This is a genomic window from Bacillus cereus group sp. BfR-BA-01349, assembly GCF_022663795.1.
GTDB lineage: Bacteria > Bacillota > Bacilli > Bacillales > Bacillaceae_G > Bacillus_A > Bacillus_A cereus.
The window spans coordinates 1-42,495 of sequence record NZ_JAKUGE010000047.1 but is presented as its reverse complement, the minus strand read 5'-3'; the positions used below and the strand labels follow the sequence as shown (position 1 = coordinate 42,495).

The window sequence follows — 42,495 nt, the reverse complement described above, 5'->3', positions numbered from 1 at the left end:
AACAACCTTAGTCCTATTGAATTTGGAACTAAGGCTGCTTAATGAAAAGGCACCTAATCTATTACTGTCTACTTGACAGGGGTAAGACCATAAAAACAAGGTCGTCTTTTTACTTATATTTTTTGGTTTTTAGGGAAAATCACTTCAAAACAAGTGCCATCTCCCCATTTGCTCTCTACTGATATTTTTCCGTAATGCTTTTCTACAATCCAATTTGCGATTGAAAGACCTAATCCAGCTCCTTCTGACGTACTTCTTGCTTTATCCCCTTGATAAAAACGATCAAATAATTTCGGAATATCTTCTTCTTTCACTCCTATCCCGTCATCTTTCACCTGTATACAAATTGAACTACTCGTTTGCGTGCAATCAATTTGAATATGCCCACCTTCATTTGTATACTTCATCGCATTATCTAACAATATGACCATCATTTGATGAATCCGCTCTCTATCCCCCATAAAAGATACACCACGTTCTACTTTTAGCATCATTTCTTTTTCTTGATAAGAAGCAATCTCCTTATATGGAGCTACTATTTCTTCTAACAATTTATCAAGTTCAAATATTTTCTTATCCATCTCAATTTGATTAGAATCAGAACGTGCTAGCAATAATAAATTACTAACGAGTTTCGATAACCGCCTACATTCTTTTGAAATTGTAGAAATATCCATCGCTTTTTCTTCTATCGTAGCGGATGGTGACTGAAATAAAACATCCGTTTTTGATTGAATAACTGCAAGTGGTGTCCTGAGTTCATGTGATGCATCAGAAACGAATTGCTGCTGTTTCTCCCATGAATTTTGAATAGGTACGAGTGCTCTGCCAGCTAGGAAAAAGCCGATACCTATCGCACAGAGGCTTCCTATGCTACAACCTATAACGAGGATTAAAAATAAAGTATTTAACATTCCTTCTTCCGCTGTTATATCTCGCACGATTTGAACTATTTCTCCATCTTTTTGAAGCGAAAATGCTCTAAAATATCGTCCTTGTACTTTGATATCTTGTAACTCCCCTATTTTTTCCGGAGAAAACTTTTCCAAATTCTCTTCAAAAATAGAACGGAATTTACGGTTATCGCCCTCTATTTTCACTATTTTCCCATTCCAAGTTATTCTAGTTACTCGCGGATCTCCAATTTGGATATTCTCCATACGTTTTCTTGGTGGTATTTTAACATCTAATTTTTCTCTATACTGAGCCATCATTTTTATAGATTGATCCACTTCATTATAAATACGCTTATATGTGTATGAATAAATAATACTACCTAATATACCTATTAATAGGATAAATACTAATGAATTCACTATAGTCAATCGAATGCGTGTCTTCTGAAACATACTTCCTTTTTTCATTGTTCTTTTAATATATATCCAATACCTCGAACGGTTTGAATATCTTTCTGATAACCGAATGGTTCTAATTTTTTACGCAAATGATGCACATATACTTCTACAATCGCTACTGTCGTATCTGAATCAAAGCCCCAAACACGATCAAAAATTTGTTCACGCATTAAAATCTTCCCGCTATTTTGAATGAGGTACTCTAGCAGCTCATATTGTTTCAATGTCAGCTTAATACTTTGTCCATCTACTTGAACATCTTTATCTTTTCCGAACAATTCAATCCCTCTATAGCGAATCGTTTGCTGCGTTGTTAAACTACCACTTCTTCGTAGTAAAGCACGAATTCTCGCTTTTAATTCAGGGGCCTGGAATGGCTTAACGATATAGTCATCTCCACCAAAATCCAATCCCTTCACCCGATCTTCTAAAGAATCTCTCGCTGTCAAAAACAGGACAGGTGTTTCAATCTTTTCATCACGTATTTTTTGAATTACTTCAAATCCGTCCATCCCTGGCATCATCACATCCAGCAAAATTGCATCATATATATTTTGAAGAGCTAAAAACAATCCATCTTCTCCATTTATTGCCGTATCTACTTCAAATTCATCACGCAAAATTTGTACGATAGACTCTAATAACGAGGCATTATCTTCTACTACAAGTAAGCGCATGCTCTCACCTTCCATCAAATAGTTCAATTCTATTTATTATTACATTTCTTCTCTTCATAACAAAAGAATGTAGTTACATTACGTATTTTCATTTTTAACTATTTCCTTCTAAAATTTTGAAGTTTTATTATAAAAACTTTGTCTTAAATTTAGCTTAATAAAAAATTGAAAGAAATAAGATTCCTCTTATCTCTTTCAATTTTTTATTACATATACCTTTTTACTCGGCAATTCCAAACAATTTAGCTGACCACCGTACACAGCCCCGCCATCAATTCCAATAATACGATTACTACCAAAATACACTCCGCAATCCTCACTACCATGAAGCGTTTTTGTTTTTGTTTCCGTATGCCCAAATACAACAACCTTTTCACCGCTATATCCATTATGAAATTCATTACGGATCCACATTAACGTATATGGTTCAGATTCAGAAACTCGTTTCATCGGTTCAACCCCAGCATGTACAAATATATACTCTTCTGTTTCAATGTAATGATCTAATTCTTGAATAAACTTTATATGTTCCTCTAATACACGAGAGTGTAAAATCGGTTTTTGGAAGTCTTTGTCATTAACCGCAATATCCTCTTCTACAAATCCATAGCTATATAATGTCTTATCTCCACCATTTCTTTTTACCCAATGGTTCCATGAACGTTCCTCATTTGTCGTTAACGCCTTAATCATCATATCTTCATGATTTCCCTTTAAAATGAGTGCTCCCTCTTCTTTCAATTCTCTTACCTTTTCAATTACAGCACGCGCATTTGGACCACGATCTACATAATCTCCCAGTAAGATTAATTGATCCTGTTTCGCATCATATTGAGCTTCTTCCAATAACTGTTCAAACTTTTCTATCTCTCCATGAATATCACTAATAACAAGAATTCTTTTCATATTATCCCCCCTCTTTCTAATTATAGTTCAAAACGACAGAAAGTTCAGAATTGAAATCCCGAATCATATTTATCCCGCATTAATGGGCCGTAAGACCCCCGCTCATTAAAGTTTCACTTTATTACAAACTAAACTATTATCCTTACAACAATGTAAGTCTCTTGTCATCCAATTCGATAGTTGTAATTACTGTATTTCCTTATACTGAAAGTAAGAAATGAAACAAAAAACAAGGAGAGATGAGAGATGAAAAAAGTAATGGAAGTTATAGTAGCGGTAGTAGAGGTTTTCGTAAATGGTAAACAAGTCGCAATGGAGTTAAATAAATAATGAAAAGGACAACATTCACTCTAGACCCTTTACTCATATAAAAGAGATAAGACTTCATCATTTCTTTGATCCCTTATCTCCCTATAAAGAAAGCCGTATCCCTTTTAAGGATACGGCTTTCTCTTATTTTTGACTTGTACGAGCTGAAATGCTAATTGCTCTATCTGTTGCTTTGGCAGCTTCATCTAACGCTTCTTTACTATTCTTCCCGTCATACATCGCTTCTAATGCTTTTACAACTGCATCTCGTGATTCTGGGAATACACTAATTAAAGCCCCTTGTGTTGCTGGAGATTGCTTCGTCGCTTGCAGTTGATCTACTGTTACTTTCAACTGTGGATATTTTTCATATTGCTCTTTTACTAATGGCTCATTATATGCATCTGGATTAATTGAGAAATAACCTGTTGCAGTATGCCATTTTGCTTGTACGTCTGGCTTCGTTAAATATTTCATAAAGTCCCAAGCACCTTGTTGCGTTTCTTCTGAAACCATATTCGTCATCCATAATGATGCTCCACCAATAACAACACCATTTTGTTTCGAATCCTCTGGATACGGAATATATGAAACACCTACATTAAACTTAGATGCATCAATTAAATCACGAACACCTGCTGAAGAATCTAAATACATAGCAACTTGTCCAGACTGGAACGCGGCACGAATATCATCCCAACTTGCTCCATACTTTCCAAGTGCGCCAGCTTTATTTAAATCATCTAACATTCCAAATACTTTCTGTCCTTCTTTACCGTTAAATACCGCCTTCTTTGCAGCATCCTTACGACCGTTTTCGTTATCTACATATAAAGCACCTTGTGTCGCTAACAATTCTTCAAAGAACCAACCGTAGTTAAGCATGGAGAATCCATATTGTTTTACATTTCCGCCTTCTTTAATCGTTAACTTTTTCGCTACTTCTTGTAATTCCGCATATGTTTTCGGAGCTTTCTCTGGATCTAAGCCCGCCTTTGCGAAAGCATCTTTATTATAAATTAATACTGGTGTAGATGAATTAAATGGCATAGAATACATTTTTCCATCAACTGAATAATAATTTGTAATTGCTTTTTCTAATTTTGACGTATCGTACTTATCTTTTTTTATCCAGCTATCAATTGGTGTGATTTTTTTACTATCAACCATATATTTCGTTGTAATTTCACTCGATTGAACAAGAGCTGGCGCTTCTTTCGTTGCAGACATCGTTCTAAATTTCGTTAAAGACTCTTCATATGTTCCTTGGAACTCTGCCTTTATCTCATATTTATTTTGCGACTTATTATAGTCTGCAACAAGACCATCTAGTACTCCTTGTGTTTTTCCACCCATCGCATGCCAGAAGCGAATTACTGTTTTATCACCATTTTTTTCAACTGGTGCTACTTTTGCCTGTGCTTCAGGTTTTCCCTCTGTTTTACTATTTGAACAAGCGACACTAGATAATGCCATTGTTGCTACCATTAATAGCGCAGCACCTTTTTTAACTAGACTCATTTAAATCTCACCTTCTCTTAGTTATTTAATTGCACCTTTTGTTAATCCTTGTTGTAATTGCTTTTGCCCTAAAAATAGTAAAATCAATGTTGGAATAACGATAACCGTAACACCGGCCATTACGCTTCCCCAATCAGTTGCAACTTCTTGAGACTGAAGCTGCTTCACACCGATTTGCACTGTTCTTACTTTTTCATCAGTGGTCACTAAAAGTGGCCATAAATACATATTCCATGTTGTTAAAAAGCTATATACTCCAAGCGTAATAAAACTCGTTTTACAATAAGGAATTACAACGCTGAATAAAAATCTTATATTTCCAATTCCTTCAATAAACGCAGCTTCTTTCAGTTCATTCGGAAGTGTCATAAAATGTTGACGTAACAAGAAAATACCAAAAGCTGTTGCAAAAAACGGCACTGTCATCCCAGCAAAACTATTGATCCAACCAAAGTTTTGAATCGTTAAAAAATTAGGTACCATCGTTGTTTCCCACGGAATCAGCATCGTTGAAATAAACAGGAAGAAAATTAAGTTTCTCCCTTTAAACTGAAGAAAAACAAAAGCATAAGCTGCTAAACTTGATACGATAAGTTGTCCAATCATAACGACTGTCGATACAATTAAACTGTTATATAAGTATGTAAAAAGCGGTACTTTTTGAAAAATATTAATGAAATTATCAAAAGTAAACTGAGTCGGAAATAACCTTCTCATTTGAATATCGTCTGGTGTCATAAAACTTATTAAAAATGCATACAGTACAGGAAAAAATACCATTACTGCACTAATAATGAGCAGCATATATAATAGGAAATTTTGTTTCCACTGTTTAACAATCATTTATAATGCACCTTTCTCTCAGCAAACTTAAATTGAAGTAATGTAGCAAGGAAAATGAAAACAAATAATACCATTGCTTGTGCACTTGCTGTTCCAAATTGATGATTCACAAACGCCTCTTTGTAAATCGAGTACACAATCAAATTCGTTGCATCATTTGGTCCACCGTGCGTTAAAATATCAATTTGTCCAAAGCTTTGGAACGCACTAATTAATGTTACTGTCACAATAAAGAATAAAGTTGGTGATAGCATCGGTAATGTAACACGGCGAAGTTTATATAAATAACTAGCACCATCTATAGATGCACTCTCATATAACGACGTATCGATATTTTGTAAACCACCTAATATAACTAAAAATGCAAAACCTGTATTCACCCAAACTGTTGTAACTGATACAGAGAATAGTGCCCAGTCCGGACTCGTTAACCATGCGATTGCAGGAAGGTTCATAGAGGCTAATATATTATTAAATAATCCTACACTTGGATGAAATAAAAATAGCCAAATCACTGCACTAGCAGCTACTGATATTCCCATCGTCGAAGAAAACAGAACTCGGAATAACCCAATACCTCTTACTCTTCCATTTGCAATCAATGCAAGAAACAAAGCAAATATAATACTCGTAGGCACTGTATATAAAACAAATAATAAAGTTGATTTTATACTTTTGTAGAAGGCTGGATCAGAGAATAAGTATTGATAATTTTCTAAGCCAACGAAAAGATTAGCTTCCCCATGTATATCGGTTAAATAAAAGCTATAGTAAATCGTCCTAAACAATGGATAGAACAAAAAAATCGAAAATAACAAAATAGATGGCGCCAAAAACAATAATCCTATTCTTAAATCTTTCGTTCTCCCCCATAATTTTTTCTTTTTTGACACCTTTGTTTGAACTGGTAACTTACTTACTTCGATCATTATTTCGCCACCACTTTCAACTCTTTTTCAGCTACCACTTTTAAGCGTTCATTCGTGTTTTCGTTAAAGAAGCATAACTTTTCTTGCGAGAATAATAATTTTACTTTGTCACCTTTGTTCAGGAGTAACTGTCCGATAACTTTCGCACTCCAAGTTGTTCCATTTACCGCAAAGTTCAATATAGATTCATTCCCTAATACTTCTACAGATTGCAACGTCACTTCTTGTCCCTCCTCAGACAGTGCAATATGCTCAGGGCGCATGCCTATGCGAATTGTTCCTTCTGGTAATTGCTTTAACTGTCTAATAGATAATGGAATTTGCAATTGTCCTATATGTAATACACCTTTTTCTTTATTTACTTCCCCATCATTTATATTCATAGAAGGAGAACCTATAAAGCTTGCAACAAATTCGTTTGCTGGTTCGTTATATATGTCAAGTGGTGTTCCAACTTGCTGTATACTTCCTTTATTTAAAACCATGATACGATCTCCCATAGTCATCGCTTCTATTTGATCGTGGGTAACGTAAATCATCGTAATTCCTAATCGCTGCTGAATTTCTCTAATTTCAATTCTCATTTGCGCACGTAATTTCGCATCCAAATTCGAAAGTGGTTCATCCATTAAACAGATTGGTGCTTGACTCACAATTGCCCTGGCAAGTGCAACACGCTGTCTTTGTCCGCCTGATAATTGGCCTGGTTTCATTTTCACATACTCTTTCAGTCCTACCATTTCAATAGCTTCCATTAATCGCTTTTGTCGCTCTTCTTTTTGTACTTTTCTTACCTTAAGTCCAAATAAAATATTTTCTTCTACAGATAAGTGTGGATATAATGCATAATTTTGAAATACCATTGATAGATTACGGTCTTTTGGCTCTAGATCATTTGCAACACGTTCATTAATAATTAAATCTCCTGAAGAAATCTCTTCTAAGCCAGCGATCATTCGTAATAATGTACTTTTCCCGCACCCCGAAGGTCCAACTAAAACAAAAAACTCACCCTTCTTAATATGAACCGATACACCTTTAACCGCTGTCTCTTCTGCATTTTTATATACCTTTGAAACATTTTTCAATTCAATCACAAGGTTGCACTCCTTTTTTCTTCTTGTATCCATACTTCATAATGACTTGTTGAAATCGCACTTGCTCCTGCATGAATTGCAATTTCCGCATCTTCTCGCGTTTGAATCAGCCCGCCTGCAATAATAGGAAACTCTATTTCCTCTACTAGCTGTTTAATTATAGAAGGCATAATCCCCGGCATAATCTCTACTGCATTTGGTTTAGTCGTTTTACAATTTTCAATTGATTTAGTAAGAGATAAAGTATCTACAATAAAAATACGTTAAATTGTTTTCAATCCAATTTTATTAGCATTTCGAATTGTTGAACCCTTTGTTGAAATAATACCTTGTGCCCCGATAACATCTTGAATATACAAAAGCGCTTCCTCTGTATTCGTATTTAAGCCTTGTATAAAATCACAATGAAGAAATACATCATGTCCATGTTTCTGCAATTCATATACACGCTCTGGTAATTCCAGCATTGAACCAGTCATAAGAAAAACTGTTTTCGGCAATTTTTTGTATGCTTTGTATCCTTTCCAATCCTTTATCATCGCAATATAAGGTTCTTTAAACATTTTTTCCACCTAACTGTTCTATTTTTATCCAAACTAAAAACACCTACTTACATAGAACGCCTTTCTCCTTATTTGAACTCTAGGGAATAGAGCACACCTAAGAAAGTGGCACATTATATGTAAGTGGGTGTTCTCAAATGTTCTCTACCCTATTTATTTTGTTACCTTTACTATATTACGCATTTATTAAGTCAGTTTTGATAGATTGTTAATTAGGTGTTAATCGAATGTTAATATTCACCATATTTTCTTAACATTAATCTAGATATACAAATAAATCCCAACGGCAAACAACTATCTTTAAAATTTAAGTGATATGCAAATTCATTCCATAGTTAATTAGTTTTAGTTTTCTCGCAACGGCTTGTGAAGCATAATTATTCCAAGAAGTACTATAAAGTGGAATGCTTTTTCTTCTTGTATTGATATCGCCCAGGCTGTAACACCATCAGTACCATATCCGTTCCCTTGAAACTCCGCTAAAGTTTCCACACTTACCTCAGCAGCTACGGGCGTACTTCTGGCACTGCAACAAACAGAAACTCCCTTTTCATTTTTTACAATTGCAAAATAAGGTTTCCTCCTTATTTACTCCATTTACCATCCATTCATAATCTATTTTTCATATTCAAAATAAAAATCCCATTCAAATACACATTACTGAATCCATCATACTAACTGATTTCTTCATTCTGTCTATCTAAATGGGATTATTTTTCGTTTTTTACTCTACTGGTTGTTGTGGCTGTACTACTTCATTCGCTCCAGCTACCCTCAACATATTTACAATATCTTTAAAACCTCTTTTTTCAGCGTATTGCAGTGGCGTCAGATGTTCCTTGTTAGCCATATTTACATCTGCACCGTGATCAATAAGCAATTGAATTACTTTCTTATGGTTTTCACTACCATTTCCTAATACAATTGCTTCTAATAGCGCTGTTCCACCACGTTCATTTTTATAATTCACATCAATATCTGTATGCTCTAATAATTCTTTAACAACCTCTACATGGCCACGCTCAGATGCAGAAATAAGTGCTGTCCCACCTGACCTAGTCGTTTCTTTCGTATTAACTCCTGCATTAATTAATACTTTTACAATATCCGTATATCCTTCTCTACTTGCATAAAGAAGTGGATTACTTTTTTTCTCATCTTTAATTTCAATATTAGCACCTGCACCAATTAATGCTTTAACTGTCTCTACATGATTTTGGTACGTTGCTGCAAGGACAGGCGTTTCTCCATTGTCACCTTCTACGTTTATATTCGCTCCATCCTGAATCAACTTCATAGCTGTCTCTGTGTCTCCAAGAGTAGCTGAAAGTAACAACTGTTTGTCCATTAAATTTATACTTTTCTCTTCTTTAGATTCTTCCTGTTCTTTATGCTTCTCTTTTTTCTTTTCATTTTTCACATGAACCGGTTTCGATTCTGGTTCTTCTTGCTTATCGCAAGCCACTACCGTCATTAAAAGTCCTAATAAAATACATAATAAAATTTTTTGTTTTCTCACAACTACAGCTCCTATGAAAGATAATGTTTTCTTAACCATTCCTCCATCACATACAATAACTCTTCTTGAGTACATTTATCCATAAGCCCTTTATATTCCTTCTTTAATCGGATTATCTTAAGCTTATACTATGTTTCTCAACCTATTGAAATGATACGCCTGATGGCCCCATCATTAACATTATGAAGCAATTAGTTTAGCACGTTTTTACCGCATTTGTATACATTTCTAAAAAGTACATAAAGTGAAACTTTAATTAGTGGGGGTTTTGTTCATCCACCACTAATTATTAGCCCACACCAATCGGGCTTTTACGGGCAGCCCGACTCCACCTAACTTCTTTGCTTTCACTAAATTTTGAGGTGGGGATCTTACTGCCCGTTAATGCGGGATAAATGATTGCTTTAGGTTACTATATTCCATTGTAACCGTTCTTCTAAAAATTTTACACCTTTTCTATATTTGCACCTGAGTAATAATAGAAAAAGACAACTATATAGTTGTCTTTTTCTATCATTAATGATGTCCACCATGATTTCCTGCTTTCGGTTTCCCCATCATCTCTTTATTCATTTCCCATTTATGCTCTGCTAGCTCTTTATATGAAAGAACTTTCCCCTTATAGTTAGATACAAAGCTCTCTGCATCTTTTTTATTTTTAAATGAAATGACATTATAAGCCATCGGTGTCGTTATTGTTTTATCATATACGTAAGTAGCGTCTTCTAACGAAATCCAATCTTTCGAATCATAATCTCGAACAAATTTCTCTTTCGTCTTTTCACCTGAGTTGATCTCCATCCATTTATACATACAACCGATATCATCAAACTTTAACGCTTTTCCATTTTCTAAAATAATTTCTGTTGCAAATTGATTATCTGTTACCCCAATTTGACAAATATCACATTTATCATGTTTCTCATCAATGGCAACAGCTGCTGTTTCCTTTTTCCCACACCCGACTACCGTAAATACGAAACATAAACATATAGCAAGTACGACATATTTTACTTTCATCAATATTCCTCCCTAGAAACCATATACTCCACGAAAAGAATACCAAAAGGTTGTGTGAGATTTGTGAAAAAACAATGTGCTTTTTGTAATATAGGAAACAAACAAAGATGTGTAGTTATTTCTACACATCTCTCATCACTCGCAACCTGTAATTAACAAATCATCTTCTAACTTAACTAATAATGTATCCGCACTAATTTCCTGTCCAACTTCTACATTTACCAATCTTATATTTCCACTAATCCCGACTGCGATTTTTTTAAGCTCACCGTCATTTTTTCGGATCACCAGTAATTTTTCCCATTCATATACGTAAGAAGATTCATTAATAAAAATCTCCTCTACTTTTCCTTCATAAGAGCTATAAATCTCTTCAATTCTCGTTTTCATATAACATCTACCCCCTATTTCACACTTCACTATTTTCATCTTATTCTACCATTCTTACGAGGAGCAGCTTACTTTTTAAAAATTCAAATTAACTACCGTGAACAAAATGAACAAAATAAAAATTATGCTTCTAATGATGTTATTTTTCAAATTATTTACCATTTGAATAGATGCTTTTATTATAAATAAAAAACATTTTTCTGAATTTTTATTCTATTTTGAAAGCGCAATCATTCTTTTGAGGGGGAAATTACATGTTAGCACTACTTGGATTTGCGATGGTATTTGTCTTTATGTTTTTAATTATGACGAAACGTATGTCAGCGCTAGTAGCATTAATATTAATTCCGAGTGTTTTTGCATTAATTGGCGGATTCTATGCCAATATGGGACCTATGATGTTAGAGGGGATTCAAAAATTAGCACCTACTGGTATTATGCTTATGTTCGCTATTTTATATTTTGGGATTATGATTGATAGCGGTTTATTCGATCCTGTCATTAGTAAGATTTTAAAATTTGTAAAAGGAGATCCTTTAAAAATCGTTGTCGGAACGGCTATATTGACTATTATCGTCTCTCTAGATGGTGACGGTACAACAACATACATGATTACAGTTTCCGCAATGTATCCACTATATAAGCGCCTTGGAATGAACCCCCTCATATTAGCTGGAATTGTTATGTTAGGGGCGGGGGTAACAAATCTTACACCTTGGGGTGGACCCACAGCTCGTGTTATGAGCGCACTTGGACTTGAGGCTTCTGAATTATTTACACCTCTTATTCCAGGAATGATTGCTGGTGCAATTTGGGTCGTTTTCGTTGCTTACTATCTTGGAAAAAAAGAAAGAAAACGTTTAGGAATTATGGATGTACAGTATTTAAAACAAATGCAAACAATGGATGAGCAAGCTGCAACTGTCGAAGCCGCAGTGCATAAACGTCCTAAACTTCTATGGATTAACTTTTTATTAACCGCTACATTACTTGTCTGTCTCATACTAGAAGTTATGCCGTTACCTGTTTTATTTACAGTCGCTTTCGCTATTGCTGTTATGATTAACTACCCAAACTTAGAACAACAAAAAGAGCGTATTGCTTCTCACGCAGGAAACGTATTAGCGGTTGTTTCTCTCGTATTTGCCGCTGGGATTTTCACTGGAATTTTATCAGGAACAAAAATGGTAGATGCAATGGCTAAAAGTGTAGTAACTCTTATACCAGACGCTCTTGGACCACAACTACCAATTATTACAGCACTTCTTAGTATGCCATTCACATTTTTCATGTCCAATGATGCATTTTACTTTGGGGTATTACCTATTTTAACTAAGGCTGCTGCTACTTACGGAATTAGTGCAGCTGAAATGGGACGTGCTTCCTTACTTGGGCAACCCGTTCACTTATTAAGTCCTCTTGTTGCATCCACTTATTTATTAGTTGGGATGGCAAAAGTTGATTTTGGTGAACATCAACGTTTTACTTTATTGTGGGCAGTTGGAACGACAATGGTGATGTTGATTACTGGAATTGTAATTGGGATTATTCCAATATAAGACGCAAAAAACAGTAGAAGAAATAAATCCTCTACTGTTTTTTATTATGAAGAAACAAGAAAATACCGTCTCTCCGGTCTCCCAACACTTCCATATATTAGCTCTGCGTGGACTTTCTTCCCAGATATCAAATACTCTAAATAGCGCCTTGCAGTTGATCGACTTACGCCTACCATTGAACTTAGTACCTCTGCTGTAATCCCTTCTTCATTAACTGTTAACATATGTTTTTTTATTTTTGCTAAAGTTAAGGGGTCTATCCCTTTCGGGGCATATTCCATTTCATTTCCCTTTACGCCTCTTTGAGACCATAAATGTTCTATTTGTTCTGTAGATAATTGATTATTTTTCTTCAGCTGCACAATCTTTTTTTGATAACTTTCCAAACTCGCCTTAAATCGATCAAACATTAGTGGCTTTACAATATAATCTGTTACTCCGCCCCGCAGGGCGTGCCTCACTACATCTGTTTCCGATGCCGCTGTAATCATAATAATATCTGTATCGTGCAAATGATTCCTAATATATGTGACAAGTTCCGTTCCGTGCATATCAGGTAAGTACACATCTAATAACACGAGCTGTGGCTTCACAAGCTCTAGCCATTCTTTCGCTTGTTCTCCAGTCGTTGCCGTTCCAATTACTTTAAATCCCTCAATTTTTTCAGTAAAACGACGATGAATATCAGCAATCCGAATATCATCTTCTACAATTAATACTTCAATCTCCTCACCCATTACTATTCGCCTCTCTCTTTCGGTAGTGCAATAATAAATAACGCACCACCTAAATCCCCTTTTTCAATTGCAATACTTCCATTTAAATCTTCTACTAACTCTTTCACTTTTGCTAATCCATATCCTCGCTCTCCTCCTTCTTTCGTCGAAAAGCCTTTATAGAATATGCTAGTAATTATTTCATCATGAATCCCTTGCCCTGAATCTTCCACTTCAATTACTATTTCTTCTCCAATATCAGTTACAAACATCCTTACTGTCTTATCATTCTCTTCATTTTTTTCAATTGCTTCAAATGCATTCGTAATTAAATTTCCTAAAATAGAAACGACATAATTACTCTCAATATGTGGACTTAATTTGTCTAAACCACTTTCTCTATCTAGCATAAAATCAATCTTCAACTCTCGTGCTCTATTATAAAATCCAATTAAAATTCCACCTAGCCATGGATTTTGAATCCGCTTCATAATAAATTGAACAAAATCTTGATATACCGCTGTTTCCTTATGAATAAGCTCTAAAGCATCTTCGTATGATTCTAATTGAATAAGACCTGAAAGTGTATACAATAAATTGTTATATTCGTGCGCTTGCGCTCGTAATGCCTCTGTATATTGCTTCGTCTGAGATAATTCTGCTGTTAACTGATCCATTTCAGATTTCAAACGTAAGCTCGATACAACGCCAGTTACTTTATTCTTTACCTTAATAGGTAGACGGTTCGCAATAACAGCCTGTCCTTTTATATTTAATTGGCGATCAAACTGTTTTTCACCAGTTTGAAGTACATCTAGTATCGTTGAATTAGGAATTACATTTAAAATAAATTCCCCAATAATATTTTGTTGTTTATCTAGCGAAAGAATATCATAAGCTGCTTGATTGACTAAACTAATCATGCCATTTTTATCGATTACAATAATCCCTTCACGTACAGATTGAATCACTGTACTATGCTCTTCATATAAAGATGAAATTTCTTCTGGTTCCATCCCGAACATCATTCTTTTTATACTTGCCGCTAAATATATAGAGCCAATTACTCCAATTAATAGCCCTATTATTGTAATCCAAAATACACGCTTTCCATACACTTCTATCGCTCCATGAATATCGTCCATTGAAAATCCAACAGACACCACACCAATGATTTCATTTTCCTGATTACGGATTGGAACTTTTCCACGTAATGAAGGGCCTAATGATCCAGTTGCTTTCGAAACATATGATTTTCCTTCTAATAAAACACCTTTGTTATCTCCACCAATCATCGCTTCTCCTATTTTATCTCGCTCAGGATGTGCATATCGAATCCCCTCTTTATTTCCAACTACAATGAAGTCAGCCTCTGTATCCATTCGAATTCTTTCTGCAATCGGCTGAATGATAGAAGCTGGGTTTTCTTTTTGAAAAGCTTCCTTTATTTCAGGTATAGCAGCAACTGTTTTCGCAACATGCAAAGCTCGTTTCCCAATTTGCTCTTCTACCGTTTCAGATAATATGTAATAAAATAAATAACTCGTTAGCATAAGTACAACTAAAATAAGTGTACTTATAGTTAATGTAATTCTCGGTTGGAGTTTTAATTTTTTAAATTTCAAAACCATTCCCCTAACATGATTAAAGATAGAATTTAAAGAATATACAGTCTCTTTAATTATACTTAATCATAACACGGTTACTCTATATTTCTTTCTTTTTCTCTTCATAAAAAAAGAAACGAAGTAAAATTATTACCTCGTTTCTTAATATTTGTTATTACACTTTAAACTTACCAATCATCTCTTGTAATTCTTCTGCCATTTGTGATAAATGAACTGCTGCTGCATTTATTTCATCTACTGAAGCTAATTGTTCCTCAGAGGAACCAGCAATATTTTGAACACTTGCTGCATTTTCTTCAATCGTAGCTGCAATTTCATTAATAGATGCACTTACTTGTTTTGCATCTACCGTCATTTGTTTTGCTACATCTACCATGCTATCAATTTGTACAACTGTATCATTTGTAGACTTCAATATTTCGGCAAAGCTTTGCTTCGTTTCATTTGCAACTACAAGTCCTGATTGTACTTCTACTCCAACTTGATTCATAGAGCTTACTGTTTCTTTTATATCAAATTGAATCTCTTTCACTAGTTTCCCAATTTCCGTAGAAGACTGTCCTGATTGTTCTGCTAGCTTTCGCACTTCATCTGCTACAATTGCAAATCCTCTTCCTTGCTCTCCAGCTCTCGCAGCCTCAATTGCCGCATTTAACGCTAATAAATTTGTCTGTTCAGCAATATGTTGAATCACTTCAAGGATTGCTCCAATTTGTTTCGACTTATCGTCTAACAAACCAATGATTTTGTCTGACTGCAAAACAGACTCATGAATTAATTGCATTTGATTCACAGTTTGTTCAACTAACTTCCCACCATTTTCAGCTTTTTTCTTCGTATACATAGAGGCTGTAGATACTAATGAAGAACTATCTGCAACACGCTGAATTCCTTCTGTAACTTCTTCTAACAATGTTGCTCCTTCTTCAACTTCTTTCGTTTGTATTTCTGCACCACTTGATACTTGCTCTATGGCCTGTGTAATTTGTTCCGTTGCTTCGCTTGTCTGCTTCATACTAGCTGTTAATTCTTCTGAAGATGCCGCTACATGACTTGCTGAAGTGTTTATATTGGAAATGACACTTTGTAACGATGCAGCCATCTCGTTAAAACTTTCTCCTAGCTGTCCAATTTCATCTTTAGAATGAACTGTAATTGACTCTGTTAAATCGCCTTCACTAATCTTTTTCGATGATATAACAAGTTGTTTTAACGGACTAATAATAGAAGCAATTATGAAGTAAATTAAAATCCCACCAATTACTAATGAAATACCAATAACAGTTATTGTTTTATAGAAAATAGGGTTAGCTGCTTCGATAATTTCTTTTGAAGGCATAATTCCTGCTATTTTCCATCCAGTCTGCTTATTTGTTATAAAGGTAATATTGCGATCATCACCATCAAGTTTGAATTTAAAATCACCTGTTTCTTGTTTATACAATTCCTTCTCCACTTTTTCTTCTACCTTGTCACCTGGCTTCATCGTCGGATGCGCTATTACATTTTTAGATTGGTCAAAGATTGCTACATATCCTTTTTTGCCGATATTGACCATTTTTGAAGTATTTACAATATCATTAATAATTAAATCAATACCGAGAACACCACTTTTATCCTCATTTTGTTTTGCTATTGTAATAACAATATTCCCTGTTGTACTTGACTTATATGGGGCTGTGATAACCACTTCTCCGCTTTTTTTCGCTGCTTCTTTATACCAATCTCTTTCGGTAGGATTATACCCATCTGGCATTTGAATAGACGGTGATTGAATAAATTGTCCCGTACTAGATCCCGTATAAACTGCTTCTATTTCTGGATGTAATTTATTATATTCTTCTAATTTATTTTGCACATTTTGGAGCTGATCAGTTCCGTAACTTACTCCATTAAATAACTTTGTAAAATATACTGCGTCTACCTTTTTACTGTCTATCTCTTTGTTAATAACATTATTTAAAATCTTTACGTTATCTTCCGCTGATTGTAAAATTGTTTCGTTAAAATTTGTCTTCGCTTGTTGATAAGACGTCCAACCAATTACAATACTTGGAAAAACTAAAACAATAACAAATGATACAAGTAACTTTGCTTTTAAACTACTTCCCCTTAATTTCCCTTGAAGCATATTCCTACCCCTCCATACCGTTTTAAATGTAATTATTTCACATTTAATTTATTTATATAAATTACACGATTAATCGCATTAACTCTTTTTCTATTAAAGAGTTAATACATACCTTTTTTATTCTATATAAATTAAATAATTAAAACAATATATAAAAATGTATATTATTCGAAATATTATAATCCACAGAAGAACCTCTAGCATCGTACTTACTAGAGGTCTCTCCCGCCTTACTATTCTTTCTCTTTTTCTACTTCCTTTTTCTCATCTTCTACTACAGATACAACAGGTTTATCGCTTGATAATTGCTGTACTGCTCCTTTTCCAGCAAATCCTTCTAATAACTCTTTTAAATCAATGCCAGAAGATGCTTTTAACGTTTCTTGCATCGTTGCCATTAAATCAGTCGCATAACCTGCAACTTTTCCGGCGCCGCTATTTTTACCACCGCCACCTGTATCGACAACTGTAATTTTATCAATATTGCTAAGTGGGCTTGCAATTTCTTTCGCATAACTTGGAAGCATTTTAAGAACCATATCCATAATTGCCGCTTGGCCATATAACTCGAATGCCTCTGCAATTTTTTGTTTCGCTTCTGCCTCTGCTAAACCTTTTAATCTAATAACATCCGCTTCCGCTGTACCTTGTGCTTTTTGTACTTCTGCTTTTGCTTGACCTTGCGCTTTTTCAATTTCCGCCTTCGCTAAACCTTCTACACGTACTTCTTCTGCACGAGCTCTCGCTTCAGCTTCAATCTTATATTGATCCGCATCTGCCTTTTTAATTTGTTTCACTTTTTCTGCTTCCGCTGATTGCTCAACAGCATAGCGATCTGCATCTGCTTTTTTCTTAACTTCTGCATCATATTGCTTCTCACGACGCGCAATCTCTTTTTCTTCTAATTCAATTTGTTTCTCACGCTCAATGATTTTAACGCGCATTTGCTCTTCTGTAACACCTTGTTGTGCTTTCGCCTGTTGTAATTCGTAAGAAAGATCCGCGTCTGCTCGAGCTTGTTCTTGCTCTCTCTTATAAGATTGTACTTTTAATTCTTTATGTTTTTCAGCTTCAGCGATTTGAGCATCACGTTGATATTCAGCTTCTTTTGCTTCTTTCTCAGCACGAGCTTTTTCAATACGAGCTTCTTTTTCACGCTCTGCATTCGCAATTGTTGCATCACGCTTCACTGTCGCAATTTGCGGCTGACCAAGTGCATCTAAGTAACCATTCTTATCCATAATTTCTTTAATTGTAAAGGAAACGATGCGAAGACCCATTTTCTTTAAATCAGTAGAAGCTACTTCATGTACTTTTTGAGCAAATTGCTCTCTATTACTATACGCATCTTCTACTGTCATAGAAGATAAAATCGCACGTAAATGACCTTCTAAAACTTCTTTTGCTTCTACTTTTAACTCTTCTGTTTCTTTTCCTAAATATTGCTCAGCTGCTGTAGATACTTCTTCAATCGTAGAACCTACTTTAATAATAGAAACACCATTTACTGTAACTGGAACACCTTGCTTCGTATACGTATCACGTGTACCCACTTCTAACTTATAGTTTAATAGGCTTAAAGGCTCTGCTCGTTGCATAATTGGAACTACGAATGTACCGCCACCGCGAATAATCTTAATCTTCTTTCCATCATCAGTGGTAACTACATTTTTTCCGCCACCAAGCCAGTTCCCTGTAACAATTAACGCTTCATCTGGTCCAACTGTTCGATACTTCGTAATGAATACTAAAATGAGTAGAATTAAAATTGCGAGTAACACTCCACCAATAATTAATGGAATCGTCATGTGAATTCCCCCTTATAATTTTGGTTTTTTTAAAGAATAAGCGATGTTTTGTACAAGTAAAACACCATCTTGGACTCCCTCGATAATAACTTCAGTTCCTTGTGAAATATCTTTTTTCCCAATTGTTTTAGCTGGAATTGCATTACTTCCAAATTGAGAGGAGATTAGTACTTCTCCAAATCCTTCTGTAGGAATTGTTGTAATGACTTCCCCCTTGCAACCTATGAACTCATCCATACGTTGCACAGTATTTTGTTCTGCTTCTGCAATCGGCTTTAAAATTAGTATTTTCATTATGAATACACCAATAAAGGATATAGCACATGCAGCCCCGAAAATAAGAATGCTATTAAAGGAAAATAAATATTCTCCTATATAACTAAGTCCACATAACATGGCGAAAAAACTAAGTAATAAAGTAACAACGGATACCGATCCGCCTCCAAAACTAAATATGGATTCAAATATATCTCCAAAAAAGATATAAATCACAGTGAGTATAGTAGCAATAATAAATCCGTATAAATAAATTGTTTCAAGTGGATAACCAAACAAAACCATTTCTTATCCCCCTCTCTTAAACAATCCCTTTTTTGTTATGTGTATGCCCCACCTCTTTCAAAGATTATTGTTCTTAATTTTCAGTTATTTACTTTTTAAAGAAAAGCCTGTAAGACAGGCCCCCTAAAAAAGAACAGGAGAAGCCTATTGTGACAGGCTCCTCCTAGTAAATAACCGATATATTATATATCTATATAATATACTATTTTCCACAAAAAGTAAAGTTAAACATACATTGGAAAAGCACTTATTTTATTGATAATTTGTACGTTCCATCGCCATTATCATATTTATATACATACAAATAATACTTACCTGGTTTTGCATTCATTTTTGCCTCTATATGATTTCCATTAGCTTGACCGTAAGCTGCATAATTTTGCATATCTGATTCATGGTGCAGCACCCATGTCATCCCGATTCCATACTCATTTAAAACGGAAATATCGATATCTTTCGCTGATGCTACATTAAATGTATAAACATCAGTATGATCTCCGCCGATAAGGCTACCTTTTATAGTAGTGTTTAGCCCAATATAATTCGCTTCTTCTGGAAGATTATTTGGTTCTGATTCTGTTAAACTTCCATCTTTAATCGTAACCGTTGTTTCGCTTCTGCTCTCTCCCCCTTTATCATCTTTTACTAGTAACGCAACTTTGTAAGTTCCTTCTCTTTCATATGCATGTACTGGATTAGCCTCTGCACTTGTGCTTCCATCTCCAAAGTCCCATAAATAAGAAACGATTTTTCCATCTTCATCTTTTGAGCCATCACTTTTAAATTGAATACCTTCTTTTACACGTCCATTATAAGGACCATTTATATGAACCGTTGGAGCTTTATTTTCTCCGTCATCTTTTGCGATACCGTGGAAAACTACATCATATTCAAATTCATTTGAGCTATTCACACGATAATTGACGAAGTATGCTGTAACAGTTTTGTAGCCACTCCATTCTTTTTGCGCCAATTGTTCTAAAGATTCATTTACTCTTTTACTCATTGCTTTCCAATCTTCTGATTCACCTTTTGTGACACTACCTGTATACGTACCTTCTAATGTAAATGTATTAAAGAATTGAGAATTATGTTTTGTCATTTTTGTATCTTTCATAGGCAACGTATCACTAATTTCTTTCTTCACCGCTGCTAACGACTTCGTTGCATGTTCAGCTAAATAATCATCAGCTACTTCTGGTACAGTGTATGTATCTTGATTATCAATTAACTGCTGCATATACTCTTGATACTCTTTATTTAACTTATGATCTTTACTTAGATTTTCACGATATGCATCATAATTTTTCACGTCATTCGCACGAATCAAATCTTGAATTTTATCAAATGTTTCAAACTGATGCGTATATAAGTAAGACTGCAATGCGAACGAGTAATTATAGAAATCCCAAGAACCGTATTTAGCAAATAGTGTACGCTCTGCTGTATAACGGCTTGCAGGATCAGATGATAATCCGCTAATTATACTCTTTCTTGGTACAACGTTATTCGTACGAGTAGATCCTGCGAAAAACTCTGCATTTCCTTCTTGGAACCAAGTTAGCCTTTCATTTTGATACATATCTCCTCTTCCAAATAAACCAGGAACTTCATATCTCCCTTGCAGATAATGAGTAAATTCATGACGGAATAACTCTTCTAAACTATAAATACTTTGCTCTGGTGTACGCTCATATGTAAAGAATGTACCTGTCTCTTCAATATAAATTCCACCGTTGTTTGTTTCATATCCATACAATTGTCTATTTAACTGATATTCATCTGGACTATTATAAATTACGATCGTTAATACATCATCCGCATTTCCTGGCTCTAACGCTTTGTCATTTCCAATTACACGGTGATACTGTGCCTTTACTTCCTTCGCAGCCCAATATAGTCTCTTAATTTTTTCTTCTGATACTTTATCTCCTGTTTTGAACACAATTGATCCATCGTCGAATGTATACGTTTTTGGTAAGTATTGCTCTTTTCCTTCTTTACGTATTTTCTCTAAATCTACTGTATTCCCGCTATAATCTTTACCATTATAATTTGTTGTAATTTGTTCTACCGCAACAAAATACGGTTCACTTAAGCGCGGGTACATATGCATTGCTTGTGTAACAACCTCTAATCCTTTATTTGGATTACTATGAAACGTCCCTAAACGGCTAGCAAAATAAATGCCATTATTAACGAGCCATTTATTTTCTGGCGTTACTTCATTTAGAAGAGCAATACGATTTATTTCATTAATAAACCCATCTACTTTTCCATACCACATCGTTTCATTCGCTTCTTTACGAGCCACAGTTAAGTACGACTGTATATCATAGTCAATACCTTGCATAATATCGTATATTGCTTGTCCCTTCATTCGATCATTTACATAAGTAGTATAATTATCATTGTATTGCTTTAAAATATTCGATGCGTATTGAACCGTTTCAACATCACTTGAAGCATTACTAATTAATTTACCGTATGCAGATACGACTGTATCTTGTTCAACTGTACCAAGCTTAAAATTCGGATTTTTTGCGATTGCTTTTAAAGCAGGTAAACATTTGTCCTGGAAGCTTCTTTCATTTAAGTCGCTTAATTCACTATTATAAAATGCAAGATAAAAAGCTGAACGCAGCACTTCGGTAAACGTTTGAATTCCTTTTGAATCATCTTTCGTAAATGTACTACCTCTATGAGCTAATTCATCTATAATGACTTGCATTTTTCCTTTATCTTTATAAAAAGCCTTTGCATCTTCATTAAACTGGAATAAGTCTGTAATTTGGTGCCACTTAATACTGCCTAACGTTTCAACTAATTCTTGATCATTCATTTTGTTTAAATCAGCCATTGAATAGCTTTCTTTAACTTGCTTTACTGCAGTTTTCTTCGTAATAGATGCTGGTCGCTGTGAAAAATCTCCTACTTTTAAACGTTCTTGAACTGATAAAGTTTCATCAACTTTTGAAATATGTCCAACTTCATCTACCGACTTTTCAATTCCAACCGGTTTCGTTTTCAACACGTTATACGGTACTTTTTCTTCCGCTGCTGCATGAGTTTGAAGTGCGCCTAACGATAAAGTCATTGTACTAATGCTAAGCATCACTTTATTGATCTTTGATTTCTTGTTCATATCCTTGCCCCCTATTTTAATATTCCATTCAAGAATTTAACATAAAATCTGGATGTAACAATATAAAATGCAATATTTCATATTATTTCTTCCTATAATTTGTACATATCGTGAACACATTGCTCTTTACCTCCCTAAAACAAATTGCATCCTTTCACATTATAAAAAGGTAATTTTTTGACAATTAAAAACTTAATTGTTATGATTATTATAATTGTTAACTTTATTAAATAAGGGTGGGATTCTATGATAAAAAAAGAAAACAGTGTATTTTATATCTCCTTCTTGCTAACAACATTATTCATTATATGGGGAATTACCCCAGCAAGTTGGATACAAGGCTACGATTTACAAAGTGTTACATCCTCTTTAAACTCATTTATCCTCAATAAATTTGGGTGGTTTTACTCTCTACTTATGACTACAATGATTATTTTGGCTGCTTATTTAGCATTTTCTAAGTACGGTTCTATTCGTCTTGGTAAAGATGGAGAAAAGCCAAAATATAATTATCCATCTTGGCTATCCATGTTGTTTGGAGCAGGAATGGGGATTGGACTCCTCTTTTATGGAATCGCTGAACCGATTTCACATTTTACAGATCCATTAACAGGAAAAGCGGGGACAGAGGAAAGTGCCAAACTCGCTATGCAATATTCATTTTTCCACTGGGGTCTCTTTCCATGGTCACTATACGCAATGGTTGCTTTAACAATTGCATATTTCACATTCCGCAAACAAAAAGGTAGCACTATCGGGGCTACAGTTACTCCATTATTTAATCGATCGAAAAATTCTCGTATCGGAAAAACAGTCGATATTTTAGCTGTTTTAGCCACAGTGTTTGGCATTGTACCATCTGTTGGGATTGGTGCTCAACAAATTGCTGGAGGATTAAGCTATTTATTCCCTTCTATTCATAACACTTTACTTACACAGCTCGTACTTATCGCCATCTTCGCCGTTTTATATTTAACGAGTGCACAAACTGGCTTAGATCGTGGGATTAAATATTTGAGTAACTTAAATTTCTCTCTTGCAGGTATTTTACTCGTCTCCTTTTTATTTTTAGGGCCAACCGTATTTATTATGAAATATTTCACATCTACACTCGGTTCTTATATTGGAGCTTTGCCTAGTATGGGATTAAATTTAGGAGCATTTAATGAAAAATCTTCTTCTTGGATTGAAAACTGGACTATTTTCTATTGGGGATGGTGGATTTCTTGGTCTCCATTCGTCGGTACATTCATCGCTCGTATTTCTAAAGGGCGCACAATAAAAGAATTTATTTTTGGAGTTGTATTAGTCCCGACTCTTATCTGTACATTTTGGTTTGCAGTATTTGGTGGTACCGCAATCCATATGGAAATGTTCCAATCGCTTGGAATAGCTGATGAAATTGCAAAAAATGGTACAGAGATTGGATTATTTGCTGTTATTTCACACCTACCATTCTCTACATTTTTAACGATTATCGGGTTAATTTTAGTAGCCACATTTTTCGTTACTTCTGCCGATTCAGCAACATTTGTTGTTTCAATGCAAACGAGTAACGGAAGTTTATCACCGAAAAATAGTTTAAAACTTATATGGGGATTAACAATCGCGATAATTGCCGCTATTTTATTACAAGCTGGAGGATTAAATGCGCTACAAATCGCAGCTATAATTGCTGCGCTACCATTTTCTATTGTAGTCGTTCTTATGGTTACTTCACTCTTTAAAGAGCTACGAAAAGAAGATGTTAATTTGCAAACGAAAGAAGTGCCGAAAAAAATAAAAAAGGTTATGTAACGATTGGCGCCTCAAATCACTTCTAAATCCGTAATAAAACCCATTCGTATGAAATATCATTTTCATATGAATGGGTTTTTCACTCTATTATATAGTGTTGTAAACATGCTTTTTCCTCAAAATCTACTTTCTTGCACAATTTCATCACACGAGCATTATTCGTATTCAAACATAGTACTATCTCTCTCATCCCTTGGAAGGAGAAAATATACTGAATTGCAACTTGTAATAACCGCTCTCCGACACCTTTTCCATTTATATCCTCCTTAAAAAAGACATTATCATAAGCCTATTTCAAAATGAAACTGCCATGATAATGTCTTCTCAAAAACTCATACAATTATTTTACAATATAATAAGATAACACGTTATTTACTTCTTAAATAATCTCTTTCTAAATACAAACATACTCAGTGCTGAAAGAACTAATGCTACGCCTGAAAGTAACTTTGATGTATTCGCTTGTCCCCCTGTTGCTCCTAATGATTTCTTACTTTCTTCCTGTTTATTAGCAACTGGTTTATTTTCTTTCACAACTTGATGATTCATGTTTTGTTCTTGGACTACTTCGGATGGATTTACTGCTTCTTTTGAACCTTCAATTTCTTTTCCTGTTTCTTTCCCCTCCGCTTTCGACTCTTCAACTCCTGTTGTTAGCTCGTCCACTTCTTCTTTTGGCTCTTCAACTTCTTTTGTTGGTTCTTTCACTTCTTCTTTTGTTTCTTCAACTTCTTTTGTTGGTTCTTTTACTTCTTCTTTCGATCCTTCAACTTCTTTTGTTGGTTCTTTCACTTCTTCTTTTGTTTCTTCAACTTCTTTTGTTGGTTCTTTCACTTCTTCTTTTTCCACTATATTCTGTATAACTGTTCCGTTAAACCTTATGCTAATTTCATCAGAATCTAAATCAAATTTATACACCTTTTCACCTGGGGTATTCCATTTTATTACTCCGTTATTAAACGTCCCTCCCTCACTTGTCAATTGAATATTTTCAATACTTTCTCCTTCTAAATCATATACAGGAACTTGAATTTCTTCGTTTATTTTTGCATCATTTAAAATGATATTTTGTCTTCCAACATCAATTGTAAACCACTGCCCTAATTGTATTAACGGCCTGACATCACGAATCTCATTCCCAGCTAGATTTAAGCTAAATAAGTTTAGCATGGAACCAATAACCGTTACATCTTTAATATGATTGTCCGCAAGATTTAACCACTGTAAATTTTCCAATGAAGATAGTGGTGTTATATCTTCAATTTGATTATGAGATACATTCACATTATTCAATTGTTTCAAGTTTGAGATGAACTCAATATTTTTCAGGCCTACTCCTTCTAAAGTGAGGTTTTCTAAGTTCGTCATGTACTCTAAACCTGTTATATTTTCTATCTCATTTCCTTTTTCTTTAGGTATCTCTAATTTTTTGATCTGTAATAAATCTTCTTTTGTAATAAGAGCGTTTAAATTCTCTCTACCTAAATTCTTTTTATTAATATGTTGTTGTAAAGTTTTATCGAGAATTACATTTTCCTTTTGTTCATTATCCTCTTTTATTGTTTCCTTGATTTTGTCTAATCTTTCAACAACATTTTGAATTACTGTTCCATTAAACTTAATACGGTTCTCTTCTGGCTTTATATCCAACGTAAATTCGTATGTTTTTTCACCAGTAGTCCCCCATTTAACAGAACCATTATTAACGATCCCATCTTCACTCTTCAATTGAATAGTATCAAGTGGCTCTCCTTGTAAATTATAGATAGGTATTTTAACTTCCTTATCCTTTTCTACATCATCTAAAAAAATTTTTTGTCTTTGAATATCGATATATATTCTTTTTCCTAGCTCTTGAACAGGTCTAACATCACGAATTTCATTTGAACCTAACTTTAAATCATATAAGTCTGTTAAGTGACTAAGTGGCGTTATATCTGAAATATAGTTTTCTTCTAAATTAAGTGATTGTACAGTAGATAATCTTGATAAAGGTTCGATGTTTTCTAATTCATTTTTAGCAAGATCTAACTCTACTAATTTTTTCATTGATGTAATATGTTCAATATTTGTAAGTCCATTGTTACTTAAAGATAAGTTTTTTACATTTTTCAATTGCTCAATTCCAGCAAGGTTATCATTACTAATTTGATTATTTGCCACAGTCAAAGTCCTTAAAGATTTCACTGTAAATAATGGTTTAATATCTTTTATATAATTACTATTTAAATCTAGCATTTTAATCTTCTTCATTTGGCTTAATGGGCTTAAATCTGAGATTTTATTGTTTCTCAAAGTTAAAAACTCAATATGCTCTAACTTAGCCAAAGGTCCAATATCTTCAAGTTCACCATAGGTTATACTTAATGATTTCAATTGTCTCAAGTCCGAGATAAATTTTATATTTTTTAACTTAACTTCTTCCAACGTTAAGTTTTCTAAGTTCGTCATATATTCTAGACCACTTACGTCTTTTATTCCTTTACTTTTAGCTTCAACGACTATTAAGGATTTAACTTTTAATAAATCTTCCTTAGTTATTGGGGTATCTAGATTTTCTCTATTTAAATTATATTTATTAATATGCCTTTGTAGTTGCTTATCTACTATTACATTTCCAATTTCATCTTGTTGATCCACTTTATCCTCTTTATTTTCCTTTTGTTTTTCTGGAACATTGTTCTCTAAATTCAATGTATTTACTTCAAACTGTACTTGATACTTATTGTCATAGGCCATCGTTGGAATATAAATATGCATTTGCATATTGTATCTTTTTCCTAATTCTCCAACTTCAAATTGAATAACCTTCGTCCCATTTTTCTTTTTGTCTTCTGATATGACCTTTACATCATGAAACACACCTGGAGTGTGAATATCCTCTGTCTTCAAGTATTGAAAGAAATCACTATCACTTAACGTTGCTGTTACAATTTTCTTTCCATTCTCAATTGTTAATTTCGGATCCTTTATATAAACAGCTGCCATAGACTCTTCATTTGTTTTATCTTTATACGCTTTAATAACAGCGTCATATGTACCATCTTCTAAACCTTGTCCCGTTTTATTCGCCTCAATTGCTACTGCCGCTAAAGCAGGTGTTGAATAAACAGCAAACGGAAGTGATAACGCCGCCGCTATAATCATTGCATTTATACGTTTTCTTTTATTTTGTTTCAATTTTACATCTCCTTCAAAATATATAATTCGAAATGTAATCATTTCTCGAATAAATGATAATGATTTTCATTATCATTGTCAACTAGAAAAATAAAAAGTTTACAAAAAAAGAACCTCTTTAAAAGAGGTTATGCCATTTTCTCACCTGATTCTTCTCTAAAAAAGCTTTTCATCGCATGAAATACGTCTGCTTTCTGCTTTAAAATATAGTATCTAAAGTTTTCATCTTTAATATTTTTATAGGCTGACATGAGTGTACTATGGCGGTTATACTGATTCACTTCCCCATACCCAAACATATTACACTTCTTCATTAGCTCTTCAACAAGTTTTACACATCTAGCATTATCTGATGTTAAATTATCACCATCTGAAAAATGGAATGGATAAATATTATAGCGGTCTGGTGAATATTTATTATCGATAAGTTCGAGTGCTTTTTTGTATACAGAAGAACAAATCGTTCCGCCACTTTCTCCTTTTGAGAAAAACTCTTCCTCTGGAACTACTTTTGCCTCCGTATGATGGGCAATAAATTCAATATCTACTGTTTCATACTTTGTGCGTAAAAATCTTGTCATCCAGAAAAAGAAGCTACGTGCCATATATTTCTCCCATATTCCCATCGATCCACTCGTATCCATCATCGCTAATACAACAGCTTTTGAATCTGGCTTTAATACTTCATTCCAAGTGCGGAACTTTAAGTCTTCTTGGTGAATTGGATGAAAAGATGCTTTACCACTCATTGCATTTCGTTTATATGCGGATATCATTGTTCGTTTCTTATCGATATTTCCCCATAATCCTGTTTTTCTAATGTCATTAAATTCAACATGTTCAATCCGGTTTTCATCCATTTCTTTTCTCTTTAAATTAGGCAGTTCTAACTCTCTGAAAAACGCTTGCTCTAATTCTAAAATAGAGACTTCAGCTTCATAGTAATCTTCCCCAGCTGCATCTCCTGCTCCTTGCCCTTTTCCTGGCCCTTTTTGTTTTTGACCACCTGATCCATCTCTCGCAACGACATCACCAACTTTGCTGTCACCGTTTCCTTGCCCAACATGTTTATTTTTATCATAATTGTATCTAATCTTATATTCATCTAGAGAACGAATTGGTATTTTTACAACATCCTTACCATTAGACATAACTATACTTTCTTCTGTTACAAGATCGGGTAAATTATTCTTAATTGCCTCTTGTACTTTTTCTTGATGGCGCTGTTGGTCGTCATATCCTTTGCGATGGAGGGACCAGTTTTCCTGTGAAATCGTATAATTTGGTTGATTTTCTTCGCCCATTCCTTTCCCTCCTTACTGTAATTGTCTTCCTGTATGAACAGCAATCTATAAATTTTGTTCTGTAATGTGCAAGCTAGAATGTTTGAAAGGTAACTGCCCACAGAAAATCATCCCATAAACATTTATAACGTTTTTCATACAATACCCCGAGCATCCTAAACAAAATTTTGCCACTCACATAATAGAAAGAAATATTCAGCCACTGATAAGAAAGAAACACAATGCATTGTTGCACATATTTTTACTTTGCAACATATTGTATTGTGTTGGCTTTTTTCGTATGAATGGTTGGTTACTCTATCATATGCATATTGTAAAAATAATTGACAATAAATTCATAAAATTGCATCTTAATTTATTACATTTGGACAAGGTATGACACTTTATACACATATGAACGGATAATAAAACGCTGTCCCGCAAAATACAAGAGACAGCGTTTTGTTATCAAACTATCTGTTTAACAAGCTACCTACATAGCGTAGTAATTCATTTGCTGAAGAAGAATTATAGCCATGCTCATCAATTAAACGCGCAACAACATCATTGATTTTCTTAAGCTGATTTTCGTCCGGCGTTTTCGTTGATGTTGTAATTTTCACTATATCTTTTAAATCAGCAAATAGTTTTTTCTGAATCGCTTCACGAAGACGTTCATGTGAATTATAATCAAAGCGTTTTCCTTTACGGGCATAAGCAGAAATGCGAATTAAAATCTCTTCACGGAACGCTTTCTTAGCATTTTCTGAAATTCCAATTTGCTCTTCAATTGAGCGCATTAATTTTTCATCTGGACTCATTTCTTCTCCTGTTAACGGATCACGTAATTTCGATTTATTGCAGTACGCCTCGACGTTATCTAAGTAATTATCCATAAGCGTCTTAGCTGATTCTTCATATGAATAAACAAACGCTTTTTGTACTTCTTTCTTCGCGATTTCATCGTATTCTTTTCTCGCTAATGAGATGAAATTCATGTAACGTTCACGGTCTTCATTACTAATGGATGGATGCTGATCTAGCCCATCTTTTAAAGATCTAAGTACATCTAACGCGTTAATAGATGGTACCTCTTTTCGAATGATTGTAGACGAAATTCGGTTAATGACATAACGAGGATCAATACCCTTCATACCTTCATCTTGATATTCGCGTTGTAATTCTTCTACATCAATCGCATTATAACCTTCTACCGTTTCTCCATCATACAAACGCATCTTTTTAATTAAATCAATATCCGGACGCTTCGGATCTTTTAAACGAGTTAAAATAGTGAACATTGCTGCAACGCGAAGTGTGTGTGGTGCAATGTGAACATTCGATACATCACTTTCACGAATCATTTTTTCATAAATATGTTCTTCTTCACTTACTCGTAAATTATAAGGAACTGGCATTACAATAATTCTTGAGTGCAATGCTTCATTTTTCTTATTTGCTATAAATGAGCGATACTCTGTTTCATTCGTATGCGCTACAATTAATTCATCTGCTGAAATAAGCGCAAATCTTCCCGCTTTGAAATTCCCTTCTTGCGTAAGTGATAATAAGTGCCATAAAAACTTCTCATCGCATTTTAACATCTCTTGGAACTCCATCATTCCTCGGTTTGCCTTATTTAATTCTCCATCAAATCGATACGCACGCGGATCTGATTCTGAACCATATTCTGCAATCGTAGAAAAGTCCAGACTACCTGTTAAATCTGCAATATCTTGTGATTTTGGATCAGACGGGCTAAATGTACCAATCCCTGTACGGCGATCTTCAGAGAAGAAAATACGCTCTACAACTACATCCTCAATTCTTGATCCGTATTCTTGCTCTAAACGCATGACATTTAGTGGTGATAAATTCCCTTCAATTCTAACCCCATACTCATCAAAGAAATCATCTCGTAAATGATGTGGAATTAAATGCAGTGGATCCTCGTGCATTGGGCATCCTTTAATTGCAAAAATTGCTCCGCGATCTGTTCTTGAATATGTTTCTAATCCTCGTTTCAACATTGTAACTAACGTTGATTTCCCTCCACTAACAGGACCCATTAATAATAAAATTCTTTTTCTAACATCTAATCGTTTTGCAGATGGATGAAAATATTCCTCTACAAGACGTTCTAGAGCATCCTCTAATCCAAAGAGCTGATTACTAAAGAAGTTATACTTTCTTCTACCATCAACTTCTTCAATTCCAGCATCTTTTATCATATTGTAAATGCGAGAGTGTGCTGTTTGAGCCACCCATGGTCTTTCTTTCACAAGCTCCAAATACTCCGCAAACGTACCTTCCCATTGTAAACGCTCTTCTGCTGCTCGATGCTGTTCAATCTTTTTTAGAATATCCATTATAGCTCCTCCCCCATCTCCTTGTTCAATCGGATTATTATAAAAGGTATGCTAGGATGTCCTTAAACATTCTTTAAATCAAAACGAAATATATAATAGCACACTAAAATTCTCTCCAAAATTCAAAGAAAATTCTGTATAATATAGGTATTAACGTTTTTACACTGCTATTCATTATAAATAAATTCTTTTCTTCTAAGAACCTTACATACATTTTGGGTAATAAATAAAACTCATGAACCGAAAAAAGTAAGGAGGATATTAGTATGAAATTATTATTAATTTTAGGTGTATCACTCACATTTCTTACAGCTATTTTTACATCCGGTTACAATGACAAACCAGGTACACATAAAAAATGATGTGCTTTTAGCACATCATTTTTTTATTTATAATACATATTTTCCATATCATATTTGGATAGTGGTCGGCTATAATAATAACCTTGTACAAGCTTCACATTCTTTTCTTTCAAAAACTGTATTTACTCCTTTTTTTCTACTCCTTCTGCAATTACATTTAATTCTAAAGTATGAGCTAAATGAATAATTGCAGCTGTAATATTCGTATCACGTTCATCTATATGTATACCTTCCATAAAAGAACGATCAATTTTTAAAGTATCAATTGGATATGTTTTTAAATAACTTAAAGATGAATAGCCTGTTCCAAAATCATCTAAATGAATCTTTAAATTTTTCTCTTTTAATTGTAGTAATACTCTCTTCGATATATCTTTATGTATAAGAGCTCCTTCTGTAACCTCTATCGCTAATAAATGAGTTGGTACATTGTACTTATTTAAAGCCCGTGTAATCATCTCTATTAATGTAATAGAACGAAAGTGTCTAGCTGAAATATTAACTGCAATTGGGACCACATCATACCCTTTATTTAACCATTCGCGCAATTGCTGACACACTTGATTTACTACCCATTCATCCAGCTTAATAATAAATCCTGTTCTTTCTGCCAACGGAATAAATTGGTTTGGAGAAACAAATCCTAATTCCTTATTCTCCCACCTTATTAAAGCTTCCATACTAGCTATTTTTTTCGTTTCAATATTAATTTGTGGCTGATAATATAAGAAAAATTCACTTTTTTCTATAGCACGATGTAACTGGTTTTCTATTATAAACCTTTGTTCACGCTCACAGTCTAATCCACTACAATAAAAATGATAATGTCCTTTTCCTTTTTCTTTTGCTTTTTCTAAAGCAGCATCGACTCTCTGAAATAGTATTTTTTCATCTTCTCCATCTGCTGGAGCCATTACAATTCCAATTGACGCACTTAAATATACATCTTCTTCTTCGATTACAAAATATTCACTAATATTTTTCAGTATGCTTTTTGCAACTTCCTCTACATATTCTTTCGTTATATTTTCTATCAACATAACAAATTGATCATCGTGTTCTCTAAATAAGTGCATATCTTCTATTTTTAGATTGCTTAAACATTCTGTAACTTTTTGTAATACTTTATCTCCCTCTTTATGACCAAATGTATCATTAATACGATGAAACTCATCTAAATCTATAAATACAAGTGCAAAATTTACACTCTCATTTAAAAAAGTATTTAACTTATTTGTACATGAAATTCTATTCATTAATCCCGTTAACTGGTCATAGTAAGCTAAATATTCTGTTCGCATTTCGTTTAATACTTGCCTTGTAACATCTCTTGTAACAATATAAATCCCAACAATTTCACCGTTCACAATAATCGGGATAGTTCTCAAAGAAATATATAGCTCGTACCCTTCTTTATGAACATATTTCTTTGAAACAATTTGTTTTGCTTTTCCTTGCATCGATCCCTTAAATATAATTTGAAAATCTTTTTCATATTCTTTATTAATGAATTCAAAAATAAATTTATTATTTAATTCCTCATACCGGTATCCAAATATTTCATACGTTGCCGGATTTGCATATGTAACTCTCCCTATAGAATCTATAGATATAATTGAGTCATTATTATATTCCAGTAACGACTTAAATAACATTTGTTTTTCCTCTATCTCTGTCTTCTCCTCAATTTGAGCTGTAATATCTCTTGTAATACAAATAACAAATTGACATATTCCTTCTTCGTCGCAGACAGGATTAAGTGAAGATTCATAATGTATCTCATCTTTTGGTAATACTTCTGCAAAAGTTTTTCCATAGCACTCTTCGCTTAACCTAGCATAATCCATTCCTATTTTATTCACATACATATATTGAAACGTTTCATTATCAATAACTTTCAATATGAATACTAAATCTTGAATAGCATGTAATAATCCTTGTCTAATTAAATCCATATCTATCATACTTAAAAAGGTATTTTGATTACTATATTCTTCCTTCATATTTATCTCAACCCGTCTTATCTATTTTTAATCATATATCCCATTCTATATGATTATGTCCTCTCTTTTAAATGTATGATTATATATTATTTTTATTTTATAAAAAAAGTCGCCATATGGCGACTTTTAATAAACGATTTCTAAATCTAATCCAGGGTAATTTTGTTGACGGAACGCTTCATAAATTAAAATTGCTGCTGTATTAGATAAATTTAATGAACGTACTTTATCTGTCATTGGAATACGTAAACAATGATCAAAGTTTTCTTCGATTACATTAGCTGGTAAGCCGTTTGTTTCTCTTCCAAATACAAAATAGTAATCCTTCTCGCGCTTGCTATAGTCAAACGCTGTATGAGCTTTCTCGCCATACTTTGTTAAATAGAAGAATTCACCGTCTTTATTTTTTTCATAAAATTCTTCAATTGAATCATAATACGTAATTTTTACGTGCTGCCAATAATCTAATCCTGCACGCTTTAACATTTTATCATCCGTTGAAAATCCAAGCGGTCTAATCAAATGTAATTCTGTTCCAGTTGCTGCACAAGTACGAGCAATATTCCCTGTATTTGCTGGAATTTCTGGCTGATATAAAACAACATGTACTCCCACGCGATATTCACCTCTGTTTTTTGTCTACTACGTATTATACCACTTGAGCGAAAAATCTCTACCCATTAATAATATGAAAGAATTTATATTTCATTTGTGGTGTATATTTACTAGAGTCTTCATAGTTCCAATAACGTCGACGGCTATTCGCTGAATGTGCATTTACAAGCGGCATACCATCTGCATCTTTTGCTACTACAATCGTCGTATGATTCCATCTTCCGTCATCCTCGAAATCATAAGCAATGACATCTCCAAGAATAAGTTCTTCTGGCCTTTCTACCGCCTCTGCTCGAAGTCCTGTTGTAGCACCTGACAAATACCAATAAAAAGAATGTGCAACAGCCCAGCTCCAGCTCCACTGATTCTCCCTTTGCCACCATCCTTTACGAATATTAGGATACCCGCTCATAGGTACTTCTCCAGTATGAAGACATTGAGAAATGAAATTCGTACAATTATCAGGGAAATTACGATACATAGGATTTCGGTCATCCCACCAACGCTCTGCATATTTCACTGCCTCTAAACGATTATACTGATAAGAACCGTACTTCTCTTTAGTAATTTCCCTTTCTAATGTCTCACCCATTCTAATTTCTTCTGACACTTCAATAGCATAATCGCCTATAATCCGACTATTATTTAAACAAACTCTTCGTTTTAATTGTTCCTCTTCAATATAAAATAATTCTTTATGCTTAATTAAATATTTAAAATGTATTTGATAATCAATTTCTTGATGGTCATTACTATTTAATTGTCTAATGAAAGAAACATCCGCAGTTGCTTTCACTATATGTGCACTACGTCTTTGAAACAATTGTTTCTTTCTCAGTGCCATTTGTAGTAAATCCTCAGCAATACCATCCACATTCGTTCTTTTCTCCGTTATATATGCTAAAAATTGTTGTACTTGGTTTTCAATCTTCGTTTTTACAACCATTCTGTCTCCCTCCCATATTACAATATGAAAAAGGGAAATATTATCTACTCTTTTTTCTGTGCTAACAATTCAAGCCCGCGATTCATTTCATGAAGCACTTCTTCATCTTTCTCACGTTCCATCGCTTTCTCAATCGCTTCGCCTACTCCATCTCCGCCAATTTTCCCAAGTGCCCATGCTGCCGTTCCGCGTAGTACTGGTCTTGGGTCATCTTTCATAACACCAATTAAATCAGGAATTGCCGATGCTTCTTTAAAATGTGCTAATGCTAAAATCGCATTTCTTTGCAGTGGCTTTTTCCCTCTCCATGACCCTGACATAATCCCATATTTCTCTTTAAAATCACGATTACTAATTGTTAAAAGTGGCGTTAATAATGGTTTAACTAGCTCAGGATCCGGCTCCATCTCAGGATGATTATGAAAATCCATTCCTTTGTTTTTCGGGCAAACAGTCTGACACGTATCACATCCATATATACGATTTCCTATTTTATCGCGATATTCTTCAGGTAGGAATCCTTTCGTCTGTGTTAAAAACGCAATGCACTTCTTCGAATCTAACTGTCCCCCCTGTATTAAAGCACCGGTAGGACAAATATCGATACATTTCGTACAGCCCCCGCATTGATCTTCTATCGGCTTATCTGGCGGGAATGGAACATTTGTAATCATTTCCCCTAAGTATACGTACGAACCAAATTCAGGTGTAATAATAGAGCAGTTTTTACCGCTCCATCCAATGCCTGCACGCTCTGATACAGCTCGATCACTTAATTCACCTGTATCAACCATGGACTTCACTTCTATATCCGGAAGTTTTTCAATTAAATATGCTTCTAATTTTTGCAAACGATCTCGTAAAACAAGATGATAATCTTGTCCCCAAGAAGCACGACAAAAAATCCCACGGCGTTCTCCACGCTTACTTAATGGTGCATTTTTTAATTTTGAAGGATATGCTAAAGCAATCGCAATAATTGATTTAGCACCCGGTAATAACAGTTGCGGATTCGTTCTCTTCTCTATATCAGGCTCTTCAAATCCAGATTGATAATTTAATTGTTGTTGCTGGATTAAGCGCTGCTTTAATTCCTCAAAAGGAGAAGCACTCGCAAAGCCTATTTTATCTATGCCAATTGTTTTACTATACGCAATTACATCTTGCTTTAATTGTTCAAAATCCACTCTTAATCGCCTCCTCAGATGAATCCATCCCTTATGTAACGACTCTATTGGTTAGTAATTCACTTTTGGAATACTATTATTTACTTCTATTTTCGCATGTAATTAGGTTTTTCAAACATTAAAAAACGCAATGCCTCGTTTATCTCGGAAACGAAACACTGCGTTGATCACAATTTATAGAAAAACATTTAATAAAATTTGGAGCGGGTGAAGAGAATCGAACTCTCGACCAGAGCTTGGAAGGCTCTTGTTTTACCACTAAACTACACCCGCAAATATGAATTACATATAAGATATTAGAATAACTTATGTAAAGTAGTATAGCATGTAAAAAAAGTAGAGGCAAGAATTTTATCGAAAAAAGTCGAAAAAGTGATGAGAAACCTCATCACTTTTTCAATTCTTTATCAATTGCCTTCTTCATACTATCAAAATCAGGATTTGCAAGATTTCCGTTTACATATACTGAAGGAGCACCTTGAACTTTTAATTTTTGAGCACGATCTGAGTCTTTACGTACTTTTTCTTTAATGTCTTTACTGTGTAAATCTTTCTTAAATTGCTCTACATCAACTTTCGGCAGTTTCTCTTTCACAATGCTAAGAAGCAAATCTTCTGTAATCCATTCTTCCGTATCTTTCTTTTGATTTTGATAAATCTCATCATAGAAAATCCAGAATGAATCTTTATCTTGTTTATAAATTGCTTCACCAGCTGCTGCACCTAAATCCGAGTCTTTTCCGATAAATGGGAAGTTAATAAAATATAACTGCACTTTGCCTTTATCAATATACTCTTCTTTTAATCGAGGTAATACTGTTACATCCCAAGTACGACAAGCAGGACATTTAAAGTCTCCAAATTCAACTACCTTAACTGGAGCATCATCTTTCCCTAAAGATTGTTGCGTAGAATAAGCAAACATCTCATTCCCTTTATCTTTTTTGTCATTTATGATGCTATACGCAATTGTTCCAATTACAATCAATACTGCGATAGAAAAAACTATACCAAGAGCCATGAGTTTATTTGATTTCATATACATTCCTCTTTAAATTCATATTCTGTATACAGCATTGTACACAATACACATAATATCAACACTTATATACGTCCCGCAATGAACACGCTCACATAAATTACAAAAACACAATAATTGTGACGATATTGTGTCACAATTTGTCACAATTTATTCAAAAAAGAAGCTCCTCTGTAGGAACTTCTCTTAACTTACTGCTTTTTTACGCGCGCTATTTAACATCGACTGCTCTATCTTTATATCATGACGAATTACCAATTTCTCACTAACTGCTTGAACATACTCATCATGGCTTATATAGCCTTCTTTCTCCATTAGTCTCAAAACGACATTTCGTCTCTCTACTGCTTTATCATAATTTTGTGCAGGTGAGTAATAAGCAGGTGCTTTTACTACAGCAGCCATCATTGCACTTTCAGCCAACGTTAATTGGTTCACCTTTTTACCGAAGTAAAGGTTTGCTGCTTTTTCAATTCCCCACGCTCCTTCTCCATAATAAATATTACTTACATATAATTTTAAAATTTCATCCTTCGTAAATGTGCGTTCAATTTTTTTCGTATAAAAAATCTCTTTCCACTTACGAGAAAATGTACGTTCATTTGTTAAAAAGGCATTTTTAGATAGCTGTTGTGTAATCGTGCTTCCTCCTTGCACGACACCACCAGCCTTTATATTCTCAACTGAGGCCCTAATAATTGCTATATAATCTAAACCGTTATGATGATAAAATCTTTTATCTTCTGTCGCAATAAATGCATGTGTTAATGATTCTGGCACCTCTAACTTAGTCGGTACATGTAATTTACTAATATCACTTTTCTCAATCATTACATTTCCAATGAATAATAACGTACAACTTAACAATAATAATAATATAATGGCTTTATAAAAAAGTTTAGTCATTGGATTTAATGCAACTTTTTGATGATAGTTCACCCTAGATAATACCCGTTCTTTCATCTTGAACACCTCTTTTCCACACAGCATATAACTCTTACTTTAAGAATACATTGTTGTAAAAAAATATCCCATCGATTTCTCTTACACGTACCTTACATCATTGTAAGGTATAAAGTGAAACTTTAATGAGCCCTCATCAATCAGGCTTACTGCCCAGCAAATAGTGGGATAAAAAAGTATTGTATCACAGTATTTTTTTATCTACTATTCATCTGAAATATTGAATATAGGTTATGTTAAAGCACGAATAACCAATAAAAGAGAAACCCTTAAGACTATTATATTTTCACTTTACACTTTAATTATATCATCTACAAATATATATACTTTTGACTATCTAGTAATCTAAATGTATATAACATATAGATTTATTATGCAGAACAAACGTTCTACAAATCAATACTAGTGCTATTATTATTTTGACCTTTTTCTTAAACAGTATACAAAAAAGAGTAGTGATTCGAATGTATCTCAAATCGGCTACTCTTTTCTTTACAATCTTCCTATTAAATTATATGGCTGTACTTCCCACGTTTCATACGGAATAAAATGTGTTGCACTCATTGCATCAAGCGTTCTGGATTTCATATGAGGACGCGTTATATACTCATCTATGTTCTCTTCATTTAAATCAACAAATTTAGCCTCTTGTATCTCTTCAGGTTGAGTTTTTATTTCACCACTTATATATGCTACTTTAAAAACAACAGCTAGAATATGCATAGAGGTATTATAATAAACCCCTGTAATTCCGATAGGCTTCACCGTTAACCCTGTTTCCTCTTTTATTTCCCTACAGACAGCTTGATCGAGCGCTTCGCCTTCTTCTACCTGTCCTCCTGGCAACTCCCACGTATCAGCTCGCCAGTGCACTTTTGTTAATAACACTTCATTTTTTTCATTTGTTAAATAACCTGCTACAGCAACTATATGCTTTGGTGTCTTATGTTCCATATTAAGCCTCCTAGAAATAATGAATATTTTATATATCCCTATAATCATATTCACTACCTACAACAAAATACCTTTAATACTTCATCACCTTAATTAACTTCATAAAAAAAGACCCTATCCGCTAAGCGAAAAGGGTCTTCTATCGTATTACTCTCCTAAGTCTACGTTGTGATAAACTTGTTGAACATCTTCTAAATCTTCTAATGCATCAACCATTTTCTCAAATTGTGCTTGAGCATCTTCAGGAAGTGTTACATCACTTTGTGCAAGCATTGTTAATTCTGCAACTGTAAACTCCTCAACGCCAGCACCTTTAAGTGCAGATTGTACTGCATGGAATTGATCTGGTTCAGCATACACGATAACAGAATCTTCTTCTTCTAGAATGTCACGTGCATCTACATCTGCTTCCATTAAAATTTCAAGAACTTCATCTGATGTTTTACCTTCAAGGCCGATAACAGCTGTCGCATCAAACATGTAAGCTACAGAACCGTTCACACCCATATTACCACTATTTTTGCTAAATGCAGCTCGTACATCTGCTGCAGTACGGTTTACGTTATTTGTAAGTGTATCTACAATAACCATAGCTCCATTTGGTCCGAATCCTTCATAACGAAGCTCGTCATAATTTTCTTCTGAACCGCCTTTTGCTTTTTCAACTGCACGATCAATAATTGTTCTTGGAACATTGTATGTTTTCGCACGCTCTAATACAACTCTTAGCGCTTGGTTTGATTCTGGATCTGGCTCGCCTTGTTTTGCTGCCACATAAATTTCACGCCCAAATTTCGCGTATATACGGCTTGTATTTGCATCTTTTGATGCTTTTTTGTCTTTAATATTGTTCCATTTACGGCCCATACTTTCCACTCTCTTTCCCGTTTTAAATCTACATAAAAATATTAATATGAAATATAATGTGTGTTCAACACATTTTTAAAAGAAATATAAAAAGTTCATTTTTGATTCATATTACAGACATAATATAAATCACTATCATTTTGTTCTTTCGACAAGTTATATTATACATGAATTCCTACGTTTATTACGAATTTTAGAAGCACATAGTATAATTTAACAAAAAGACTCTAACATTTCTGTTAGAGTCTTTTTATATTGCTGACACCTATTTCCATAATATTCCCATAATTACTTTCTATTGCTGTATAATAAAAATAGGGAAAAATTTGAAGAAAAGAGAGAGGGAGAATTATGACACATTCAAATGAGAAAAAAGCACATAGTCTTAAAGGGATAGAAGAAAAGTTAAACCCAACTATCTATCAAGTGAGATTCATGAAATTAGATGAACCAATTCAATTTGAGTCGTTCCCTGAATTAAAAGATTTAGGGGACTGGTTAAGTACTTCAACGCATATGTGGGCGTGCCACTCAACTATGTATAAGTACAACAGAGAAGGGTTTGAAAAGAAGTTTTTAGAGGTTACAAACTTAACCGTTGATAGTGTACTAATATCTACTGGTGGTATCGGATTTAACTTCATGTCACCGGGGTGGAGAAATTCTCTCTAGAGTACTCGAAAGAAATATTGTATATACAATATTTTTCTGCTTATTTTGTCATGTCATGAAAAGAAAATAAAAAAGCTCTATACTAATTGTATAGAGCTTTTTTACGCCGTTCATGATACCGATGGTCGGGGTCGAACCGACACTCCCGAAGGAACACGATTTTGAGTCGTGCGCGTCTGCCAATTCCGCCACATCGGCACAAAAGAAAAGGCGGCAACCGGATTTGAACCGGTGATAAAGGTTTTGCAGACCTCTGCCTTACCACTTGGCTATGCCGCCATATAAAATTTTATTGGAGCGGAAGACGGGATTCGAACCCGCGACCCCAACCTTGGCAAGGTTGTATTCTACCACTGAACTACTTCCGCAAAAATGGCTGGGCTAGCTGGATTCGAACCAGCGCATGACGGAGTCAAAGTCCGTTGCCTTACCGCTTGGCTATAGCCCATCGAATTCTTACTTAATTATATGTAAGTATCCATTAGATTATTTGTAATTTTTAAAATAAAAATGGGGCGACTGATGGGAATCGAACCCACGAATGCCGGAGCCACAATCCGGTGCGTTAACCACTTCGCCACAACCGCCATGTTGTGTAAATATATTTTGGCAGGGGCAGTAGGAATCGAACCCACACTGGAGGTTTTGGAGACCTCAGTTCTACCTTTAAACTATGCCCCTATGTAAATGGTGGAGGGGGGCAGATTCGAACTGCCGAACCCGAAGGAGCGGATTTACAGTCCGCCGCGTTTAGCCACTTCGCTACCCCTCCGAAACTTACATGGTGCCGGCTAGAGGACTTGAACCCCCAACCTACTGATTACAAGTCAGTTGCTCTACCAATTGAGCTAAGCCGGCGCATTTTATTAAAATAAATGGTGGCTCGGGACGGAATCGAACCGCCGACACGAGGATTTTCAGTCCTCTGCTCTACCGACTGAGCTACCGAGCCTTATTAAAATGGCGGTCCCGACCGGGGTCGAACCGGCGATCTCCTGCGCGACAGGCAGGCATGTTAACCACTACACCACGGGACCATTTGGTTGCGGGGACAGGATTTGAACCTGCGACCTTCGGGTTATGAGCCCGACGAGCTACCGTGCTGCTCCACCCCGCGATAATACTATTCATATAAAATTTATATGGTGGAGGATGACGGGATCGAACCGCCGACCCCCTGCTTGTAAGGCAGGTGCTCTCCCAGCTGAGCTAATCCTCCAAAGTGGTGACCCGTACGGGATTCGAACCCGTGTTACCGCCGTGAAAGGGCGGTGTCTTAACCACTTGACCAACGGGCCAAATATTATAAATCCTATGGCGGAGAGCAAGGGATTCGAACCCTTGATACGCTTGTGACGTATACACGATTTCCAATCGTGCTCCTTCGGCCAACTCGGACAGCTCTCCAATGGCTCCGCAGGTAGGAATCGAACCTACGACCGATCGGTTAACAGCCGATAGCTCTACCGCTGAGCTACTGCGGAATAATATTGCCTGGCAACGTCCTACTCTCACAGGGACAAGGTCCCAACTACCATCGGCGCTAGAGAGCTTAACTTCCGTGTTCGGTATGGGAACGGG

At 34.7% G+C, this 42,495-nt stretch carries 29 protein-coding genes, 16 tRNA genes, 1 rRNA gene and 5 pseudogenes; 3 read left to right on the top strand and 48 right to left on the bottom strand.

From position 1 onward, the window contains the following. Nucleotides 1-113 precede the first annotated feature (113 nt). From MR169_RS21865 to MR169_RS21810, 12 genes and pseudogenes are all read right to left on the bottom strand, one after another. Nucleotides 114-1,364: a sensor histidine kinase gene (locus MR169_RS21865; protein ID WP_347408027.1), complete on the bottom strand. Its 1,251-nt coding sequence runs from the start codon at nt 1,362-1,364 to the stop codon at nt 114-116. Continuing rightward, entirely contained in the window at nt 1,361-2,032 is a 672-nt protein-coding gene (locus tag MR169_RS21860) for a response regulator transcription factor (RefSeq protein ID WP_016117141.1), read from the bottom strand. The genes MR169_RS21865 and MR169_RS21860 overlap by 4 nt, the downstream gene beginning before the upstream one ends. A gap of 195 nt (nt 2,033-2,227) precedes the next feature. Then, nucleotides 2,228-2,938, bottom strand: coding sequence for a metallophosphoesterase family protein (locus MR169_RS21855; RefSeq protein ID WP_242320018.1), 711 nt, complete (start codon nt 2,936-2,938; stop codon nt 2,228-2,230). A gap of 453 nt (nt 2,939-3,391) precedes the next feature. Beyond that, on the bottom strand, nt 3,392-4,768 hold the full coding sequence (locus MR169_RS21850) for an ABC transporter substrate-binding protein (protein WP_016117139.1): 1,377 nt from the start codon (nt 4,766-4,768) through the stop codon (nt 3,392-3,394). A gap of 21 nt (nt 4,769-4,789) precedes the next feature. Next, complete coding sequence (locus MR169_RS21845) at nt 4,790-5,611, bottom strand: carbohydrate ABC transporter permease (RefSeq protein WP_242320017.1); 822 nt, start codon at nt 5,609-5,611, stop codon at nt 4,790-4,792. After that, nucleotides 5,608-6,540 (bottom strand): carbohydrate ABC transporter permease, encoded by a 933-nt coding sequence (locus MR169_RS21840; RefSeq protein WP_242320016.1) that lies wholly within the window; start codon nt 6,538-6,540, stop codon nt 5,608-5,610. The genes MR169_RS21845 and MR169_RS21840 overlap by 4 nt, the downstream gene beginning before the upstream one ends. Further along, nucleotides 6,540-7,637: an ABC transporter ATP-binding protein gene (locus tag MR169_RS21835; protein ID WP_016117137.1), complete on the bottom strand. Its 1,098-nt coding sequence runs from the start codon at nt 7,635-7,637 to the stop codon at nt 6,540-6,542. The genes MR169_RS21840 and MR169_RS21835 overlap by 1 nt, the downstream gene beginning before the upstream one ends. Beyond that, nucleotides 7,634-8,200: pseudogene (locus MR169_RS21830) on the bottom strand (glycerol-3-phosphate responsive antiterminator). The gene MR169_RS21835 and the pseudogene MR169_RS21830 overlap by 4 nt, the downstream one beginning before the upstream one ends. A 307-nt stretch (nt 8,201-8,507) precedes the next feature. Beyond that, a pseudogene (locus MR169_RS21825) lies at nt 8,508-8,782 on the bottom strand (GNAT family N-acetyltransferase); the annotation flags it as partial. A 142-nt stretch (nt 8,783-8,924) separates the two neighbouring features. Then, nucleotides 8,925-9,794, bottom strand: coding sequence for an ankyrin repeat domain-containing protein (locus MR169_RS21820; protein WP_000287336.1), 870 nt, complete (start codon nt 9,792-9,794; stop codon nt 8,925-8,927). A 441-nt stretch (nt 9,795-10,235) separates the two neighbouring features. Further along, nucleotides 10,236-10,739, bottom strand: coding sequence for a nitrous oxide reductase accessory protein NosL (locus tag MR169_RS21815; protein WP_000865666.1), 504 nt, complete (start codon nt 10,737-10,739; stop codon nt 10,236-10,238). A 135-nt stretch (nt 10,740-10,874) separates the two neighbouring features. Beyond that, entirely contained in the window at nt 10,875-11,129 is a 255-nt protein-coding gene (locus MR169_RS21810) for a hypothetical protein (protein WP_000857381.1), read from the bottom strand. A 254-nt stretch (nt 11,130-11,383) separates the two neighbouring features. Between MR169_RS21810 and MR169_RS21805 the strand changes: the two genes are divergently transcribed. Next, nucleotides 11,384-12,688, top strand: a complete 1,305-nt coding sequence (locus tag MR169_RS21805; protein WP_242320015.1) for a CitMHS family transporter — start codon at nt 11,384-11,386, stop codon at nt 12,686-12,688. A 44-nt stretch (nt 12,689-12,732) separates the two neighbouring features. Here MR169_RS21805 and MR169_RS21800 read toward each other — a convergent pair whose 3' ends face one another. The 7 genes and pseudogenes from MR169_RS21800 to colA form a co-directional block, all read right to left on the bottom strand. Further along, nucleotides 12,733-13,425 (bottom strand): response regulator, encoded by a 693-nt coding sequence (locus MR169_RS21800; RefSeq protein WP_016117135.1) that lies wholly within the window; start codon nt 13,423-13,425, stop codon nt 12,733-12,735. 2 nt (nt 13,426-13,427) lie between these two features. Next, a complete protein-coding gene (locus MR169_RS21795; protein WP_001999033.1) occupies nt 13,428-15,035 on the bottom strand; it encodes an ATP-binding protein in 1,608 nt (535 codons plus the stop codon). A gap of 151 nt (nt 15,036-15,186) precedes the next feature. After that, nucleotides 15,187-16,047, bottom strand: a complete 861-nt coding sequence (locus MR169_RS28530) for a methyl-accepting chemotaxis protein (RefSeq protein WP_481746821.1) — start codon at nt 16,045-16,047, stop codon at nt 15,187-15,189. Nucleotides 16,048-16,128: 81 nt separating this feature from the next. Then, nucleotides 16,129-17,163 (bottom strand): annotated as a pseudogene (locus tag MR169_RS28525) (HAMP domain-containing protein); the annotation flags it as partial. Between the two features lie 233 nt (nt 17,164-17,396). Continuing rightward, nucleotides 17,397-18,971, bottom strand: a complete 1,575-nt coding sequence (locus tag MR169_RS21785) for a flotillin family protein (RefSeq protein ID WP_000155006.1) — start codon at nt 18,969-18,971, stop codon at nt 17,397-17,399. Between the two features lie 12 nt (nt 18,972-18,983). Further along, nucleotides 18,984-19,532 (bottom strand): NfeD family protein, encoded by a 549-nt coding sequence (locus MR169_RS21780; RefSeq protein ID WP_000242438.1) that lies wholly within the window; start codon nt 19,530-19,532, stop codon nt 18,984-18,986. 247 nt (nt 19,533-19,779) lie between these two features. After that, nucleotides 19,780-22,677: a collagenase ColA gene (colA, locus tag MR169_RS21775; protein ID WP_242320013.1), complete on the bottom strand. Its 2,898-nt coding sequence runs from the start codon at nt 22,675-22,677 to the stop codon at nt 19,780-19,782. Nucleotides 22,678-22,923: 246 nt separating this feature from the next. Between colA and opuD the strand changes: the two genes are divergently transcribed. After that, nucleotides 22,924-24,474 (top strand): glycine betaine transporter OpuD, encoded by a 1,551-nt coding sequence (gene opuD / locus MR169_RS21770; RefSeq protein ID WP_000591575.1) that lies wholly within the window; start codon nt 22,924-22,926, stop codon nt 24,472-24,474. A 79-nt stretch (nt 24,475-24,553) separates the two neighbouring features. On the opposite strand, the pseudogene MR169_RS21765 reads toward opuD, so the two are convergent. The 13 genes and pseudogenes from MR169_RS21765 to MR169_RS21705 all read right to left on the bottom strand — a co-directional run. After that, nucleotides 24,554-24,739, bottom strand: a pseudogene (locus MR169_RS21765) (GNAT family N-acetyltransferase); the annotation flags it as partial. Nucleotides 24,740-24,846: 107 nt separating this feature from the next. Next, the gene (locus MR169_RS21760) at nt 24,847-27,654 is read right to left on the bottom strand and encodes an NEAT domain-containing protein (RefSeq protein ID WP_242320012.1); all 2,808 of its coding nucleotides are present in this window, start codon (nt 27,652-27,654) and stop codon (nt 24,847-24,849) included. Between the two features lie 128 nt (nt 27,655-27,782). After that, the gene (gene yhbH, locus MR169_RS21755) at nt 27,783-28,958 is read right to left on the bottom strand and encodes a sporulation protein YhbH (protein WP_000503518.1); all 1,176 of its coding nucleotides are present in this window, start codon (nt 28,956-28,958) and stop codon (nt 27,783-27,785) included. Nucleotides 28,959-29,410: 452 nt separating this feature from the next. After that, on the bottom strand, nt 29,411-31,306 hold the full coding sequence (locus MR169_RS21750) for a PrkA family serine protein kinase (protein WP_000353273.1): 1,896 nt from the start codon (nt 31,304-31,306) through the stop codon (nt 29,411-29,413). Nucleotides 31,307-31,691: 385 nt separating this feature from the next. Continuing rightward, nucleotides 31,692-33,671 (bottom strand): annotated as a pseudogene (locus MR169_RS21745) (EAL domain-containing protein). 126 nt (nt 33,672-33,797) lie between these two features. Beyond that, nucleotides 33,798-34,286, bottom strand: a complete 489-nt coding sequence (gene trmL, locus MR169_RS21740) for a tRNA (uridine(34)/cytosine(34)/5-carboxymethylaminomethyluridine(34)-2'-O)-methyltransferase TrmL (RefSeq protein ID WP_000538147.1) — start codon at nt 34,284-34,286, stop codon at nt 33,798-33,800. A 58-nt stretch (nt 34,287-34,344) separates the two neighbouring features. After that, nucleotides 34,345-35,232, bottom strand: coding sequence for an amidase domain-containing protein (locus tag MR169_RS21735; RefSeq protein WP_000260592.1), 888 nt, complete (start codon nt 35,230-35,232; stop codon nt 34,345-34,347). Between the two features lie 44 nt (nt 35,233-35,276). Further along, entirely contained in the window at nt 35,277-36,419 is a 1,143-nt protein-coding gene (gene queG / locus MR169_RS21730) for a tRNA epoxyqueuosine(34) reductase QueG (protein ID WP_000345215.1), read from the bottom strand. A gap of 199 nt (nt 36,420-36,618) precedes the next feature. After that, nucleotides 36,619-36,692 (bottom strand) — tRNA-Gly (locus MR169_RS21725). 115 nt (nt 36,693-36,807) lie between these two features. Beyond that, nucleotides 36,808-37,458 carry a DsbA family protein gene (locus tag MR169_RS21720; RefSeq protein WP_000841306.1) on the bottom strand — a complete coding sequence of 217 codons (651 nt, stop codon included), beginning with the start codon at nt 37,456-37,458 and terminating at the stop codon, nt 36,808-36,810. Nucleotides 37,459-37,644: 186 nt separating this feature from the next. Further along, nucleotides 37,645-38,421, bottom strand: a complete 777-nt coding sequence (locus MR169_RS21715) for a transglycosylase domain-containing protein (protein ID WP_242320011.1) — start codon at nt 38,419-38,421, stop codon at nt 37,645-37,647. 492 nt (nt 38,422-38,913) lie between these two features. After that, nucleotides 38,914-39,375, bottom strand: a complete 462-nt coding sequence (locus MR169_RS21710) for an NUDIX hydrolase (protein ID WP_000400457.1) — start codon at nt 39,373-39,375, stop codon at nt 38,914-38,916. A 147-nt stretch (nt 39,376-39,522) separates the two neighbouring features. Beyond that, the gene (locus MR169_RS21705) at nt 39,523-40,242 is read right to left on the bottom strand and encodes a YebC/PmpR family DNA-binding transcriptional regulator (protein WP_000532952.1); all 720 of its coding nucleotides are present in this window, start codon (nt 40,240-40,242) and stop codon (nt 39,523-39,525) included. A gap of 351 nt (nt 40,243-40,593) precedes the next feature. On the opposite strand from MR169_RS21705, the gene MR169_RS21700 reads away from it, so the two are divergent. Continuing rightward, nucleotides 40,594-40,914, top strand: a complete 321-nt coding sequence (locus MR169_RS21700) for a DUF3884 family protein (RefSeq protein WP_000149817.1) — start codon at nt 40,594-40,596, stop codon at nt 40,912-40,914. A 116-nt stretch (nt 40,915-41,030) separates the two neighbouring features. Here MR169_RS21700 and MR169_RS21695 read toward each other — a convergent pair. The 16 genes from MR169_RS21695 to rrf all read right to left on the bottom strand — a co-directional run. Continuing rightward, a tRNA-Leu gene (locus tag MR169_RS21695) sits at nt 41,031-41,112 on the bottom strand. Nucleotides 41,113-41,122: 10 nt separating this feature from the next. Further along, nucleotides 41,123-41,193: transfer RNA gene (locus MR169_RS21690), tRNA-Cys, on the bottom strand. 14 nt (nt 41,194-41,207) lie between these two features. Continuing rightward, nucleotides 41,208-41,282 (bottom strand) — tRNA-Gly (locus MR169_RS21685). Between the two features lie 5 nt (nt 41,283-41,287). Beyond that, nucleotides 41,288-41,362 (bottom strand) — tRNA-Gln (locus MR169_RS21680). A 63-nt stretch (nt 41,363-41,425) separates the two neighbouring features. Further along, nucleotides 41,426-41,501: transfer RNA gene (locus MR169_RS21675), tRNA-His, on the bottom strand. A 20-nt stretch (nt 41,502-41,521) separates the two neighbouring features. Continuing rightward, nucleotides 41,522-41,595 (bottom strand) — tRNA-Trp (locus MR169_RS21670). Nucleotides 41,596-41,602: 7 nt separating this feature from the next. After that, nucleotides 41,603-41,686 (bottom strand) — tRNA-Tyr (locus tag MR169_RS21665). Nucleotides 41,687-41,696: 10 nt separating this feature from the next. Next, nucleotides 41,697-41,772 (bottom strand) — tRNA-Thr (locus tag MR169_RS21660). A gap of 18 nt (nt 41,773-41,790) precedes the next feature. Continuing rightward, nucleotides 41,791-41,866, bottom strand: a tRNA-Phe gene (locus MR169_RS21655). 9 nt (nt 41,867-41,875) lie between these two features. Continuing rightward, nucleotides 41,876-41,951, bottom strand: a tRNA-Asp gene (locus tag MR169_RS21650). Nucleotides 41,952-41,954: 3 nt separating this feature from the next. Next, nucleotides 41,955-42,031: transfer RNA gene (locus MR169_RS21645), tRNA-Met, on the bottom strand. Between the two features lie 26 nt (nt 42,032-42,057). Next, nucleotides 42,058-42,133, bottom strand: a tRNA-Val gene (locus tag MR169_RS21640). A 4-nt stretch (nt 42,134-42,137) separates the two neighbouring features. Further along, nucleotides 42,138-42,212: transfer RNA gene (locus tag MR169_RS21635), tRNA-Glu, on the bottom strand. Nucleotides 42,213-42,229: 17 nt separating this feature from the next. Continuing rightward, nucleotides 42,230-42,321, bottom strand: a tRNA-Ser gene (locus MR169_RS21630). Between the two features lie 2 nt (nt 42,322-42,323). Beyond that, nucleotides 42,324-42,398: transfer RNA gene (locus MR169_RS21625), tRNA-Asn, on the bottom strand. Nucleotides 42,399-42,406: 8 nt separating this feature from the next. Beyond that, a 5S ribosomal RNA gene (rrf, locus tag MR169_RS21620) occupies nt 42,407-42,495 on the bottom strand; the annotation flags it as partial.

Coding starts and splice junctions, on each gene's coding strand:
- MR169_RS21865 (WP_347408027.1), bottom strand. CDS start 1,364: ATGAAAAAAGGAAGTATGTTTCAGAAGACACGCATTCGATTGACTATA.
- MR169_RS21860 (WP_016117141.1), bottom strand. CDS start 2,032: ATGCGCTTACTTGTAGTAGAAGATAATGCCTCGTTATTAGAGTCTATC.
- MR169_RS21855 (WP_242320018.1), bottom strand. CDS start 2,938: ATGAAAAGAATTCTTGTTATTAGTGATATTCATGGAGAGATAGAAAAG.
- MR169_RS21850 (WP_016117139.1), bottom strand. CDS start 4,768: ATGAGTCTAGTTAAAAAAGGTGCTGCGCTATTAATGGTAGCAACAATG.
- MR169_RS21845 (WP_242320017.1), bottom strand. CDS start 5,611: ATGATTGTTAAACAGTGGAAACAAAATTTCCTATTATATATGCTGCTC.
- MR169_RS21840 (WP_242320016.1), bottom strand. CDS start 6,540: ATGATCGAAGTAAGTAAGTTACCAGTTCAAACAAAGGTGTCAAAAAAG.
- MR169_RS21820 (WP_000287336.1), bottom strand. CDS start 9,794: ATGTACTCAAGAAGAGTTATTGTATGTGATGGAGGAATGGTTAAGAAA.
- MR169_RS21815 (WP_000865666.1), bottom strand. CDS start 10,739: ATGAAAGTAAAATATGTCGTACTTGCTATATGTTTATGTTTCGTATTT.
- MR169_RS21810 (WP_000857381.1), bottom strand. CDS start 11,129: ATGAAAACGAGAATTGAAGAGATTTATAGCTCTTATGAAGGAAAAGTA.
- MR169_RS21805 (WP_242320015.1), top strand. CDS start 11,384: ATGTTAGCACTACTTGGATTTGCGATGGTATTTGTCTTTATGTTTTTA.
- MR169_RS21800 (WP_016117135.1), bottom strand. CDS start 13,425: ATGGGTGAGGAGATTGAAGTATTAATTGTAGAAGATGATATTCGGATT.
- MR169_RS21795 (WP_001999033.1), bottom strand. CDS start 15,035: ATGGTTTTGAAATTTAAAAAATTAAAACTCCAACCGAGAATTACATTA.
- MR169_RS28530 (WP_481746821.1), bottom strand. CDS start 16,047: ATGAAGCAGACAAGCGAAGCAACGGAACAAATTACACAGGCCATAGAG.
- MR169_RS21785 (WP_000155006.1), bottom strand. CDS start 18,971: ATGACGATTCCATTAATTATTGGTGGAGTGTTACTCGCAATTTTAATT.
- MR169_RS21780 (WP_000242438.1), bottom strand. CDS start 19,532: ATGGTTTTGTTTGGTTATCCACTTGAAACAATTTATTTATACGGATTT.
- colA (WP_242320013.1), bottom strand. CDS start 22,677: ATGAACAAGAAATCAAAGATCAATAAAGTGATGCTTAGCATTAGTACA.
- opuD (WP_000591575.1), top strand. CDS start 22,924: ATGATAAAAAAAGAAAACAGTGTATTTTATATCTCCTTCTTGCTAACA.
- yhbH (WP_000503518.1), bottom strand. CDS start 28,958: ATGGGCGAAGAAAATCAACCAAATTATACGATTTCACAGGAAAACTGG.
- MR169_RS21750 (WP_000353273.1), bottom strand. CDS start 31,306: ATGGATATTCTAAAAAAGATTGAACAGCATCGAGCAGCAGAAGAGCGT.
- MR169_RS21735 (WP_000260592.1), bottom strand. CDS start 35,232: ATGGTTGTAAAAACGAAGATTGAAAACCAAGTACAACAATTTTTAGCA.
- MR169_RS21720 (WP_000841306.1), bottom strand. CDS start 37,458: ATGAAATCAAATAAACTCATGGCTCTTGGTATAGTTTTTTCTATCGCA.
- MR169_RS21715 (WP_242320011.1), bottom strand. CDS start 38,421: ATGAAAGAACGGGTATTATCTAGGGTGAACTATCATCAAAAAGTTGCA.
- MR169_RS21710 (WP_000400457.1), bottom strand. CDS start 39,375: ATGGAACATAAGACACCAAAGCATATAGTTGCTGTAGCAGGTTATTTA.
- MR169_RS21705 (WP_000532952.1), bottom strand. CDS start 40,242: ATGGGCCGTAAATGGAACAATATTAAAGACAAAAAAGCATCAAAAGAT.
- MR169_RS21700 (WP_000149817.1), top strand. CDS start 40,594: ATGACACATTCAAATGAGAAAAAAGCACATAGTCTTAAAGGGATAGAA.